Genomic DNA, 56,845 nt, shown 5'->3' on the forward strand with positions numbered 1-56,845 from the left:
TGACACGTTGTAGCTTCCGCACAGTCCACGGCTCCCGCCGATGACCAGCACACCCACGGTGTCCGCGTCATTGTGCTGCAGGAGCGGATGGGTTATCTCCCCGGCCTGTGCGGCCACGTGCTGCATGATGCTGTCCAGGGCATTCCAGTACGCGCGGCCGTTCTCCACCTGCCCCTGGACCCGGCGCAGCTTCGCGGCCGCCACCATCTTCATGGTGCGGGTGATCTTGGCGATCCCCTGGACCGTCCTGATTTTCCGTCGTATTGCGCGCAGGTTCTCGGGCATGGCTCAATCCAATGGCCGCCGAAGCGGTGACGGTGTTCAGGCCAGACGGCAAACCGCACCCGTGGACGTGTCTACGGGCTCTTCACGGATGATGAAATGATCCTTCGCCTCGCCAATCGCTTTGGCGAGAAGCCCGGCCATCTCGTCGCTTAGCGCGCCGGTCTCGTGCATGTAATGGGCGATCTGCGGATAATTCTCGTGTACGAACTGGATCATTCGCGGTTCGAATGCCCTGATCAGCTCACGCGGTACGTCCCGATAGTGCCCCTGGGCTCCCGCGAAGATCGCGATGGTCTGGTCCACCACGGACATAGGCGCGTACTGGTCCTGCTTGAGGATTTCGACCATGCGGTCGCCGCGGTCAAGGATGGCCCGGGTCTCCTCATCGAGGTCCGAGGCGAACTGCGCGAAGGCCTCATATTCGCGGTACGATGCGAGGTCCAATTTCAGGCGACCGGCAACCGACTTCATCATCTTCGTCTGGGCGGCCGAGCCTACGCGCGAGACGGATCGGCCCACATCGATGGCCGGACGGATGCCCTGGTGGAACAGGTCGGACTCAAGATAGATCTGCCCATCGGTGATGGAGATCACGTTGGTCGGGATATACGCTGAGAAGTCCCCTTCCTGGGTCTCAACGATGGGCAGGGCGGTGAGTGAGCCGCCCCCAAGCTCGTCATTGAGTTTGCAGGCGCGCTCAAGCAACCGGGAATGCAGGTTGAAGATGTCTCCCGGAAACGCCTCACGGCCCGGTGGACGGCGCAGGAGCAGGGAGACCTCACGGTACGCCACTGCTTGCTTGGATAGGTCATCGTAGACAACCAGCGCGTGACCGCCGTTGTCCCGCACGTACTCGCCGATGGCGCAGCCGGCATAGGGGGCGATATACTGCAGCGCTGCCGGGTCACTGGCTGTGGCGGAGACGATGCAGGTGTAATCCATCGCGCCCTCGCGGCGCAGCACTTCGGCCACCCGGGCCACCGTGGACTGTTTCTGGCCGATGGCGACGTACACGCACTTCACGCCAGTGTCGCGCTGGTTGATGATGGCATCCAGCGCGATCGCGGTCTTTCCGGTCTGGCGGTCGCCGATGATCAACTCGCGCTGTCCCCGGCCGATGGGCGTCATGGAGTCGATAGCCTTGATCCCCGTATGGAGGGGCTCGAAGACCGGCTGGCGTTCAACCACACCAGGAGCTTTGACATCAATGCGGGCGGTGAGATCAGACTCGATCGGGCCGAGATCATCCAGCGGCTCACCCAGGGGGTTCACCACACGGCCGAAGAGAGCCTCGCCCACTTTCGTCTCGGCAATGCGCCCCGTAGCCTGCACGCGGGCGCCTTCTTCAATGCCGACGTCCGGTCCGAGCAGAATGCAGCCGACATTATCCTCCTCGAGGTTCAGGGCGATGCCCATCACCCCGCCGGGGAACTCAACCAGTTCGGAGACCATGACGTCATCCAGCCCGTAGACGCGGGCGATACCGTCCCCGACCTGCAGGACAATGCCCACCCGCTCCATGCTGAGCCGGGACTGATAGCGTTCGATCTCCTCACGGAGTACCGCTGAGACTTCCTCTGCGCGCAGAGGCAACTGGAATCACCTCGGGACAATCAGGCGGATGCGGGCGGTCAGTCACCCGATGCGAGCGCCGGTTTCGCTGACACTTGCTCGGCTAATCGGGTCAAGTGCCCCGCGAGGGAGCCGTCGATCAGGCGGCCAGCCATGCGGATGCGCGCGCCACCAATCACCTCAGGTATCAGGTGGTACTCGGTAACCACCGGGGCGCGAACAAGTCGGGACAGGGCAAGTTCGAGCCGCTCCTTCTGCGCGCTGTCGGGCTCCCAGGCCACTTCCACGTGAGCCCGGACAACGCCGCGCGCAGCGTCCGTAAGGGCGGCGAAGGCGTCTGCGGCCCCCTTGAGAACCTCGGTGCGTTTCTTCTCGAGCAGCACCGAAATGAGGCCCCGCACGATCTCGCTGGGCGGATTCCCGGCGATGCGCTCGAGAATCTCGGTCTTCTCTTTCGGCGTGATTTCTGGGTGACGAAGCACTCCCTGTAGCCGCGGGTCGCTGTTGATCGCCAGCTGGAGCCGGGCTAGTTCCTCGCCCACCATCTCCACCTGTGCGCTCTTGACGGACAGATCATAGACCGCCGCGATGTAGCGCCGGATGAGGGTGTGGTCAATCATCAGCCGTCACGCTGCTCGGCAGCCAGGCGCTCCACATCGGCGATAAACTCGTCGATGAGTGCGCGGTGCCGCTGTTCATTGAGGGCCTGGCGAAGCACGGACCGGCACATGCGGACCGAGGTCTCGCAGACCTGGTCGCGCAGTTCCGTGGCCGCTTGCTGGCGGTCGCGGTCGATGGCGGCCCGAGCGGTGCGCTCTGCGTCCCGGGACTGCTCGCGGGCCATGCGCACCATTTCCTCAGCCTTGCTCTGGGCCTCGCGCGCGAGTTCCGCGGCGCTCTCCTCGGCTTGCCGAACCAGGCCCTCGCGCTGCGAACGAATGTCCTCCAGTTCGCGAGCAGCGGCCTCGCGGCTCTCCTCGGCAGCATCAAGATCGCTTGCGATCTTGCGCTTGCGCTGCTCGATGAAAGCCCCGATGGGCTGGAACATGATTCGGCGCATGAGCCAAAGCAGGATGACAAAGCCGGTGATATTGACCACCAGCACGCCCGGCTCTATGCCCAGGTCATGCAGTATGGATGCCATGGTTTAGACACCAGCCATCAGGACATCGGGATGGCCCGGCAGCTCGCCCGGGCCGAACCGTCACGCGGGTCTGACTAGTTGCCGCCCATTGCCTGCACAACGTCCATGACCGCCGGAAGCTTGCCATAGAGCATGAAGAAAATGAGCAACGCGTAGATGACAAGGGATTCGATGAGCGACAGGGACAGAATCAGGGCGAAGCGGATGTCGCCGGCTGCGTCGGGCTGGCGCGAAATGCCTTCCATCGCCGCGGCCGCGGCCCTTCCCTGCGCCAGACCGGCGCCGATGACTGCGATCGGCAGTCCGAGCCCGACAGCGAGAGCCAGTGCTGCACCGTAGATCATTTGAGGCCTCCCTCAGTGTCTTTGCCGGGCGCGGGCCCGGTGCTGTGGATATCAGATTCACCGGACCGCGGTCAGGCCGCCTCCGGACTGTGCTCGTGACCGTGGGCATCGCCATGGTCGTCGCCGTGCCCCGCTGTCGCACCGGCGATGTACGCCGCCGATAGCATCATGAACACCAGCGCCTGTACGAAGCTCACGAAGATATGGAACAACACCATCGGGAAATGCAGCGGAATCGGGATGTAGATCTTCGCGTAAATCGCAGCCGCCATCAGCAAGAGTTGGGCGATAATCACATCTTCCCCGAAAATGTTGCCGAAAAGTCGCACGGCCAGGGACAGCGGCCGTGCGAGCTCACCGATCACGTGAATCGGGATATTCAAGAGAAACAGGGCCTTCGGCTCGCCCACGAAATGCATCAGATACCTGATTCCCTGGCTCTTGAAACCGCAATACTGCACGTAGACGATTGTTGTCAGAGACAGGGCGAAGGTCATGTTCAGCGACGCTGTGGGCGAAAGAAACCCGGGGACCACGCCCAGAAGATTGAGGGCCGTGATGTAGATAAAGAGCGTCCCCAGGAAGGGCGCGTACTTCGCGCCGCCGGGCCCGATGACATCCTCGCAGAAGCCCACGAAGCTCTCATAGGCCCATTCCCAGAAAATCTGGCCGCCGCTTGTCGGGCGAAGGCGCAGGTTCCGCGTGCCCACCCGGACGAAGATGACCACACAGAGAAGAACCATCAGAGCCGTGATGGAATTCGCATCCAGGATATGCCTGAGCGATTCCGGCTCCAGGTGAACGATCGCGTTGATCCACGTACCCGGGTGTTCATGCATACGAGTTCATTATTGCGCAGGTGTCGCCAATCTTTAGCGATCGGCGCGATCTAGCCCCGTCCGGTGTCGCGTGTACGCCTTGAGCCTGCGATCTCCCCGGCCAGCGCTACGAGCATCAGGACAACCATCGGCAGCGTATACCCCGCCGCCAGAACCGGCAGGGCCGCCTCACTCAGCTGCGTCGCGCCCCAGAAGGCCAGTCCGGCAATGAGGAGCTTGGCGACGTACAGTGCGGTCGCCCGCACCTTGCGCCAGCGCGATGCAACACCGGGTCGCGAGCGCTGAACGGTTCGGGCCGTGATGCCGATGAACGCGACACCGAGTGCGGCACCCACGAGAAGCATGGCCGGAGCGTAGGGGTCGAAGCGGACGATGAGCGCGGCGACCACGGCGAGGGCGGCGGTTATCTGGCAGGTGCGCTTCAGGATGTGCCGCGTCCGGGCTTCGTCCAAAGCCCGTCACCCCTTCTGGATGGCCCGGAGCAGTTCGCGGAATCCGGCGATTGCACCCAGCAAAAAACCGACCACAGTGAAGGCCGGCTCTGCATCGAATCGTCTGTCCAGCCACATCCCCGCGCCGGTTCCGATGGCGATGCAAAAGGCGAGCGTCAAACCGACAACGCTCATCTTCAGCGCGTCTGCCCAAGCCCGCCGATCGCCCGTCACGAAGACCACCGCCACAGAGCCGGAGTGTAAATGTGGCCAAATCGGTTGTCAAGGCCGGCGCCGCGCGGTCAATATACTGATTATAACCAATTGGCTCCTGTGAACGCGGCGAGTGTACTCCTCGGGATGCCGATTGTCAAGGTTGAAAAGAGTGCATCATTGTAATAACATAATGACCGCGCTCGGACTGATTTCCCGGGTGCCCGGGGAACTTCCCGAATTATGGCGGATCTTACGTGAACTCTGAAGGGGCTGCGCACCCGCGCCGCACCAATGCTATGGCCGAGATAAGCCTCCACAAGCTGCCTCCGGGCGAAAATACCCCGCTTTATGCCCAGATCATGGGCATACTCGAGCAGGAGATCCGCTCGGGCCGTCTCAAGCCGGGCGACCAACTCCCGACCCAGGAGGCCCTTGCACAGCATTTCGAGGTCAGCCTGGCGCCGGTAAAGCAGGCTCTGCGAGAGCTTGAGGAGCGCGGGGTCATTGCCACACGCCAGGGACGGGGGACGTACATCCTTGATGCGACTCCTCTCAGCGAGGAGATCATCGACGCCAACCGAATCCCCAACTTCACGCGGGACATGACCGAGATGGGCCGCGAACCCTCATCGCGGGTCCTATCCATCGAGGAGGCGGCAGCCCGCGACGAGCCCCAGGCAGCCTCCGAGCTCAAGCTCCATGCCCGCGAGAAGCTGGTCCGGATCGAGCGCGTCAGACTCGCGGACGGCAAGCCGCTTTGTCTCCAGACCTGCTTCTTCCCGCACAGCCGTGTCACGGGAATTGTTGAGCGCGGGCTAAGAGACGGGGAGTCGTTGACGTCAGTGCTTCAGGGGGAGTACGGTATCACCATCGCGGTTGCACGTCAGACCATCTCGGCGACCGCGGCGACAGATCGCGATGCCCGGGAGCTCCAAATCACCCCCGGCGCGCCAATGCTCCTGGTGGAAAGAACGTCCTTCCTGAGCACCAGCGAACCCGTGGAGTTCCTGGTGGACCGGCGCGTACCTGACTTCAGCTTTATGGTTTGGCTCAGGCGCAAGTAGGATAACAATAAACTGGTACCCTTGGCGGAGTGAGGAATCGCTGGAGCTGTGGCCGGGGCCTGACTCACTCCGCGTCTTCGCCATTGCTCAAGGCCCCCGAACGAGATGCGCAACATACTGGTGGGTTACGACGGCTCCCGGGGTTCTGCAACCGCGCTACGGCAGACTGTCCCTCTCGCCGAGGCCTTGCGGGCGCGTGTGCGCATTCTGCAGGCAGTGGAACCCGCGACTCCCCAGGACATGGTGCGCGTGGACGAAGGACCCGACCCGGTAACCGTGGTGGATCGGATCGAGGCCATGCGGTCACGTGAGGAAGTCGACGAGAGCCCCCTGCCCTCCGACGCCGACATGGACGCAGCCGTGCGCATCGTGGAGAACGCCGGCGTGGCCTGCTCCTGGCAGACACGCCACGGAATGGCCACGCGCGTGCTTCCCGAACAATCCATCGCTATGGACATGCTGGTCCTCGGCAGGCGCGGCACATTGCGGCGCAGCGCGGTTGGGCGCACCGCGGCAAGCATCATCTACCACCCGACCGTCCCCACGCTCCTTTGTCAGGATGATCCGCTGCCCGTTCACCGACTTCTGCTGATTTACGAGCCCACGCCTTCCGGAGGCCGCGCCCTGCGAGTGGCCGGCGAGCTCGCCTCGGAGCTGAACGTCACCCTGGATGTTGCCGTCCCGGACACCGACCGCAGGCGCGGTGAAGAGAACCTCGCCTACGTGAGCAGCGCCCTGCGGGCCTACCACGTGGAAGGCGAGCGCGTGCGTTTCAACGGCGCCCTGCCTGAAGCGGTCTCCGAGATGGCTCTCGAGATGGGTAGTTCCATGGTGGTCCTGGGTGACGGTCACAGTTGCCTGTGGCCCTGGAGCAAACCCGCCAACATCCGCGCAGCCGTGCAGGTCCCCGGTGCGCTGTCCCTCGTGGTGCCCTGATCCGGTCAGTCTAGTCTGCGCCCTCTTTCCAGGAGCATTGGTCTCCTGGAATGCGTGTCGCCTGAGGCCGACTTCGCGTTCAGCGTGCCCTTCGCCCTGAGCCGTTGCGGACGGATCCATCCGGAGCCTGACGACACAGGGCAAGGCCCCATTACCACCGTCCCCGCACGCCTGCCACACACTAGGCAGGCACCCATCCCACAAGATCGATGGTCCTACCCCTCTTTCTCCCAAGCTTGACAGCCGTGCCCACTTTCTGTATGTTCTAGGTAGCACGATTCTCACAGATGTGCTACTGGAGGATTCCCCTTGAGGTCAGCCGGCTTCACCCTTATTGAGCTCCTGGTCGTGATCGCGATCATCGCCATCCTCGCGGCTATCCTGTTTCCGGTCTTCGCACGGGCTCGGGAGAAGGCAAGGCAGATCAGTTGTCTGAGCAATATGAAACAGATGGGCGTATCATTCTTCATGTACAACGCGGACTATGATGAGACGTACGTCATCAACCCCGAGTGGAAGAGCCGCCTGCAGCCCTACATCAAGAACACTCAGATCAACATCTGTCCCAGTCGCAAGGACCTGCCCTGGTACTACGGCCAGGGCTTCAACATCGGCGTTCCCGCATTCATAGGCGCCTATGTCCCCGGTTTTTTGGGAATGCCGGAGTCGGCAATACAGTCGCCGAGCAACAAGATACTGGTGGTTGAGTGGGACCGCTGCAATGCGGGGCCTCCGTCTGGCCCAACGGGCCTGTTTGCCGGCGGCGCCACCTGTTTCTGGGCGTGCACGATCATCCACAACGGCGGCTCTAATGTGCTCTTTGGCGACGGACACGCCAAGTGGATGCAGCCCCAGCAATATCATTCCAACATGGTCAAGGAGGACGGCGCAGGCAACCCCACTCCGGCGGGTGTGACGGCGGTGCCTGAATCCGTCTGGCGAAGCTACTGGGATACGAGCTATGCAGTCAACTGAACCCCCTGACCGGAAGGACGCGGATGCACTCTCCGTCGGCGAGCGGCTCCTGGACGCGCGGGACCTGGCGTTGGGGGGTCTGTTCGGGGCGCTGGGCATCGTTGTGCCCATAGCCTTCCACGCGCTTGGGCCGGGCATGGGACCCATCTGGCTTCCCATGTATCTGCCCTTGCTGGCGCTGGGGCTGCTGGCATCTTGGCGCACAGCCCTCATCGTCGGCCTCATAACCCCCATCCTGTCGTCTGTCCTGACCGGGATGCCGCCTATCGCGCCGGTAGCCCCGCTTATGGCCTTTGAACTCGGCGCCCTGGCCACCTCGGCGAGTCTGTGCCGTCAGGCCGGAATGAGCATACCTGTTGCGACCGTAGTCGCAATCATCGCCACGCGAGTGGTCGGCACCCTGGCGCTGGTCACCATCGGCCGCGCAATGGGCATGGAGCAGTCCGTGCCGGCCTATGCGATCCTGGGCCTCGCCGTGGCATGGCCCGGCATCCTGCTGCAGTTGACAGTGGTTCCCGCGGCCGCCTATGCTATTGAACGGACAAGCATCATAGGTCCGCGGTGGAAGAGGAACCCAAAGTGAGCGAGCACACTCACGAACATTCTTTGCACAGCAGTGTCGATGAAATCGCCATCTTGCGAGCTTTCCACGGCCACCTCGGCCCCTATGTGTTTGCCGGGATGCGAATGGGCAAATACGCGGTCGCCCGTTTGAAGGCGGACCCGCACTTCGGGGTCGAGGCCGATGTCTTCTGCCCCGATGCCCCCCCTCCCTCGTGCGCAATCGACGGCATTCAGTTCTCTACAGGCTGCACAATGGGCAAGCGGAACATCCGGCATCATGTTGCCGAAGGCGTTGCCGCTCGGTTCGTCAATCGCAAGTCCGGCGAAACCATCTGTGTCCGGTTGCGCCCTGCCGCTCTGGCGCTTGCGGTGGAGGAAATGCGCCTGCACAATGATGAGGCGGGCGCTCGGGTCATTGAACGCATGTCCGATGAGGAACTCCTGGAGGAGCTCGCCGACCTGTGATGGCCGTTTGGAAACTATCGCCATCCCTCCTCGTCGGCCTGCTGTGCGTTGCCCTTCTCGGAGCGTGTCTGGCCAGTCCCAGTCATCCCCAGGGTCTGTGCACCATGGGTCTTCTGGCGGCGTGCGCCTTGGTGTGGTCGCGCGCCAGGCTGCGGGAAGTTCTCGTCAGTGCGCTACCGCTCATCAGCTTCGGCTTGTTCGCGCTGCTCCTGCTGTTTCTCGCTCCAGTCGGCGACGGTGTCCGGACCGTTCCGGTTCCCCTCCTTCAGCGCTCAGTGTCCGCTCAGGCGCTGCAGTTCCTCGGCGCGATCTGGACCAAGTCAGTCCTGGTGGTGGCGTTCACACTTTCCTTCGCCCGAAAACTGTCCGAACGCGACCTCCTGGAGGGCTTGCTGGGACTCCGGGTCCCGCACCGGATCACAGCCTTGTGCACCTTGATGTTGCGCAGTGTCAAGTCGGTGCGGGGTGAGATCCTGCGGATCATTCGCGCCCAGAAGTCCCGGGGAATGCCGCGCGGGCTGCGAGCTGTGCGAGTCGCCGCCGCCATCGTGCAAGTGCTACTCATACGTCTCGGGCGCCGAGCCGAGTTGCAGGCTCTTGCATTGGTTTCCCGCGGCTACCGGGGGCAGTTAGGTCTGCTGGATGTCCGCGCGGTCTCCCCGTTGCAGGCCGTGGCCCTTGTCGCCGGGGCGGTGATAGTCACGTGGGTGACGACCTGGTAGCCATCGAACTCCGCGACGTCTCCTTCGCTTACCCCGACGGTTCGCCGGCACTCGAACAAGTCTCCCTGCGGGTGCCGATCGGAGGCCGTCTTGCGCTCATCGGCCCCAATGGAGCCGGCAAGTCCACTCTCCTTCTCCACCTCAACGGGCTCCTGCGAGGCACAGGGAATGTCACGGTGCTGGGCATGCCCGCCCGCGAGCCCTATCTGAGCGCCATCCGTCGCCGCGTGGGTCTGCTTTTCCAGAACCCCGACGATCAACTCTTTATGCCCACAGTGTTTGACGAAGTTGCCTACGCTGCAATCAACGCCCAATACCCGCCGGACGAGGTCCGCCGGAGAGTGGCAAAGGCCCTGGCCACTGTGGGGATGACCGATTTCGAAGGGAAGCACCCCGCAAACCTGAGTGTTGGCCAGAAGAAACGAGTCGCGCTGGCGTCGGTCCTGGTCACGGACGCAGAGATACTCGCCCTGGACGAGCCGTCGGCCGGCCTCGACCCCGGAGGCCGCGAGGACCTGATGGCGCTCCTAAGCTGCCTTGACTGCACCCTCGTTGTGGCCACTCATGACCTCGGTCTCGCGGAAAAGGTCTGCGACAGCGCGGCGGCTATCAAAGCCGGGCGGGTCTTGTGCACGGGCAGCGTCTCGGAGATTGCTCGATATCCGGGCCTGTTTCGATAATGCCCGAAGGAGGCATCCCCGGCACCGAGGGCGAATTGCTCCTTCATGACCGCCAGCGAACGGCGTGACCTGCGAAATGGTCTCCTGTTCATCTCCCCATGGATCGTGGGCTTCCTCGTATTCATGCTGGGCCCCATCCTGTTCTCTCTGTACGCCAGCTTCTGCGAATACTCTGTCCTGCGCCCGCCGGAATGGATCGGTGCTGCCAATTACTCCGAGCTTCTCACTGACGAAGTCTTCCGCCAGGCAATCGGCAACACGCTGATCTTCGCCGCCTTCAGCATCCCACTGGGGCTCGTCGTTTCCCTGGCGTTAGCTATCCTCCTCAACAGCGGCGTCAGGGGGCTCACGGTATTCCGCACCATCTTCTTTCTGCCCTCGCTGGTACCCATGGTGGCTCTGGCCATCATCTGGCTGTGGCTGTTCAATGGTGAGCACGGAGTTCTCAACTATGTGCTCAAAGCGGTTTTCGGTGCGTTGGGCCTCAAGCTCACGCCGCCCGGGTGGCTGTCGGACCCGGCGTGGTCCAAGCCCGCGCTGGTGATGATGAGCACCTGGACCGTGGGCCACGCAGTGGTCATTTACCTCGCGAACCTGCAGGACGTGCCGGAGCAACTTTACGAGGCGGCGGAGATCGACGGCGCGACCTACCTGCAGAAGCTGCGCCACGTGACCCTGCCCATGATCTCCCCTGTGATCCTGTTCAACCTGATCATGGGGATTATCGGCACACTCCAGACCTTCGCGGTGCCGTATGTGATCTCCCCACGCGGCGCCCCCGCGAGGTCCATCTATTTCGTGGCCATGTATCTTTATGACAACGCCTTCCCCTACCTGCGCATGGGCTATGCCTGCGCGATCGCCTGGATCCTCTTCGTCATTATCCTGGTTCTGACGCTGCTGGCGTTGCGGCTCTCCGCGCGGCGCGTGTATTACGGCGGCAGCTGACGATTAGGAGACGACCGGCGGGCGAGACCCACGCACCACCCGTTCTTGCCGAGACGACCCTGCCGGGGTGATGCTGCCGCTGGTCCTACGCCTTCTGCGCCATCGCCACCATTGACTTCAGACTTCCCAGCGTCTATCATCTGCGCGCTGTTTCCAGTGGATGTGCGCGCGCAAGGTGACCATCACCGAAACCCGCAACGTCGCGGCCAAAGGTCGCGGCGTTTGATTTGTGCCTGGAGTTGGGATGCTGTGAAGATCGGAATCATTGGCCCACAAGGGTCCGGCAAGAGTGCAGTACTCAGCTGTCTGACCGGAACCGACGGAAGCGTGAATATCGGCGTGGTCGGTGTCCCCGACCCGCGCCTCGAGGTGTTGTCGGGGATGTACAAGCCCCGCAAGACCACACAAGCAGACATCACTTTTGCCGAGATCGGCTGCGCGTCCGCGAGTAAGCTGTCGGCTATCACCGGCGCCCTGTCCCAGACCGACGCGCTCGCGGTGGTCACCGGGGGGTTCGCCCATGGGACTCGCGCAGCAGACCTGGACAGCTTCCTGCTTGACCTGCTCCTCGCAGACATGAGCGTGGTGGAGAACCGGTTGGCAAGAATCGAAGAGGACAGGCAGCGGGGTAAGAAGGAATCGCAGGCCGAGAAGCCCCTGATGGAGCGGCTGCAGAAGGCTCTCGCTGATGGTGTGCGTCTTGAGAACGTGGAGGTCAATGCCGACGAGGAGAAAGCACTGCGCGCTTATCAGTTCGTGACCCGCAAACCCACCCTGGTGGTGGCGAATGTTGCCGAGGGGGACCTGGGCAACGGAGTGGCTTCCGGCATCGCGGAGACCGCCCGCCAGCATGGCCTGCGGAGTCTGGAACTGTGCGCGCCGCTTGAGGGCGAGATCGCCCGGCTCACCGAGGAGGACCGCGCCGCGTTTCTCGCGGACTATGGGCTGGACGCTCCCGCGCGCGACCGGTTCATCCGGGCCGCGTACGAACTGACCGACCTGATTAGCTTCTTCACCGTGGGGCCGGATGAGTGCAAGGCGTGGAGCATCCGCCGGGGCACACTGGCTCCCCGGGCTGCCGGCGCGATCCACAGCGACATCGAACGCGGGTTCATCCGGGCCGAAGTGGTGGCGTATGAGGACCTGGTCGCCAGTGGATCGCTGCAAGAGTGCCGTGCGCGGGGTCAGGTGCGGCTCGAGGGCAAGACTTACGAGGTGCGCGACGGTGATGTGATCGACTTCCGTTTCGCGGTGTAATGCGGAAGTTGCGACGCATCAGGGCCGGAGTCCATCGCCTCCGGCCCTGTTGATCCTCGCGAGCGGATGCCGGCTACTTGCCGATCAGGAGCAGGTCCAGGAAACGCATGGCGTCGTTGGGGTCGATGGTCCCGTTACCGTCCAGGTCGCAGTTCGCGTTGGTAGCCCCGCCTTGCTGGCAGGTCTTCCACGAGCCCACGAAAAGCGCCTGGTCCTTCTGGTCAATCTTCCCGTCATGGTTCACGTCGGCGCTGGCAAGCAACGTGACTGCCTTGACGGCGTCAATGCGGGTGAGCAGCTGGGACGGCCAGACCTTCACCAGCGTCTCGATCTTACTGTTGGCCGTGGCGCTGGAAAGCGGCGTGACCTCAACGCGAAGATCCTTGTACTCCTCCGGCTTGATCAGGCCGAGACTTGCCCCACCTTGGGCAGTCGCGTCCGCCGTGATGTCGTTGCCGCCCGTCAGCGCATCGTAGTACCGGACGCGCCATCTCGAGTTACCGGCGGAACCGAATGCGAAGAAGGTATCCTGCGTCGCGCCGCGGTTGAGCACCCGCACGATGTAGACGCTGGTCGCGCCGGGCATCGCCGGGCCGTAAGCGGTCTGCCCAGAGCCGTCCTCACCATACTCCTTGGTGCCCACGAAGCCTCCGCCCGCCGGGCCCTGGATCAACGCGTCAGGCTTGGCATCGGGCGGCGGGGCCTTGAGCTTCACCACAACCGCCTGCCACATCTGCAGGCCGGCGAAGCGCCCCATCCAGTTCATCGTCCACGTGTGGCCTTTGTCATTGTCCCAGGTTGTGCGGATGTAACAGGTCTGCTGTCCCCCGGAGGTGTTGTATCCGTAGCCCACGAACACATGCTCGCCACACATGAGCATGACCGGGCGACCCGCGTTGATTTCGCCGCAAAAGTCGGAGAAGCGGAAACCCTGGATCTGCGGGCGGCCGAAGGCGTCCACAAACTGGTCGGATGTGGTCAGTTGGACGTAGAGCTCCTGGGCCTCGTAACCTTTGTCCTCAACGAAATCCAGCATGCCCGATGCGCCGTCGTGCTGGTAGTTGTTCGGGAACACGTTGCGCATGGCTCTCACGTACGAGGCCGTCATGGGTGTTGCGTCCGAAAACTGATAGAAGACGGTGACACCGTCGCGATTCCCCTCGGTGATCCCGGCACCGGTAGCGACGTTGTCGAAGCGGCTGGTCCACATGAAGTCGCCGGTGCAGTCGAAGGGTGAATGGGGCGTCCAGGGAGGGATGTTATCAAGGCACGGGTCTCGCGAGGAGTTCGCGCCGGACCACCAGTCATCCACGTGGCCTTTGCTGGTGCGCCCGCCGACACCTTTGTGCGAGGCGGCAAGAGGAGATTCGCCGTAGGTGGGGTCGGCCATAGTGTCGGGCCAGACTTCCTCATTGTACAGAGGGCATTTGCCGTCGTTCTCCTTGCCGGTGAACATCTTCGAGTAGCCCTTGTAATCGTAGTACCCGAAGAGGATGGCTGCCGCGGTATTGGCGCATCCGTAACACCAGGTCCAGGAGGGCACGTTCTGCAGCAGCACCGGAGTGCCCGCTGCGCTGGTTACGGGCACCGGCGGCATGACCGACGGCGGCCTGCCACCCATTACAGCTATGCTCAGGTTCGTGCCAGGAACCTCGGTGATTGTTGGCAGCGCCGGCCCGGCATCCTGACAGAGCGCAGAACCAAATGAAGCCAGTAACGTCACGGCAAGGGAGAACGCATACGCTGCGCGAACCTGGAGGGCCATAGCCAGACCGCCTCTCTGAAGAGTGCGCGGGTGCGGGGCTGCGAGCACAGCGGTTGGGGGGATCTACCGGGCGCCCCCCGGGGGATCAGCAATAGTGTAACAGAACCCGAGTTTATCAACAATAGCGGCAAATCTTGAACGGAAGAGCACATCCATGATCGAGTTGACAATCATTGGGAGAGATGGGAGCGCCTGCGCGGGCGATGGCCCCGTCACAGATGCGCCGGCAGAAGTGCTGGAGGCATTCCGCAACATGTATGAGCAAGTGGGTTATACTCCGCCCTGGGTGGGCTATGTCGCGCGAGAGGCCGGCAACAGTGTGGGCACCTGCGCCTTCAAGGGCCCACCGGCAGATGGGAGGGTGGAGATCGCGTACTTCACCTTCCCTCAATACGAGGGTCGCGGCGTCGCGACGCGAATGGCATCCACCCTCGTCAATATCGCGCGGGAGGCAGACCCGACGCTGACCATCACTGCGAGGACGCTCCCCGAGCAGAACGCCTCCACGAGGGTGCTGTCGAAGCTCGGATTCATGCTGGCCGGGACGGTGGAGGACCCGGAGGATGGCAGCGTCTGGGAATGGGTGCTGCAGAACGGCGGCTAGTCGCTGCCTCAGCATGGATTCGCGGAGGAGAGAGGCATGGAAATCAAGTCCGCAAAGCCCGCCGGGACCTGCACCATGTGCAACACGAGCTGGCCCGATCTCGCGAGCCTCGTGACCGATCCCGACCTCGAGGTTGTCGGCTATCAGGCCCGCTTCGACCGCCCGCACGAGGGCCTCGTGCTTGTAACACATATGCTCGAGCACTGCAGGACTACCCTTGCCATCAGCGTGGCAGATCTGCGGCCTTTGTACTTTGGGCCGGTCTATAGCGAGCGCATGACCGGTTCCAGCGACTGCCCCGGGTTGTGCCTGCTGCAGAATCGGCTGGAGGAGTGCGAAGCTCAGTGTGACATGGCCTGGGTGCGCCGGGTGATTCAGTTCATGCGCAGGCATGAGCTTCCCCCGGAATGGCCCGGACATGACTGAAACTGGGATGCGGCCTCGACTACTTCGGCCGCTGGAAGACGAGAATGTACTGGTGGTGGATGTTGGAAACGAACTGGTTGGGTACACCGAAGGGATAGAGGTTCTTATTGTCCTGGGCCAGGATAGTCACGCCGCGCAACGGGATTCCCACCGCCTCAATGCGCTCTGCTAGATGCGCGTGGTACAGGTAGAAGCGGGAACCGTGGCGAAAATCCGAGACCACGACGGCCATGTAGCGACCGGCTCGCAGCACCCGACCACATTCGGCGAACACGGCCGTGAGCAGCGCCAGGAACTCTTCATAGTCCTCCACATTCCCCAGGTCCCTCTTGTCCTGGCTGTACTGTGTCGGCAGGCCCTTTGCCTCACGCTCGGCCTGCACCTTCAACCCCGCCTTCTTGGTCAGGATGCTCCAGTACGGTGGACTGGTGACCACGAAATCCACGCTCTCACCGGGCATCTGCTTCAGCATCTCCAGCGCATCACCGACCAGGACTTCCTGGCGCGCAGATGTCAGGAGCCCGCCTGACGTCTCCTGCTCAATGCGCCTGCGGGCAATGTCCGCCCATTGCTCGGACAACTCGATACCCACGCCGGAGCGTTCACAGTTCGCACAGGCAATCAGCGTCGATCCGCTTCCGACGAAGGGGTCCAGCACGCGCTCTTCCGTCTTCGTGAAGAACCGGATCAGGCGCTCCACATCGAGCTCGCTGAAAGTAGCCGGGTGCAGAGCCTTGAGCTTGCTGCGCGGAGGGGTCCTGCTGAACACGAAGCTGTCGTCGAGTTGCGAAAGTATCTCCTCGGCATCCTGTGGGTCGCGCGAGTGCAGGAGCCAATCCACGAAGTCCGACAGAGCGCTTGCCGCGGGTTCGGGCATTCCGGAGGCCCGTGACATCCAGAAGCTCTTGGTCTCTCGCAGCCAGTCGCGGTTGGTCAGGTCATTGAGCTTGTTGCTGGGGCTGGCCTGGTCACTCAACGGGCGGGCCTCCTGTGCTTGCTGCCGTCGTCGCTGATTCCTGGGTCTGACGCATGAGATCGATGGCAATGTGGCTGCTTCCCGCCTGCATCGTGATGCGCACGGTGCGCAGGTCAGGGACCGGACTCACAGTGATCAGCAGCGCCTTCCCGGTCGGCCCGGCGCTGATCTTCTGGGGAGACTCGGGATAGCGGCGGCGATAGAACGTGACCACGTCGTCGAAGGAATCATGGGAGATAAGCTTCGCCGCCACCAGTCGCCCGTTTGAGGTCTTGATGTTCGTGCTGCCGTCGTGTTTCGCGCCCGGGTAAACCGCAAGGTCCAAGGGCTTCAGGTCCACGTCACCTTTGAGATCCTTGCCGGTGCGCACCGGCCCGACCGGTGTGGAGGGCTTGTGCGCCTGTGTCTCGCTCCCCTCAGTACCCGACCTGACGTCCTCGCTGTCCCGGGCGGGCTCCGCGGACTTGCCGGGAACTCTTGCGGGTGCCGGCCCGGGAGCCGACACCGCAGGTGCCTGCGGAGCCGAAGCAGGCGGCGTCTTCCGCGCGCAACCTGCGAAGATGCAGATGCACGCACACAGGACAAGGGCAGATCGGACCGTCATCTCGCGGCAGCGTCCTCGTTGAGACATCGTGTGGGATTGCTTGGCGTGCCGATGTTACCACAGGTGCCGGGGTCGGGCAACCGGCATGACCCGCGGTGCTGTGGGATGCGTGCCGGCCTCGCTTGTGTCCGGCGTCCGGTGCCCCCGGTGTCGGGGCCGTGCCGTGTGCTGTCAGGCGCCGGAAGGGCGGTCGGACCCGGTCCGCGGGGAAGGGCCTGTCGCCACCCTTCGGAGGCTCACGGCGTATCGGGGGCGGCAATCGGGATGCTTCCGCCCCCGGCCAAAGGCCATCGCCCGCTCCGCGTGCCGTGCGGCAACGGCTCAGGGCGAGGGGCACGCTGAACGCGAAGTCGGCCCCAGCCGGCAGGCGTGCCACAGAACCGTTGCTCCTGGGACAACCGTGAGCCAGTTTTGCCAAAGCCCGCGCAGCGTGCTATCATGCGCCCAGTTCAAGCGCAGCTTCCCTATGGCTGCGTTCATGTCTGAAGGGAGCCTGTCGCATGTCGTCACAGCGATCCAACGGCCGCCTGCATGTCGCCGTGTTGTTTGGTGGCCGGTCCGGAGAACACGAAGTGTCTGTTGCCTCCGCGAGGTCAGTTGTCAGCAATCTTGATCCCGAGAAATACGAGGTCACCCTCATCGGAATCACCAAGACAGGGCAGTGGGTCTTGCCCGAGGACAGTCAGCGGGCACTCACTGAAGGTCCGGGAAGCGTCGCGGCGCTTCCGGTCCACGCTCTCGCCGACTACGGCGCAGGCATTGTGCGCCCGGGTGAAAACGGCCTCACTCGACTGAACCAGGTGGACGTGGTCTTCCCCGTGCTGCACGGCACGTACGGGGAGGACGGCACCGTTCAGGGGCTACTGGAGCTGGCCGGTCTGCCCTATGTCGGGGCGGGCGTCCTGGGCAGCGCAGCGGGAATGGATAAGGTCATCATGAAGACCCTGTTCCGCGCCGAAGGACTGCAGAGCGCCGACGCTGTTCATTTCAAGCGCCGCGACTGGCAGGCTGACCGGCAGGGCATCCTGGCAAAAATAGCGGACGAAATCGGATTCCCGTGTTTCGTGAAGCCTGCGAACCTTGGCTCCAGCGTGGGCATCAGCAAAGCAAAGACGCCGGAAGATCTGGAGCCGGCAATCGATCTTGCGGCCGAGTTCGATCTGAAGGTGCTGGTGGAACAGTCGGTAGAGAACGCCCGCGAAATCGAGTGCAGCGTCCTGGGCAATGACGAGCCGCGCGCTTCGGTGCTCGGGGAAATCATTCCTTCTCGCGAGTTCTATTCATACGAAGCGAAATACGTGGATGACGCGTCAGGGCAGATCATCCCGGCTGACCTGCCAAAGGACGTGACCGAGGAGATTCGCGACATGGCCGTGCGCGCCTTCAAGGCTGTGGACTGCGCGGGCCTGGCGCGCGTCGACTTCCTCGTGCGCCGCGACGACAATGAGGTCTACATCTCCGAGATCAACACTATCCCCGGCTTCACCCAGATCTCCATGTACCCGAAGCTCTGGGAGGCGTCCGGCCTGCCGTACCCGAAACTCCTGGACGAATTGATTCGTCTGGCGCTGGAGCGACACGCGGAGCGAGCCAGCCTTCGGACGAGTTACTCTACGGGGTAGACCGACCCTCTCGGTCGGCACCTGTTTCGCAAGGTCGGCGGATCGGGTCCAGGCACCGAGTTCGGAAGAGGCTCGAACTCGGATGCCGGTCCCCCGCAGACGGCGCGCGGCGCCCTGCCTGCCCGCTCGTCCGGAGGACGTCCGGCCGAAGGCCCTTAGCCCCGTGCTTCAGCGCGGGACCAAACCTCAGGCCAGGACTTCCTCGATGAACACCTCGCGGCCCTCGGCCAGGGAACGCTCCCCGGCTTCCAGAACCGCGATGACCTCCACGATTTCGTCCAGCGGAACCACGAACTTGCGGCCTTCGCGGATCATGTTCAGGAACTGCTCCAGGAGATAGATGTACAGGTCGGACAGGTCGGGCATCACCGATCGCCAGCCCCCGGTGCCGTACAGGTTGATCTGGTACCCCGCGCGCATGTACTCGCGTTCGGCTACCATGAGGATGAGATCGCGGCCGTTGGCGTACCGCACACGCACTACATTGCGCCCAGGCTGGCCCACGTTGTAGCTGCTCACCGCACCGGGCCCGAGCACTGCGTAGGCCGTCTCCAGCGCGTGAATGCCGTAGTAGACCAGGGCATTGCCGCAGATGGTCGTCGCGAGATTGATGTCTCCGAGGCTCGGAACTTCCGCGGCCAGATTGAGGATGTCCGGCACGAATCGCAACGAACTCGCGGACATGAGCGGAGCGCCGGTGCGCTTGGCCACATCCACGATCTCCTTGGCTCTCCTCGCGGTGAGGGCAATGGGCTTGTCGATGAAAGTCGGGATGCCCTTCTCCATCGCGGGGATCGCATAGTCCGCCTGCTTCGCGGACCCGTCATCCACAATGCAGACCGCGTCCACGTCTACCGTGCATTCCTCGGGCGTGTCGGTGACTTCGGGGATGGAGCAGACGTCGGCGAGCCTCTCGGCCCACTCACGATGCGGGTCCCAGACCTTTGTGACCTGCACACCCTCCATCTTGCGGCTGGCCGCGGCGAAGGTCCACTGATACTGCTTGGACTTCTCCGGGTCATAGCCGTTGAATGCACTGGCGAACGCCGTTCCGTGGAAGGACCCCGGGGTGCGGGGTGCGTCCATGTAACCGTAGGTTGCTGCGGATATGAGCCCAACCTTGATCATCCGAAAACCCTCCTGATTGCGGCCCGAAGGACCGCGTTGACGGCCGGAGGACTCTTGCCCGCGCTGCCGCGAAACACCTCCCTGCTCGGCGAGGAGGAACCCTCCGCTCCTCGCGGAAACACTCTGCGGGAGGTGTTCGATGAACTCGCATGAACGCGTGATGACTGCTCTGGACTTCGGCATTCCCGATCGGGTGCCCCGGTTCGACAGCTTCTGGCCCGAATGGATCCAGGCGTGGCGTCACCAACGGCCGGAACTCGGCGATGTCTCGCCGGAGGACCACTTCGGTGTGGATATCTACATCGCGGTGGGTGATGAGACCCTCTGCCCAAGCCGGGCGGAAATCATCGCTCAGACCGAGACCAGCCTGACCCGCCGCGACGGGTGGGGGCGCGTCATCCGCACCATCCCGGGCGGGTTCTTCTACGAGCAACTGGAGAGCGCCCTGAAAAGCCCCGGCGACCTGGATTCCCTGCCTATCGATCCGCCCGATCTGGAGTCGCGTTACGCCGAACTCGATGCCCGCATGTCCGAACTGAAACAGCGCTTCTGCGTTTTCGCGAAAGTCGGCGGCCCTTTCATCCGCTCCGGTTTTGTGCGGGGTGATGTTGCTTATCTGATGGACATGGCCGAGGACCCGGATTTCGCCGCAGAATTGACCATGCGCATCGCGGATCATCTCATCGCGATTGGCCTCGAGGAGCTGCGGCGCTGGGACCTGTACTCCTCGGGCGTCTGGATTTACGATGACATGGCCTCCAACTCCGGCCCCATGTTCTCGCCGCGCACTGCCGAGAAAGTGCTGGTTCCAGCGTGGGCGAAGATGGTCCGGGCGTTCAAGGACGCCGGTGCACGCAAGGTCATCCTGCACAGTGACGGCAATATCGGGCCTTTGCTGGACGTCTTCATCGACATCGGCTTCGACGGCATCAACCCGGTCGAACCCAAGGCCGGTCTGAACCCCCTGGAACTGCGCCGCAAGTACGGGAAGAAGCTTGCGCTACTGGGCGGCGTGTGCAATGCTTTCGTGCTGCCCCGGGGGTGCCCGGATGAACTGCGCGCCCACGTGCTCGAGGTGCTGTCCGCGGGAGTTGAGGGCGGTCTGGTTATCGGCACCCACAGCATCGGTCCGGACATCAGCATCGAGACCTATGAGCAATATGCTCATCTGCTGGATGAGCTCGCGACGTACCCCATGTCTCTACCCGTCTGAGGGCGCTTGAGCGACCCGTGCACGGAGAGTTCGAGTGAAAAGGAGTCCGCAATCATGAAAGTGGGTTTCGCCCGAGCCGACGTGACCCCGGCAATCGGTAAGGAAGTCCCCGGTAGTCTCTGCAAACGATTCAGCACAAGCTTCCACGATCCGCTTTACGCCTCCGCCATGGTCATCGAAGACGGCGCCAACCGAGTGGCGCTGGTGGGTCTGGACAACCTTTCTGTGCGGGCATCGGTGGTGAAGGCCGCGCGGGAGATCATCGAGGCGAAGACGGGAATCCCCGGCGGGAACGTGATGGTCGGCTGTTCGCATACTCACGCAGGCGGGCCCGGCATGGGGGCGCTTCCCGGTGAGTTCTCCCGGGCGTCCGACCCGGAACTTTGCGAACGCCTGGCCCAGGAGCACGCAACATCCGCAGACCCGTGCTACCTGGAGGAACTCAAGGGGCAGATCGCCAGCGCGGTCATCACGGCCGACCAGCGCAAGCAGGAGGCCGTATTGCACGTAGGCCGGGGTTGCGAGAAGACCGTGGCCTTCAACCGCCGGTTCGTCATGAAAGACGGGTCGCAGATGACCCACCCCGGCAAAGGCAATCCGGACATCGTGGGGCCCGCCGGACCCGTGGACCCGGAAGTCGGCGTTCTCAGCGCCTGGACCCCCGACCGCAGGTTCCTGGGCGCACTCGTCAATTTCACTCTCCACGGCACGGTGGGCACAGGAGGGATCAGTTCCGACTGGATTCACTACATGCGCGAGACGGTCACCCGGGTCATGGACCCGGAGTCCGTGGTGGTCTTCCTCAACGGCGCCTGCGGCGATGTGACCCAGGTGGATAACCTGTCCATGCAGGAATCCGAGTTCGGCGAAAAGTGGGCCCGGCGGATCGGGACAAAAGTGGGTGCCGAGGCGCTGAAAGTCATCGCGGATGCTGAACCCGGCGAAATGACGCCCGTCGCGGCAAGACAGAAGACGATCAAGATCAAGACCCGTGAAGTCGGACAGGAGCGTTACGAACAGGCCCTGCGAGACATTGACGACCCCGATATCTCCGAGACAGACAAGATCTACATCCGCGACCTCATCCTCCTGCACGAGCAGAACAAGTGGGAGCCCGAAGTGGACTGCGAGATTCAGGCTATCCAGGTGGGCCCCGTGGTTTACCTGGCCAACCCTGCCGAGTACTTCTGCCAGTTCGGCTTGAACATCAAGGAGCGCTCGCCTTTCCCCTTCACCTACGTCGTCGAGCTTGCAAACGGGTGCATCGGCTATGTGCCTACGGCTGAAGCGCTGGGCCCGAGGGGTGGCGGATACGAGCCGCGCCTTGCCATGAGCAGCAAGCTTGTCCCCGATGCCGGGAAGATGATCGAGGACGCATCGGTGGAACTGGCCCAGTCCCTCACTCCCGGCGACATCCCGCCGAGGCCCACGGTGCCTCACGTCGGGACACCCTGGGGCTGGGGAGCATCCAAGTCCAGCACCACTTGATTCCGGAGGAAGCACCGTGTCCGACCCTGCACCCCGGCGCATCTTGGGGAAGCTGTTCCTGCTGGCCTTTATCACTGGATTCAGTGGGGCCATCATGCCTGGTCCCCTGCTGGTGGCCACCATCGGCCAGACCACCGTGCAAGGGTTCCGCGCGGTGATCGGCCTCATCACAGGACACGCGATCCTGGAACTCGTGATCGTGGGGCTGCTGGTGAGTGGGTTGCAGGCAGTGATCAACCGGCCCAGAGTGCGGGGCGGGATTGGTCTCGTGGGCGGCGCGGCGTTGCTGTGGATGGGCTGGGATATGATCGCCCATGCCGCTGACACTTCAATCAAAATGCAGGCGGGTCAGGGCGCGTATTCGTGGGCGCAACTGCTGATCTGGGGAGCGGGGCTGTGCGCGGCGAACCCGTATTTCACGGGCTGGTGGGCAACAATAGGCGCGGGGCAACTGGCGCACATGGCCCCGCGCAGCCTCACGGAGTACCTCGCCTTCTACCTGGGACACGAGGCGTCAGATTACGTCTGGTATTCCGTCGTGGGCCTGCTGATCGTAAGCGGCAAGGACTTCCTGCTGCAGAACGTGGCGATCTACCACGGCGTGATCTACACCTGTGGGATCGTGATACTGCTGCTGGGGCTTTGGTTCGTGTACACGGGGATCCGGTTCGTGTCGGGGAGGGTCAACGTCGGCAGCGACGAGGCAGTGGAAGGGTGATGGCGACAGAATCACCTGCAGCCGCAATACTTTGTGGGAGCGGGCTTGTTCGCGAACGTCTTCGACCGACACGGCTAACGACTTCGCGGGCAAGCCCGTACCCACAAGCACACTGAACGTATCCGCCTTGCCGTCCCCCCTACCCCGCCTTGCCGCCGCCGAAGAGCTTCACCACAAGGTCCCACGCCCCCGACCACTGCAGCCCCGAGATCACCATCACCAGCCCGAAAATCCGCTTCAGCACCGGCCCCGGCAGGTGCTCGGCAAGGGGCACGCCGATGAAGACCGTCCCCAGCACCGCACCGATGGCCAGGCATGCGGCGAGGGACAGGTCCACATTGCCGTTGAGATGATGCCGCCACGACCCTGCAAGGGCCGAAGGGATCATGACCGCGAGAGAGGTGCCGATGGCCACCTTGATGCCGTCCGGGCCCGTCTTCCACAGGAGCACGATGAGCGGGACCATGATGATCCCGCCACCAATGCCGATAAGTCCGGAGAATGCCCCTACCGCCAACCCTACGGCCAGATACTGCGCCCACGCGATGATTGCAGCCAAGGTCAGATTCCTTCCTTCCGCCTACTCAGCCTTGTAGGGCCGCCTGCGCTTGTGCCCAGGTGAGAATACCGTTCTTCGCCCCCAGCACCTGCACGACCGACGCCGCATTTGCGGTTCCGATGCGCATGGCCTGTCCCAGGTCCAGCCCTCGGTGCAGGCCAACAGCGCAGGCGGACGCGAAGGCGTCTCCCGCGCCCACCGTGCTGACCACCGGGCCCTCAATGATCGGGACCTTCCAGTGTCCGCCGGCGTTCATGCCCTCGCTGCCCTCGCTGCCGTAGGTGATCACCACATTGGCGCACCCCGCGTCCAGCAGCATCTTCAGCATCCGCTCCTCGTCCCCCGGGCCGCGGTCAGGCGGAACCCCGGTGATCTCGTAAGCTTCGGAGCGATTACACACCAGCAGCGTGACGTGGCGGAGCATTGGCGCCAGTCCGTCCATGCCCAATGCCCGCTGTTCCTTGCCGGGGTTGAGCGCAACGCGAATACCCCGTTCGCCACAGAACTCCACGATCCGCGCAAAGACCGCTGCAGTCTCACCCGCCATGGAGTTCATATAGACCCAGGATGTCCGCGCCAGGTGATCCCAGTCGATCTCAGACTCCCGCAGGAAGGCGCTGGCGCCCCGGTAGACCAGGATCGTGCGGTCTCCGGTGAAGCCGGTGATGATCACCGAATACCCGGTCCGGTGCTCGGAGTCGCGCACTACCCCGCCGGTCTCGATGCCGTCGCGCGCCATGCCCTCGAGGACCCGATCGCCCGGCCCGTCCATGCCGATCTTCGTGACAATTCCGGTCTTCAGTCCCATCCGCGCGAAGGTTACAGCGGTGTTGGTGGCGCCGCCGCCAGTGTCGATATGCACGTCGCCCACGCGTATCTTCGCGCCGTATTCCAGGGCCAGGTAGGCGATCTCCTGCTGTCGGTCCTCGACGCGAAACAGTTGCGCGTCAGGGACGCTGATAAAGACATCCTCGGTCGCACTGCCCACGCAGGTGAAATCCCGATGCATGTGCTGTGTCATGTTGGTCACGTCTTCCGGATAGTGGTCTGCCACTGGATTCACGCCTGCGGGTAACTATGCAAGGACCGGCGAGGGCTGTCAAGCGCGGGCGCGGCTTCAGGCGGAGGTCCCCCCGCCGGCGCGGCGAACTGTCCCTCCTGCCGGGCTCACCCGGCACAATGCTTTCACACAGGAAGGGCAGATGCGCGATGGCTTCAGACATCATCCGCGTCGGCATGATCGGCTGCGGCGGCAACGCCCGCGGTCACATGAGGCGTCTGCTGGACATTGAGGGCGTCGAGATCGTGGGGCTGTGCGACCCGTCCGAGGATGCGCGCAAGGCGTCGGTCGAGGCAAACCCGATCCTTGCCGATGTGCCGCAGTTCAGCGACTACCGCAAGCTCCTGGACACCGTCGAGATGGACGCGGTGGAAATCTCCACGCCGCACACCACCCACTTCGAGCAGATCATGGCCTGCCTTGATCGCGGCCTGCACGTGCTCACCGAAAAGCCCATGGTCTGCACCGTCCCCCACGCGAAGGAGGTCGTCGCGAAAGCCGAGGAGACCGGGCTCGTGGTTGGCGTCTCGTACCAGCGCCACGTCATGGCCCCATATCGCTATTGCCGCGAGGTAATCGCCGGCGGCGAGATTGGCGCACCCCATTTCATCTCCTGCCTGCAGTCCCAGAACTGGTACCGTGGGCAGGTCGGCCGGGGCACGTGGCGCTCGAAGATGGCCCTGTCCGGCGGCGGCCAGCTCAATGATTCCGGCAGCCACCTGCTGGACATCGTCCTGTGGATGACCGATCTGCAGCCATCGGAAGTCTTCGCGTACATCGATAATCTCGGTTCTGAAGTGGACATCCTCACCTCGATGAGCGTGAAGTTCGACGGCGGATGCCTGGCCAGTTTCTCCGTGGTGGGCCATGCGGTCAATTTCTTCGAAGAAATCACTATCTGGTGCGAAGACGGTACCCTCGCGATTCGCGGCAATGACGTCTGGCGCTGGGACGGCGGCGAAGAGCGCAAGATCGTCTCCGGGGAGGAGCTCGGCCGTACCTGGAACCCGGACCAGAACTTCATCGCCTCCATCCGCAATGAAGAGGAGATCCAGGCCCCCCCGTCGTGTGGCCTGCGAGTCATTCAGCTGACCGAGGCCGCGTGGCGATCGGGCGATACCGGCAAACCTGCGCCTGTAGTGCGTTGATCGCCGCTGACGGTGGACGGATGGGAGGTGGGTGAGCGATGCGCAATGTCCTTGCAGTGTCCGCCTTGTTGATTGCCGGTGCGGTGGGCGCTCTGCCGGTGTCGAACCTGCGCGTGTTGCAGGGGTCCGTGGATTACCGGCCGGGGCGAGGCGGCCCCGGTTCCAGCGTGATCCGCCTGGAACTGCAGAACCTGTCGCAGGTGCCACTGGAGGGACTGCGGCTGCGCATGGTCTTCAGACGGACCCCTGTGCCTGCCGATGTCACTGAGGGCTGGCGCGCGCGCTACGTGGCCTTCGACCCCCCGCTGAAGCCGGGGGAAACGCGCACGGTGACCGTGAGCGAGACCGGGACAGCCCTGCATTCGCGCATCGAGATCACTCGGCTCTTCCCACTGCTTCAGGTGACGGTCCGCGGGCAGGCTTTGCAGAGCGAGATCGCTCCGTACCTCTGGCAGGGCAGCGTACACGGGGCTGTTGCGGAGATTGCCCGGGCCCTCGGCTGGCGAACGGAATGGAGCGACGCGTGGGCGATGGCCAGCATCATCGGCCCAGCCCACGCCCTGGTTCTTCAGGAGAACTCCCATTCCGCGGCAATTGACGGCAAGCTCCTTCGTCTGCCCGGAAAGATGCGGGTGGCGCGCGGGAACCTGGTGGGTCCGCTTGCCGTTCCCTTGCGCGCCATGGGCCTGACCGTCGAGTACGATGAGGACCTCAACACCCTGAATATCGATCGCCCGGCGCAGGGGGAGGCCGCGTCCGGCCAGAGTTGACTCCCCCGAAGGCTGGTGCTACCTTACCCGCGCCGAGTTGCCTGACACTGATGCCGAGGGGAATGTGCGTGGACTTGCTGCTCTTGGGCCCGGGGCGCGAGAATCCGCGGCTGCGTCGCCTGGTAGAACTGCTGCACCCTTCGTGCGAGGCCGGTCAGGCAGCTTGCTGGTTGCGCGACGACCCGGACCTGTTCGACGCGGCCCGCAGGCAGAATGTGGCCGCGATCATCGCCCACCGGTACTGGCCGGAACTGCAGCGCGAACTGCCGGAGGACCTGTTGGCGCGCTGGCGCAGCCTGCTGATGTCCGCCGCGATTGTGCCGATGCACCGGCGTGCTGAAGCTCGGACCTGTCTCGCTGCGCTTGTGGATGCCGGGGCCACTCCCGTGGTCATGCGCGGTTTGTGGCTGGGGGAGGCGCTCTACCCCGAGCCTGGACTGCGCCCGCACACGGACATGGACCTGCTGGTGCCGCTGGACCGGCTCAATGAGGCGCTTGACGCGCTGTCTGGTCTGGGGTACGCCCCTGTGGACCCGTTGCCCGTGGATCTGAGGCGGCTGAAGCGGCTGGTCGCGAGAGGCATCCGCAGCGATTTCAGCGGGGTCTGCCGTCCCGGGGCGAACGGGCTGCAGCTTTCCGTGGACCTGCACTACGCCCTGAGCGTAGTCGCTTACGGGTGGTGGCCCTGGGTCCCCAGCCCGCAAGAGGTCTACGAGCGCTCCATACCGTGGGATTTCCACGGCGTTTCGGTGCGCTGCCACGACCCGGCGATGGCCTTGCTGTCGCTGTGTGAGAATGTCCTGCGCCACGCCCTCGCGAGAGAGGGACGGGGCAACTGGCTAATTCGCTTCTACGACATCGCGCTTCTGTGTGGGACACTCTCTCCGGTGGACTGGGAGGTTTTCGCCGCGGATGCGCTTCAGTTTCGGCTTAACATCCCCTGCGGCCTGGCGCTGAGCACGGTTCAAGCCAACTGGGGCACGCCGCTGCCGGAGGGGCTTCTCGACCGCCTGCTGACGCCACGCGTCTCAGTGGCCGCGGCGAGATATGCGCTGAGTCGTCCAGTACTTGCGGGCCTGCACGGACGCAACGCAATGCTGTACTCGGCCTGTACCGGGTCCTTCCCCGGCGCACTGGCATACCTTGCCCGTAACGCCGGGCCCGGAATTGCCGACGTTCTCGGGCGTGTGGCCAGACGCATCACGCGTCGAAGCGCCGGTAGCGAGAGCGCCAGACAGCCGCCCAACAGACAGCACTAATGCCCAGGGAGCACACCGAATGCGTCAGAACCCAGACTTCATCGCCCGCCCGATTGCCGGCCAACTGATGCTCGTCCCCATCGCTCGCGACGCCGTGTCGCTTGAGGGGATCCTCACACTCAACGAGGTAGGTGCACGTATCTGGGACCTGCTGGCCGAGTGCCGCGACGAGGCCGAGATCGCCTGCAGACTGGCTGAGGAGTACGAGGTGGACCAACCCCAGGCCTTGCAGGATGTTCGGGAACTGATCGGGCAACTGCGGCAGATGAACGCCGTGCTGGATGACTGAATAGAGGGTAGGAGAGGACGCCCAAGCGTGGACTGCGCGGATATTCCCCTTGCCGAACTCAGCCAGATGCCCTGGGCGCCGGGCGGTCCCAGGAGGCCCTATGTGGCTTTCCTGGAGGTCACCCAGCACTGCAACAACAGGTGCACCCACTGCTATGTCGACCCGGCGAACCGGACGTCCACCGACCTTCCGCTGGACTGGTGGCTGGACCTGATGGATGCCCTGGTGGCCGAAGAGACCTTGTTCCTCGTCCTCACGGGCGGTGAACCCCTGGTGCGTCCGGATTTCCAGGACATGTACCTCGCCGCGAAACGGCGCGGGTTCGTCGTCTCGGTTTTCACCAACGCGCGGCTGGTGGATGACGCTTTGCTCGACCTGTTCCATCACTATCCACCCCGGCGCGTGCTCGTGAGCATCTACGGCGCGACACGCGAGACATACGAGAAAGTTGCGCGCGTTCCGGGCTCCTTTGACCAGGCGATCCGAGGAACGCGACGACTCAAGGATGCCGGCATTCCGCTGTACCTGAGGACAATGCTCCTGCGCAGTAACCACCACGAGTTGCCGCAGCTCCAGAGTTTGGCCGCCGAGCTGGGCGCGCAGTTCAACTTCGACGGCGCCGTCTGCCCCACCGTGGACGGCGATCCATGCGTCCTGTGCGAGCGGATGGCCCCCGAGACCCTCGTGGCCATCGAAGCCCAGGACCCCCAGCGCGTCGAGGGATGGCGCACCAGTGTCGAGGCCTTCCACCCGGAGGTCAATCGGCGCCGGTTCAACTGCGCGGCAGGCATCTACGGTCTGCACATCACGGCGGACGGTTTCGCAATGCCTTGCCCTGGAGCGGGAACGATGCGCCGTCCCCTGGAGCGCGACGACTTGCGCGGCAGTCTGCATCGGTTTTTTTTCGAGGAGATGCTCCCTGCCCTCCACGAATTGGACCCCAACGACTCTCCGTGCTCCCGCTGTCGACTCAGTGCCCTGTGCGGAACCTGCTCCGCAGCGCGTGAGCTGGAGACAGGCTCAAGCAGGATCCCTTCCGAATTCGGATGTCGCGTGGCTTTTCTGCGGGCACAAGCGGCAGGGATCGACGCCTTGCCCGCAGCGTATGAAGGGGAAAATACTGAGCGTCCTGATTGTCGAGGGAACAAATGATGGGGCTGTGAGCGTTGGTTGTGGTGTAAAGGTTGTGCGCAGTTTTCATGCCTGTCGACGGCCGCACACGCGCGTCCGGCTTGAGTTTGGTCGTGATCCAGAGCGCTTGGGGCGCCGACGGATTGGAGGCTTGACAGGAGCCGGGCAAGCGATTAATGTACACCCGTGTCACACGGCAATGTTGCCGGAAAAGCTCGAAGGGAGGACGAAGTACTCATGACGAAGGGCTACGTGTATGCCTTGCTGGCTCTTGCCCTGATCGTGGCCATGGTGCTGGCTGGCTGCCCCAAGAAGCCGGAGCCCGCTCCGACGCCCGGTCCGCCGCCCGATGCCGAAATGATGATGATGCAGGAAGGTGCCCAGCCGCCGGCCGAAGGCGAAGAGGCTGCCAAGGGCGAAGAGGCTGCTGAGGGCGAAGAAGCTGCCGAAGGCGAAGAGGCCGAAGGCGAAGAAGCTGCCGAAGGCGAAGAGGCCGAAGGCGAAGAGGCCGAAGGCGAGAAAGCTGCCGAGGGCGAAGAGGCCCCCGCAGAGGGCGAGGATGCCAAAGTCCCCGCTCCGGACGACAAGAAGGCCGAGTAAGCTTTTCGACAGCCTGCCGCACCGACGCGAACTGAAGGGCCGCCATTCATTTGGCGGCCCTTCTGATTAGCTGCCCAGACCTCGCGCCACACTTGCCCTGGAGGTTCCGACCGTGACCTCGAAGGAGATCATCCAGCGAGTCCTGGCCTTCGACAAGCCTGAGCGCATCGGCCTGACATATTCCGCCTACGCGGATGCGCCGCGTATCTGTGACACCGCCGGCGTCGGACCCTCCCCTGACCCGGATTTCGAAGCGCGGCGCTGGGACGACGATGCCGGCGGCGAGTGCTACAACGATGAGTGGGGATGCGTGTGGCGCCGCATCAAGGGCAAGACCACCGGCGGCGAAGTTATTGAGCCACCGATCAAGTCCTGGGATGACCTCGACTCCTACCGACTCCCCACTTACGACAACCCCGCACGCTATGAGAAGGCCGCTGAATACTGCGCAAGAACCACCGACCGCTACATCCTGGGCACCATTGCCGGCGCATGCTTCAACGCCGCCCGTTACCTGCGCAAGCTCGAAGCCTACCTGCTCGACTGCGCCGCCGAGCCTGATAATGTCCGCCGCCTGAACACCATGGTCAGCGACCTGATCCTGCGCCAAGTGGATATCTACGCGGACATCGGTGCCGATGGCGTATTCTTCTGCGAAGACTGGGGCACCCAGGAGCGCCTTCTGGTCAGCCCCCGCATGTGGGACGACCTCTTTCGCGAGACCTTCCAGCGCCTCATCGACCGCGCTCACGCTCGCGGCCTCACCGTCTGGATGCACTCCTGCGGCTACGTCCGCGATATCATCCCCCACCTCGTAGACATGGGCATGGACGTCCTGCAGTTTGACCAGCCCGAGCTCCACGGCCTGGAATGGCTTGCGCAGTTCTCCGGGCGTGTCACCTACTGGTGCCCGGTGGACATCCAGCGCATCCTGCCCACTGGTGATGAGGAGTTGATCAAGTCCCGCGCGCGCGACATGGTGCGCATCCTCGGCGGTTGCGGTGGAGGATTCATCGCCAAAGACTATCCGGACAACCACTCCATCGGCTGCGATCCGCTCTGGCAGCACTGGGGTTACGAGGAGTTCCTGCGCGTTGGGCGCTATGAGGACGGGCGACTTGTTGACTAGTCTGTCACAAGCAGAGAGGGAATTGCGACGATGACTGCACGCCAGCGCGTGGCTTGCGCTTTTGACAATAAGCCGTACGACCGCGTCCCCATCTACCAGGCCGGCTTCTCAGCCACGGTGGCCTCACAGATTCTCGGCCGCGAGGCATACGTGGGCGGTGGTAGAGCCCAGTACCTCGAAGCACGGGCCGTCTGGGAAGGCGAGGACGCCCACGCAGAGTACCTGGAACGCGCCTGGAGCGATGCCGTTGAGCTGTGCCGCATGCTGGAGCTTGATGTCGTGCGCACGGTCTACTGGCGCATGCCCGAGAAGCCCACGCGCCGCATTGATGAACTGACTTTCTTCTACGGTTCCGAAGAGGGCAAGTGGCGGGTCATGCGCCACGACCCCGATTCCGAGCTGTATCAGGTCATCGACCGAAGCCCCGAGCCGGAACCGACCCTCGAAGACCTCGAACGCAGCGTCGCTGCCTTCGAAGAATCCAGTGAAGCCTACCAGCCGAACCCGTCCATGTTCGCCGACACCTTGCGCACCATGGAAGAGTTCGGCGAAGATGGAGTCCCCTATGGTGGCGGCGGCGTGGGACTGGCAATCCCCCGGGACCGCATCTGGCTGGAAGCCGTAGCCTTACGCCCGAACCTTGTGCTCCGGTACCTCAACTCGATGGCCGAGCGCTCTGCCCGCAATGCAAAGATGGCCGGAGAGCTGGGCGTCCGTTACTGCTACGGAGGTGGCGATTTTGCCTCGGCCACGGGACCCTTCATCTCGCCGCGCTCCTTCCACGAACTGATGCTGCCTGGCCTGCAGAGAATCTCCCGGGCCTGCACGGAAGCCGGGGTGCTCCACGGGTTCGCCAGCGACGGCGACCTGTGGCCGGTCGCCGAGGACCTCTTCGGCAATTCCGGCGTCCGGTTCTTCTACGAAGTCGATGAGGCCGCCGGGATGGACCTACGGAGGCTCAGGGAAACCTTCGAGCATCTCACGCTGCTGGGAGGGGTGAACTCGGCCACGCTGCACCGGGGGAGCGTGGAAGACGTGGTTAGCGAGACCCGACGCGCTCTGGATGCCGCAAAGCAGTTTGGCGGCTGCATCGTGGGCTGCTCCAATCAGATCGTCGCGGGGACGCCCATCGAGAACTTCTGGGCGATGATGGAAGTCCTGCACAACGAGCGCGATTGCTGACCTGGAGGATCGCTGCCGCCCAATGCAGAAGGCGAACCAGGACCTGAAGTTTGGCGCGAACGCCGGCACGCCCCGCGCAGGAGCATTGGCCCGCACCTGGATCATCGCGATGGTCATGGTGCTGGCCGTGGCTGCAGGCGGCGCTTTCTCAGCGCTGGTACGCTACGACCTCGTGGGTTTCGGGCACCTGCCGCGCTCCGCGCTGTTCTTGTGTTTCCTGCTGCTGCTGGTGAATGTGGTCTCGCGGAAAGCCTTCGGGAAACGCGTGCTGGACTCGCGCCAGCTTGTTTACGTCTTCATCGCCATCATGGTGATGTCCGGATTCCCCGGCCAGCAACTCGTGACTTATCTCTATATTGGCCTGGTAGGCCCGCAACACTACGCAAGCCCCGAGAACAAATACGTTGAGACGTTCTTCGAGTACTTCCCCGAATGGATCGTGCCCTCCAAGGACCCCGACCACCCCGCGGTGCGCTGGGCTTTCTACGGGGTGCCGCCGGGCCGGTCAATCCCCTGGGAGAGCTGGATCATCCCTCTCGCCGTCTGGACGCCGTACGTGGTAGCCATTCTCATCCTGGGGGCAACCGCCGTGGCCCTCCTGCGCAGGCGCTGGGCGGACGAGGAACACATGCTCTTCCCGCTGGCGCAGATACCCGTGGAGATGCTCACGTACGAATCCGAACGCGCCGCTTTCCCCGCGGTCTTCCGCACCTGGCTATTTTGGGCCGCCTTCGCCATTCCGGTCGTTCTGTACTCGAAAAATGCACTGCATTACTATTTCCCGGGCATTCCCGAGACCGACCTCACGCCCGACATCGGCCTGGTCTTCCGGGACCGCCCGTGGAACATGCTCAACTATTTCCCGTACCACTACTATTTCGAGATGATGGGGATCACCTATCTCGTCAGCGACGAGATGGCCTTCAGCCTCTGGTTTTTCTGGATCTTCCGGCGCATCGGCTCGGTTTTTCGGGAGATGATGGGCCTGACCAACCATCCCGATTTCTTTCTCCACCAGGGCTACGGTGCCTACACCCTCCTTGCCATCATCTACCTGTGGTATGCCCGACATTCCCTGAAACAGATCGCACGCAAGGCGGTCTTCGGGACGGGGGATTTCGACGAAAGCCGCGAGCCCATGTCCGCCCGGGGTATGTTCTTCGGCTTTGTCGGGTCTCTGGGAACGATCATCATCTGGGGGCATCTCATCGGCGCGGACTGGTGGGGCTCCCTGGCACTGATGACGGTTTACATGATCTCCGTCGTGGTGCTGACGCGCATCGTCTCGGAAGCGGGGGTCTTCGCGGTCTGGACGCCCTTCGGCAACCAGGAGAAGTTCATTACCCAGATTCTCGGGACCCACACCCTCGGGCCACGGAACATCACCGCCTTGTCTTTCATGGGTTACAAGATCCGCGATACTGCGTCCCTCACCGCAGCGAACGTCATCCAGGGATACAAAATGGCGGACCTCGCGTGGCTCAAGCCCCGCACGGTCTGGGCGGTGACCCTGACCTCCCTGCTCCTTGCGTTGTTCGCGTCACATCCAACGTCCCTCTACGCCATCTATAGCCACAGCATACCGGGGCTAGGCTGGTGGCCGCGAGGTTCGGGCGCCGCACTGGGCCGCGATATCAGCTCGCTGATCCTGGCCAATCAGCCCTTCACGCCGGGCAATTATGGGAACATGGTCCTGGGGGCGGCGACAGTAGTTTTCCTGAACTTCATGCGCCAGAGGTTCCTTTGGTGGCCCTTCCACCCGCTTGCTTTCACGGCGCTCATGGGCCCGACATGGATGGGCGACCGCTACGGGTACTCAATCTTCCTGGGGTGGATTGTGCGCCGCATCACCCAGCGTTTCGGGGGCTACAAAGCGTATCGTGCGGGGCGCGCAGCGGCAGTGGGGATGATTGTGGGCAACGCGGTGGTGTTGCTCACCTGGTCGATCGTGCACTACTTCCGGCCCATTGCGGGTGTGCTGATCATTGAGTGACGAACAGGGACGACCGCCTGTCTCCCATGGTGACGGGAATGGAGGTCGTCCCTGATAGTACTTGCTCGATGCCGAAAGTCCGGCTGACCCGCGCTACCAGCCCCGCGTTGCCAGCCGGTCCTCATCCGGCAATGCGCGAACGTCGATGCCCGGCATAGCCGCGCCCTCCAGGCCCCGCGTGGCCTTTGCAACCTCCACCGGGTCCTCGAAGTACGTGGTTGCGTGAACGATGGCTTTCGCGCGCGCCGCCGGGTCCTCGCTCTTGAAGATCCCGCTGCCCACGAACACGCTCTCCGCGCCAAGCTGCATCATGAGTGCGGCGTCGGCCGGGGTGGCGATGCCGCCTGCCGAGAAGTTCGGGACCGGAAGCTTGCCGGTCTTGCTGACTTCGCGCACCAGGTCGAAAGGTGCGCCCATGTTCTTTGCCTCCGTCATCAGTTCATCATCGCGCAGGCCCTTGAGCCGCTCGATGCCCTGGATGACGGCTCGCATGTGGCGGGTAGCCTCGACGATGTTGCCGCTGCCGGCCTCGCCCTTGGTGCGGATCATGGCAGCGCCCTCGCCGATACGGCGCAAGGCCTCGGCGAGATTGGTGCAGCCACAGACGAAGGGGACCTTGAAGTCGTGCTTCCAGACGTGATAGCTCTCGTCAGCCGGGGTGAGGACCTCGCTCTCATCAATGAAGTCCACCCCGATGGCCTCCAGCACCTGGGCCTCGGCGAAATGTCCAATGCGACACTTTGCCATGACCGGGATGGTCACGGCCTCCATGATATCCTCGATAACCTTCAGGTCGGCCATGCGCGCAACCCCGCCTTCGCGGCGGATGTCGGCCGGCACGCGCTCCAGAGCCATGACGGACACCGCGCCCGCGTCCTCGGCGATCTTGGCCTGCTCGGGGTTGGTCACGTCCATGATGACTCCGCCGCGAAGCATCTCGGCGAGCCCGACCTTGTTTCTCCAGGTTGACATCTCGGTGTTCTCAGACATCGTTTTCTCCTCCAAAAACCTTGCCGCTACTTCCGTCGCCCGCTGCTGGGACGATCTTGGTGGAAGGGCATTGTACTCCATGGGCAGGCGGCCTGCAACCGCGACAAACACCCCAGATCCCATCCCGCGAGATCCGGAATGGACGCCGGTTGATGGTATCAACGCCCTGGAGTAACCGACAGCCTCCGCTACGGCACTGATGGCGGCGTGGGCGAAGTCACGAAGGGGATCACCGCACTCTTCACCCAGCCGCTCTCGGTGCCGCAGGTAGGCTCTGCCTGACCGCTTTTCCGCGCGCATACCACCCAGTAATAGTTCGTGCTTCCCTTCAGAGCGCTGGTGGATGCGGGGCTGTAGGTCCATGCCCCGAAAGTCCCGACGGAGTAGACCACGGGCGACTGCACAATCGGCTGGCCCGTTGCGCTGGAGTTGCTGTAGACCCGCACCTGGTACTCATCGGCCCCTGTGGAGTTGTTCCAGTTGAATGCCACAGCGCGCGGGTTCACGGTGGACATGGAAGTCGGTCTTGTTCCCGTGGGGGCCAGGAAGTAGGTCACCGGTCCCTGTGGCGCGCTGGCCTCACTCAGGGCAGTAGGTGGATCGACGTCAAGGTCGTCGGATGCTGCGGTGGAAATTGGGGGGGCTGACGAGTTCGGCGGCGCGATAACCCGGGCACGATAGTAGTAAGTCTGGCCCACAGCTACGCCGGGGTGGGTGTAGGTCGCGGAAATCGAACCGTCCTCCTCATTGCCTCGGTAGAGGTAAGTGAAGTCGCGTGAGAAGGCGACGAGGGGATGGTTCGTCTGAGTGTCCTCGTAGACCGGCAGATCCTCGCCGTCGATGATGTCGATCAGTGCCTCCTGCGCGGCGTTGAAACCGTAGAACTGACCCCGGAACACGAGCCACGCGATGACCGTTGTCGTGCTGTTCTCGCGCCAGCCCATGCGGATCACCGGCGGATCGCCAGGAGCGGCCTGATACAGATGGGCGGACTTGACCTGGCTCGAAGAAGCTTCCTCGTCGGAACTGCCACATCCCGTGAGCCACAGGATGACTGCGCCCAGAAGCAGCAGGGGCACGGGTCGAAAGACTGCCATCGGTCCGACCTCCTTTGTGTCCGGACTAGCTCGCTCCGGTAGTCCAGTGTCCCCCCGGATACGCATTAGAACATAATACCATGCATCGTAGTTTCATAGGATGATGCAGCGCGGTCAGGGGTGCGTTTCGGTCTTCCAGCCATCAGCGCGTGATCTGATCGCTGACTCAAGCTCGTCTGGGCCCACTGTGATCATCCGCTCTCCGCTAGAAACGAGTTCCGCTTTCCAAGCGTGTCAGGATCGCGTCGGTGGGCTTTTTGCCTCCAAGCCCGCGGAGTCGGCGACAGCCTGTCGCCGGGGCGGAAGCCCCCGTATTGCCGCCCCGCGATGCATCTCGAGCCCCTAACGGGGGCGACAGGCGACGGTTTCATCCGAAGGCCGACAGCACACGAGGCAGCCTCGCATCCTGCAAGACCGATGGTCTCGCCCTGCGGCTTGGTTATGTGTAAGCGCAACGTGATAATGTCCGGTTGGTGCAAAGTAGAAATGTCCGGTGGTAGTGTCGTCGTCGTCGCGCGGCGAACTATCCGGGATGGAACTACTCATGAGCGTAAAAGAGCGTGACTGTCTAAGATCGTTTCGCAGTTGGCAGGACCCGGCGGTGGTGCCGGCAAGTTGACCCAGGCCCAGGCCGCGGACTTGCTGGGGTGCACTGAGCGCCATGTGCGGCGTCTGGTGCGGCGCTATGAGCACGAAGGCGACGCCGGCCTTGTTCACAAGTCTCGCGGCAGGCCGTCGAATCGCTGTCTGCCCCAGGAGTTCCGGGAACAGGTCATGGTCCAGGTGCGCAAGCATTACCGCGATTTCGGCCCGACCCTTGCTGCGGAGATGCTTGCCGAACGCCACGGCCTATCGGTCAGTCGCGAGACCCTGCGCCAGTGGATGATCGCCGAAGAGCTGTGGAAGCCCAAGCGCCGCAAGGCCGTTTATCGACAGCGGCGCCCGCGCAGGGAGTGCTTTGGCGAACTGGTGCAGATCGACACCTCCGAGCATGACTGGTTTGAAGGACGGGGCGAGAGCGCGGTGCTCATCACCCTCATCGACGACGCCACCAGTCGCGTCACTATGCGCTTCTTTGAAGCGGACGACACGCAGGCCAACATGACGATCCTGCGCGACTACATCGCCCTGCATGGCCGCCCTATGGCTTTCTACGGCGACAAGGCAAGCCATTTCCGGGTCAACCGCCCGGCCAGCGTGGAAGAGCAACTGGAAGGCCTGGAGCCCGAGACCCAGATCGGGCGCGCCCTGCGCGAATTGGACATCACGTGGTTCACGGCCCATTCTCCCCAGGCCAAGGGACGGGTGGAACGCAGCTTCGACACCGCTCAGGACCGGCTGGTCAAACTGATGCGCTTGGACAACATCCGCACCATAGAAGAAGCCAATCGCTTCCTGCAGGAGCGCTACATGCCCCAATTCAATGAACGCTTCACGGTTCCGCCCGCCTGCGATACGGACGCCCACCGTACTTGCGAGGGCCTGGACCTGGACGCCATCTTCAGCCACCAGGAAGAGCGCGTGGTCACGCGGGACTACACGATCCGGTTCAAGAACCAGCGCTACCAGATCAAAAAAGAAAGCGCCGCGCCGGGCCTAGTGCAAAGCAAGCTGATCGTGGAACAGCGCCTGGACGGTAGCATCTGGCTGCGATGGCGGGATCAGTACTTGCAGTTCGTGACGATAACCCCCACCCCGACGGGCGCCGCCGCTGCCCTTCCGGTCGGGCTACGCCCTCCCTACAGGGCAGCGGCCAAAGGCACAGCCGTCACCCCGAAGGCAGACCACCCGTGGAAGAAACCCTACAAAGGAGACTCCCGACCCCAACGGCAGTAGGACATTTCTACTTTGCACAAAACCGGACATTTCTACTTTGCGTTGACACCTGCGGCTTGGTTATGCTTGTCATCAGCCTGTGACCGCGCTATACTGGCACAAGCCTCTTGTGTCGCGGCGTGTTGTGATTTGCTGAACTTCTCTTCGCAGCCATTGGGGTCACCTGCCGCAGATGAACCGCCACGATCGCGACGATAGCGACTGCAGCTTCATGGACCGGATCTGGGAGGTCTTGAGACCGGGGTCGCGGCGATATGTGATCGCCGGGGCCATACTCTTTTGGCTGCTGTTTCTTACCCGCGGTGCGATTACCCTCCCCCTTGTCGTAGGTTGGTCAGATGCCCGGCAGCTCCTCGAACGCGAGCGGCAACGCGACGCCCTCAAGCGCGAGCTCGACGAGTACCACCGGGCAATTCCCCATTTCCGCTCTCCCGAGGGACAGCAGCAGGCCCGCAGGATGTTCTACAAGTACCGGGAAGAGGGCGAAGTCTCCATCCGGCCCACTCCGCAGGCCCCTGGTGACGGACTGGCTGAGCGCCTCAATGGCTGGATGGACGCGACCAAGAATGAAGCGAGAGACTGGAGCCTCGACCGGTCCGAAGTGCTGAAGCGCTGGGCCATGGACCCGCCCGAGGAAGAGAATGCCGAAGAGGGCGTCTCCGGGGCCACGAGCGCGCCGGCGGTGGAAGACCTGGCCCGCGAAGCCTTTGAAGCCAATGACGCAGCAAAGACCGGTGCAGACTGACATCACCCCGGTCACCAGCGCCGGGGTGCCTCACGCTCACCCCCCCAACATGCCCCTCGGAAGGACTGCTGACGCGCCGGAAGAAACATAATCGCCGAGCTCATGATCGCGACGCCGCAAGTTCCTCCGGCGATCCTGGGAGTGACCCGACAATGCGTCTGTGCGCCCTTCTGCTGATCCCCCTGCTGTTCACCACACTAACCGCCGTGGCCCAGGACGAGCCCGCCTCCCTTCTGCTCAACGGCGGCTACGAGCGCGCGGGCGGCTGGTCGAAGCCCCCATCGGCGCAAATCGTCGAGACCGGCCGCACTGGACGCGGCCTCATGTTTGACGGCGAGGGTGGAAGCTCTCAGGAAGTCATTCCCGAGGGCGTGGGCAACACTTTCTCCTGCTCGGTGGAAGTGCGCACCGAGGACATCCAGGGGCAGGGATACGCCTACGCTGCCATCTACCAGCTCAACGCCGACGGCGACTGGATTGAGTTCAAGGATTTCGCTCAGGTGAAGGGGACCCGGGACTGGACCCGCTATGACTATACTTTCAGCCTGGTTCCCGGAGCGGAGATGATCTCGGTGCGGTGCGGGATTTTCGGCGCCACGGGCAAGGCGTGGTTTGACAACTGGACCCTCGTCGCCGGGCCGCGTGCCTTCGGCTTCGACGAAGTGCGGTTGGGCGCCGCAGGTGGGCGCCGCGAGAATGCCATCGCGATCCTGCGCCAGCCCGACCTGCCGGTGAAAGGCGCGGCATCCTCCCCCGAGCGGCTCGGGCAGATTCTGTCCGACAGTGGGTTCACCGTGACCTTTCTCGACGCCGAACAACTGGCCTCACCCGCGCAGCTCAGCTCCGAGAAATTCGGGATCCTTGTGCTGCCGTATGGCCAGTCCTTCCCGGCGAAGGCGCGGGCAAGCTTCATCCGCTTCCTGCGTTCTGGCGGGCATTTCATCTCCACTGGCGGGTATGCCTTCGAGAACCTGCTGGTCCGAGAGGGGGACACCTGGCTACCCGAGGCACAGGCTCTCGATAAAGCGCTCGCCGAGGCGCTGAACAAGTCCGTGCTGCCTGACGGCGGGTTCGAGAGCTCCCAGGATGCGCCGACCGGCGGCACAGAACTGGACGGCAGGTGGCGACGAGACGGGGATGCGTGCACCATCTCCGACGAGAATCCGCACGAGGGCAGGTTCTGCGCGAAGATAACAGTGACCCCGCAGGAGCCGCGCGAAGACCGCTGGTACCTGGACATCACTCCGAAGCGCGGGGCACGCTACCGCGTGAGCGGGTGGGTGCGGACCGAAAACGTGCAGCAACTGGGCAACGGGTTCGCGTACCTCGCCCTGTACGAGTATGGCGACGAAAACAAGCTGGGCAAGTGGAAGGACTTCGCGGTGGTGCGCGGGACCACGGACTGGCAGCGGTTCCAGTATGACTTCTCCCCCGCCCCCGGCACCACGCGCCTGCACCTGAAAGCCGGTCTTTACCGGGCCACCGGAACCGCGTGGTTCGACGACATTCGGCTTGCCGACATCACCGGCACCGATCCGCGCCCGATGAACACGAGTACCGGAGACCCCCAGGACGGGCTCCAGCTTGCGCCCTCCCAGATCGGCGTTTTCGACGCAAGTTACCCGCTGCGTCGTGCGAGAGAACTCCGCGCCGGGCAGAACCAATTCATCGTCGATCCGGAATGCAAATTGCGCGGGGACGTGAACGGCTGGGTTGCCGCCGGCGTGCAGGGCTACGACAATGCACGCTGGGTTGAGCTTCTTGACTCCCGCGACCGGTTCGGACGCAAGCGTGGCGCCGCAGGGGCGTTGATGGTGAACTACAACGGCTTCTACGCCGGGTCAATGTGGGGCTACTTCGGCGTCGAGAATCGCGACATCTTCGACGGAACCAGCCCGGAGATCGACCGGGCGCTAGTGAACCTCGCGCGATTTATGTCCCAGGGCCTGTTCCTGCACAACCTGCGTACGGACCTGGCATCCTACAAGGACGGCGAACCAGTGAAGCTGTCCGTCAAGGTTGAGAACTGGGGCGGCGATGCGAAAGACTGCCGCGTTGTGTTCCGCCTGGAGCCCCAGGGCAGCGGCCAGGCGCAGGAACTCGAGGTCGCACTCGCCGTGGGGCCCGGAGAGAGCGACGAGGCGGAAGCCACCTTCGCGCCCGGGACCTTCGCGGCGGACCTGTACCGCATCACCGCGACGCTGATCGCCGGAGATGCCCCCGTCGACCGCATGGTCAGCGGGTTCATCGTCCAGCGCGACCAAGTGGCCGCGAGCGGGCCTGAACTGCGATTCCACGACAACTACTTCCACCTCAATGGTGAGCCGATCTTCCTCTTCGGCAGCGACACCTACGCCTACACTTACAACTCCGCCCACGAGAATCCGTACGCGTGGATGCAGGAACATACCGCCGCCCGAGACTTCGGGTTCGAGGTCTACGAGAACCTGCAGTTCAGCCGTCCCGGCTGGGTGTTCCGGCCCGAAGACTGGCGGCAATTCGAGGGCATGGCACAGTCCTGTCAGCGCGAGGGCCTGGTGTTCATGCCTTGCCAGCTTGTGGGGCACAATGTGGCCATCAGCGAGGAGGACCTCGAGAAGCAGGCGCTCCAGTGCGAGGCATACGGGGAGTACATGGGCAAGTACCCGGGTCTCCTGTACTACCTGAACGGCGACTTCTTCATGAAGTTCGACGACACCCATGCCCTCAAGAAGCTCTGGAACCAGTGGCTCGCGGACAAGTACGGCTCGGCGGAGGCGCTCGCCCGGAGCTGGGGCGATGAGGTCTACGGCGACTGGGGCGAGCTGACATTCCCGCCGCCCGCGCCGGGGGGTTGGAGCAGTGTTCGCGAGTGTGACCGCATGCGGTTCGAAGTGTGGCTCACGAAGCGTTGGGTTGAGCGCCACGTGAAGGCCGTGCGCAGCAAAGATTCTGAGCATCCCATCACATCCGAATACTATCAGCGCCCGCACGGCGGCCTGGACCTGATCCTTACCATCGACGGGCAGGATGCCTCGAATATCGGCTACTTCGACCGCCCCTATGAGGACGTGAACAAACTGCCTCTCACTCTGCGGCTCATCGACCTGCGTATGCGAGGCAAGTCCCTGGGGCTTGGTGAATATGGCGTGAAGACGCATCCTGCATGGTCTGCCGAGAAGCGCGCTGGGGGCTACCATCTGGTGCGCACCGAGGAGGAGCAGAAGCGGTTGTTCATGGCGGTGGCCCATTACGGGTTCGGCATGGGCGCCTGCAAGGTGCAAAACTGGTGCCTGCGCGACGCCAGCGAATCGGTCTTCCCCTGGGGCGTCCTGTACCCCAACGGCTACCTGCCCAAGGATGTGGCGTACTGGCACCGTAACCTGTCCCTGGTTCTTCGCCACCTGCGCCCGGTCTACCAGGCGCCCGAAGTCGCGGTGCTGCTCCCGGACAACATGCGCCTGGGTTCACATGGCCAGGTAGGAGTCGAGGTGGCCCATAACGCCTTCCGCGCGTTGCTGTCGCTGAAGACCGAGTTCAACGTGATCAACGAGCACCACATCGATGCCCTCAGCGCTGACACAAAGGTGCTCATCTGGCCCTCTCCCTTCTGCCCCGATGATGCGGCATACGAGAAAGTGCTGAACTGGGTGCGCGCTGGCGGGCGGCTCCTGGTCACCGGCGACCTGTCCCTCAACTGGGACCGCAAGCGTACCCGGCAGAACAGGCTCCAGGAACTGTGCGGGGTGGAGTTCGTGCGCGAGATCTACCTGCCGCCTGCCCGTGACGCGCAACCGGGACAGGCGATGCTCGGGCTACGGGAGGACTGGCAGGCGAAGCCGTGCGTCGCGGTGCGCAGCGCCGGGGCGACGGAACTGATCACCACGGAGAACGGCGACCCTGTGGTCTTCATGAACCAAGTGGGGGCAGGGCTGGTCTACTACTGCACCGACCCGCTGGAACTGGGCGCGCCGGACGCGGTCTTCGAGCAACTGCGGGCGCTCTACTGTGTGGCGGTCAGAGGTTCCGGGCCGCCCGAGCCCTGGGATGGGGTGCACATCGCGCGCCAACCACTGCGTTCAGGCGGCCAGTTCGTGATGGCCTTCAACACCGAGATGCCGCCGGGCGCAAAGCAGATCACTTTGCCCGCCGGAGACGCCGACGTCGAGGTCCGGCTGGCCAGCCGCTATCCGGCTTTCACCGCGACAAAGGGCGAGCAGATTCTGGTGGGTGTGGGTTGTTCGGGAGAGGCGACCTTCGACAGCGCGCCACTTATCTCGGGCGAGGCGCAGGTGGCCTGTCTCTCGCTGGACGGCAAGTCGCTGCCCGTATCCGAAGCCGTGCTGCTCTGCCCGTTCTCCCAGGGCGCGACGCGCTTCCACTCGCGCCTGCCGGCTGACGAGATGGTGACCCTCGTGGGGGACATCATCGACGGCAGATGGGTGACCTACGAGACTCATCCGGGGAAAACCGAGATCGAACTCACCGAGGACACCATGACCTGCCTGATCGTGTTCTGCAAGGCCGGGCAGGTAGAGCGCTGGGCGGACGCCCTTGAGCAGGCCATGCGCGAGCCGTGGAGCACGCCGGGGTATTGAACAGCAGGAGCGCGGTGGGGCTGCACCGGACAACCAGGGGCTTCGCGAGGAGAAAGGCTTTGCAAGACCGGGACAACCGTGGCCCACGGGGCGGTGAGGCAGAAGTCGGGGCCCTATGGACAATGGCTCTACCCCGCCGAAGAGGGCCACAGAAGGCGGTGGCTTTCGGTGACTGCAACGGCGCGTCAACGCATCAGCAGAACCGACGACAGCGGCAGAGCGACAATCCGCGGGTCGTCCACAACTACGCCGTCGGCCAGGGTCACCAGCAGGCCGAAAGGAGCGTTATAGACGGTCTTCTCGAGAAACGCCCTGAGGCCCACTGTGTCGCGGTGCTTGTCCACGTACTTGCGGTACTTCACCTCGAGCGGAATGCGATGCTCGCCGACGGTCAGGACGAAGTCTACTTCCGGCTCTGACGGGCGCTCCGGGAACCAGGCGACATCGAGGCCGGGCAAATCACCCAGGTAGTAGCCGAGGATGCTCTCTGCAATGTGCCCCGCGAGATCAGTCAGGTGCGAAGCCTGCGCCAGGCTGTCTGGTGTCAGTGGTATCTGTTCTTGGAGCCAGCTGGCCCTGAGGCCGTGGTCGCACAGGCACAGCTTGCGGTTATGCTTCCTGCGCTTGAGCCGAAGTTCGAGAGGCTCGATCAGACGCACCAGCAGCGTGTCATTGAGGAAGCGGAGATAGGTGTTCACCCGCTGAGCGCCCACGTTCGTGGACAGTGCCGACTGAAGCTCGGCGACGAAGGTGCCATGCCCCGGTGCCTGGCCGGCGTACCGGCAACAGAGACGGAACAACTCCTCAAGAAGCCCCTGGTCCCTCGAAATCCCGCGATCCCCGAGCCGCAAGTCGTGCTGGATGACGCGGCGGATCACCGTCTCATTGAGTTGATCGGCCACCTCCTCCCAGGGCCGGTCCTGGCGCGCCTGTGCCATCGGATACCCGCCGCGCTGCGCGAAAGCTGCGAAGGCTGCGTCCCGTGTTTCGCGTTCCTTCAGCCCCTGATCGCGGACCGACTCCCAGAAGGCTTTCTCCAGCAGCGGCGCCAAGCCGTTGAGGCGTAGCAGTGGCTCGTGTCCACCGCCGCCGATCCCTTGCAGATCGGCGATCTCTCGCAGAAGCAGGGTGCCCAGCTCCAAGGTGGTGATGCGTCCCGCGAGGCTGTCGCGGCCCCGCTCGATTCGCAGTGCAGAGCTCCCCGTAAGCAGCACCCGGACGGCCTGGTGGTCGACAAGAGCCTTGATCTGGTCCGCCCAGTCCCGCAGGTTCTGCACTTCATCGAGAAAGACGAAGACGGGCTCTCCTTTGCGAGCCATGCCGTTGAATGTGTCCTGCAGGACTGACTTCTCAAACCATCGGCAGAGGGTGAGTACCGGATCGGCGATGCCGCGCAGCGAGGCGATGTCATCGAACTGGACGCGGAAGATGCGGCGCGGCGCGTATCCTTTCTCCTGCAGCATATGCTCAATGATCTGCTGCTGCAGAGTGGTCTTGCCAACCTGTCGTGGACCGCGAAGCACGGTGACTGGAGCGAGGCCGTTCTCCAGTCGCTGCAGGGCGTGAGGGAACATCCAGCGCCGGAACTCAGGCAAGGGAGGCAGCGGGTCTCCGCGCCACCACGGATTGGTGCTGGCCAGGAAAGCCTCAAGTTCCGGCGGGACCTCGATCAGAGGCCTGTCCATGGTTCACTCCCGCGACGATGCTGTCGGCCACGGCCCAATCATACCACAGTGTTGCGAGACCAGTGCCACGGTGAGGGGCAAGCCCGCCTCACACCCTCCCCGACAGCCGCTCCGCAAGCCGGGTGAAGCGGTCGCGCTGGGAGACGTTGTTGATCGCCCGCCAGATGCCTCGCTGGTTGCCCACGATGCACGCCATGCGCTGCGCCCGGGTCAATGCGGTATACAGGAGATTGCGCTGGAGCATGATGTAGTGGCTCGCGTGGATCACCATCACCACGGCCGGGTACTCGCTGCCCTGCGACTTGTGGACCGTGAGTGCGTACGCCAGCGCCAGATCCTCAAGTTCGTCGGCCCCGTACTCCACCCGGCCCATCTCGTACTCCACCACCAGCACCCCGCGCTCGCGGTCGATGGCGCTGATGAAGCCAATATCTCCGTTGTACACGCCTTTGTCGTAGTTGTTCGCGGTCTGCAGTACCCGGTCGCCCTCGCGGAACACCGTCTCGCCGCGTCGCACTTCGCGCCTTCCCGGGCCCGCCGGATTGAGGGCCTCCTGCAGCCGCTCATTGAGCACCTTCACCCCGATGGGCCCGCGGTGCAGCGGAGTAATGACCTGGATCTCCCGCGGGTGGAACCCCATCTTCGGCAGGCTCTGGGTAGCAGTGCGGATCACCCGATCAGCGGCCGCCTCCGGGTCCTCCTCCTCCAGCCAGACGCAGTCGCCCCGTTCCTTGAGCCACTGCTCATGTTTCGGGAAGCGCGGGGACTCGCCGCGGTTCAGCAGGTGAGCGCTGCGGATGATATCGCTGCCCTCGGCCTGTCGGAAAACCTGGGTCAACCGGCAGACGGGGGCCACCCGCGAATCCACGATATCCCGCAGCACATTGCCCGGGCCCACGCTGGGGAGCTGATCGGCGTCGCCCACGAGGATCAGGCGCGCGTGATCCGGCAATGCCCGCAGCAAGTCCCTGGCCAGCAGGATATCCAGCATGCTGGCCTCGTCCACCAGCACCACGTCGGTATCCAGCGGCTCATCCGGGCCATGCTTGAACCCGCCTCGGAAGGGGTCATACACGAGCAGGCGGTGAATCGTTGTCGCCGCATGAGCGGCAAGTTGCTCCAGGCGCTTCGCGGCGCGGCCCGTCGGACTTGCGAGGGAGATGCGCTTGCCCAGGGTCTGGCAGGCATCCACAATGGCCCGGGTCACAGTTGTCTTCCCGGTGCCGGGGCCGCCGGTGATCACGCACAACCCGCTGCGCAGTGAAGTCACCACCGCCTGCGCCTGCTCGGAGGTCAGTTCGGTTGCGCCCATGGTCTCGCGGCGTTTGAGCCAGGCGAGAATCTGGTCTTTCGTGGGCGCTCCGTCCATCTCGAGATCCGTCAGGCGCAACAGGATGCCCGCCACCTGGCACTCCGCCTCATGCATGCGCTTCAGGAAGATCCCCGTCTCATCCCCCAGTGTTTCGCGCACCACATCCTCAGAGACAACCAGGCGGTCCAAACCCATCTCGATGTGTTGTCGGAAGACGTCGAGGAGCGACTCAGCGCGCTCCAGGAGAGATTCGGCGGGCAGGAACAGGTGGCCCTCCCCGGTCGCGGAGTCCAGCACGTGCAACAGCCCGGCCTCAATGCGCGAGGGGTCTTCGGCGGCAATGCCCACCACCCGCGCGATCCGGTCGGCCGTGAGGAACCCGATGCCCCGGATGTCCTTGGCCAGCCGGTACGGTTCGCGTTCGAGTATCTCCACCGACTGGTCGCCGTACCGCGCATAGATGCGTCCGGCAATTGCCCCGCCGATGCCTTTCTCGTGCAGGAACACCATGATGCGGTGCACGGTCTTGTGGCGTTGCCAAGCCTCCAGCAGCGCGGCGGCGCGCTTCTCACCGATGCCGGGCACTTCGCAGACGCGCTCGGGCGCAGAGTCGAGAATGTCCAGGGTCTTATCGCCAAAGCGCTTCACCAGTCGCTCAGCAAGCGCCGGCCCGATGCCTTCCACGAGGCCGCCGGCCAGATACGCGCGGATCGCGGAGGCGGAAGTAGGCCGCACAAGCTGGTAGCGTGTGAACCGGAATTGCCTGCCATACTGAGGGTGGTCGGCCCATTCGCCGAACAGCCGGACGCTCTCTCCCACATCGGGGCTGAGCATGTTGCCCACAACATTGACGACCTGGTGCACGCTCACCTGGAGCCGGGCAACGGTCCAGCCGGTGTCTGGCGCATGGAAAGTGATGCGCTCCAGCACGCCGTCCAGACTCTGTTCATCCATGCCCTCAAGCTGCATCTTCATTGGTCGCCGATAGACTCAATAGATGTAAACCGGCGTGCCCACAGACACCATGGAATACAACACCTGGGCGTCCGATTTGTGCTGGCGCACGCAGCCGTGGGATGCCGGCCTGCCCAGGAGCCGGTAGTACCCCGGTGAGGTGGCGTGGATTCCGTGGCTGCCGCTGGAAGTGATCCCCAGCCAGTAGGGCATGTGTACCCGGTACAGGCTGCTGAAGGGGTTGAGCGCCTTGTTGAAGACCTTGCCCATCGCGCCTCGGCTGCCACGGGAACCCGGCTTCATCTTCGGCGTCTGGAAGGGCGGCACCGCCGTGGAGATCATGTGCATGCGCTTGATCTTGCCGCCCTCGAAGTAGTAGAGCCGCTGCAGGCGCTTGCTGATAGCGATGCAAGTGTCCGGCAAGTCCTCGAACTCCCGCGGCCACAGAATCACCGGGATCTCGTGAGCGGCAATCAGATTGCCCGCGGCATCATACGCGCCAATACGCAGGCGCAATGCAGGGCCGTCAAGCCAGGGCACCTGCCAGCTGACCTGCCCGGTGTTCGGAAGCATATTGCCCTTGACGACGCCCGAGAATCTCCCGCGGTCCTTGCCCCCGAGCTGACAGAGCTCACCGTAGTAGTAGATGCGCACCTGGGTCGCGGACTTGGGCGCGATCCAGCGGATGGTCACTGTCTCCCGGTCTCGCCAGATCCCGTTAGGCTTCGGGCTGACGAAGCGCAGGACGTCGGTGTCCGGGAGCGCGATGGTTGGCTCCGCCGGCACGGGCTCGATTTCCACAGGCGGCCCCGGCTCGGGTTCCGGTTCAGGCTCGGGTTCCGGTTCAGGCTCAGGTTCCAGCGCAGGCGGCGGGGGCTCACCCGGCACATGGTCGTGGATGTGCGGCGGCACCGGAGTCTCTCTCGCTGTTGACCGCGCGGCGTAGGAAGGGCAAAATCCCACGGCGAGAATGAGAAGCGCGACAGATAGGGGCGTCGCCTGGCTGAACAGCGTCAGTTTTCGATGCATGGTCCGCTCAGTAGTTCGTCCTGGTGTGCTTTCCCATTTCCAACGGGCCGCAGGCAATCATATCCTGCAAGGAGAATAGGCGCAAGCCGGTGGGCAGACGGGTGCCACTCCTTCTCGAAGTGGTGCTCGCATCCAGAATCATCAGGCGCGGCATCCTGCGCCATCCATCGGGCATGATGACGGCCATACCCATAGCAACCACCCTGGGAGACAGATCATGACAAGACGCGAAGCCAAAGATCGCCTACGGTCGGATCGAGCACTGATCGGCACCATGTTCCTCGAAGTCGCCTCACCGGGCACTTGCCAGATGATCAAGCAGGCTGGCTACGACTTCGTGATTTTCGATACAGAACACTCCTGGTATGGCGTGGAGACCATCGCGCGCTTCATCCGTTCTGCCCGGGACATCGGCCTGCTCGTGATCGTCCGAGCTCCCGCGTTCCAGGGCCACTGGCTCGCGCGTTATCTCGATCTCGGCGCGGATGGTCTGGTCTGCCCCCACGTGGACAATGCCGAACAGGCCGCAGACATCATCCGCCAGACCAAGTACCCGCCCGTGGGGGAGCGCGGCATGGCCAACAACATCGCTCATGACGAGTATGTCGCCAGACCCATGCTGGACTTCTGCCGCGAGGCCGACGAAGAGATCTTGATCATCGCGCAGATCGAGACCGCGGCCGGGCATGCCAACCGCGAGGGCATCCTGTCAACTCCCGGCATCGACGCAGTGTTCATCGGGCCCAATGACCTGTCCTTGAGCATGGGCTTCCCCGGCCAACACAACCACCCGCAGGTGGTGCAGGCCATGGAGGACATCTTCGAGTCCGCCCGGCGCAACAATGTGGCGCCCGGCCTACACGGGTTCACGGTGGAGGCCACCCGGAGCTGGCTGGATAAGGGCGCGCGGTTCGTCTGTCACCGAGCCGACATCAGCCTGATCATCGACGGCAGCCGGCGCGATCTGGAGGTTCTCCGGCAGCATCCGGCGCTGGGCGGGTAGATCCGCTCTCGGTCCTGGGCACCGGGTGAGTCAGCACCGCACAGGCGGGCCCTGACGCATCCGATGCAGACATGTTACACCTTGCAGCCCCACAAACACGGAGAGACCCTATGAGCTTGCGCATCCTCAACACCGCCGCTATCTACGACGACAAGGACGCCCGGGCGATGCTGGCCGACGCCGGCTTCGAGCTGTTTGACTCCCCCCCGCGGGCGCCTTTCGGCGAGGACGATATCATCGATCTCCTGGAAGACGTGGACGCCGTCATCGCCGACTCCGACGCCTACACGGAGCGTGTCTTCGCGGAACGCCCCCGGCTCAAGCTTGTGTCGCGCTGGGGCGTGGGCATTGATTCCATCGACCTCGAGGCGGCAACGCGCCACGGCGTGATGGTAACCAACACCCCGGGCATCATCACCGATGCCGTGGCCGACCTCGCCTTCACCTTCATTCTCGCCCTGGCGCGCCGACTGGTGGAGTGCAACTCCCTCGTGCGTGGCGGCGGTTGGCAGAAGATGATCGGCGCGAACGTGGGCGGCGCAACCCTGGGTATTATCGGTGTCGGGGACATCGGCACCTGTTCGGCCCGACGCGGCAAGGGTTTCGGAATGCGCGTATTGGCCTTCGACCCCGTGCCCCGCCAGGAAGTGGCCGATCTACTCGGCGTGGAGTTCGTGGACCTGGAGACCCTTCTGCGGGAGAGCGATTTCGTCACCCTCCACTGTAATGCCACTCCTGCGAACCGCAACATGATCGGCGCCGAACAACTCGCGATGATGAAGCCCACAGCGTTCCTGATCAATTGCGCGCGGGGGTCGCTGGTGGATGAAGCGGCGCTGGTGGACGCACTCAAGAACGGAACCATCGCAGGCGCCGGGCTCGACGTGTTCGCCCAGGAGCCACCCGATCCGGATAACCCTTTGTTCGCGCTGGACAATTGCCTGGTCACCCCGCACACCGCAACCATGGATCGCAAGACCATCCAGCGGGTGAGCATGCAGGTGACTGCGAACACCCTGGACGCGCTGCAGGGGCGCAGGCCCAAGTACCTGTGCAACCCGGAAGTCTGGGCGGGCTGACTACCGGCGGAAACCACACAGCGGCGGGCCCTGTCACGGTCTGCGTGACCCCCGCCGCCCAAGGTTTCCCGGCAGCTGACTGCCCGTGCTCCCCGCCTCAGAACTCCCGCGGGTCGGGCACTTCCACCGGGCTGCTTCCCTGGTCTGCCGACTGCACCGCGCACACTCCCGGCAAGCTCATGTCCAGGCCGAAGTACACGTCGATCGCAGGAGCCGTGCCATCCACCACCGCGCGCACGAAATCATCCACCATCAGGTATTCGCTGGTCCCGTGGCCGCCGGCTGAAGCCTCGGGCGGCATCTTCGGGTGAGACCACCCCAGGGGCAGGTCGATCATTCCCGTGCAGTGCGGGATGTCGTTGAGGATCGCCTTGAACCCTGCGTAGCCCCCACGGGGCGACTCCAGCACGCCTTCGGTACCGTAGATCGAGAAATAATGGAACGACGGCTCCCGGGCCACCACAAAGCCGCACGTGACCTTGATCACATTGCCTTTCGCGGTCTTGAACAGCGCCACTTCCATGTCCACGGTGCCGGTGGCTTTGCCGATGCGCTCCCCGGGATTCATGCCCACCGCGCTGACAATCCGGTCATCGAGAATCTGCAGCACCGGCCCGAGACTGTGGGTGCAGTAGCGGATCGGCCGCATACCCGCGCGCCACGTGGGTCCTGTTTCCGCGCCCGGAGTGATCCCGTCATCCCGCGCCGCCATGAGCGGCCGACAGTCATGGATGTACTCGGCCTCTGCGTAGTAGGGCTCCCCGATCTTCCCGTCCTTTACCAGTCGGTCGAAGGTCTGCAGGAAAGCCATATAGTTCATGTTCTCGGCGAACATGTAGGTCTTGCCGGTCTCGCGCACGGCGCGGACAAGTTCCCGGGCCTCGTCGATAGAATACACTGCCGGGACTTCACTCAGCACGTGCTTGTCTGCCCGCAGTGCCGCCACACACTGCTCCGCGTGCAGGGGTGCCGGCGTCCCCACCACCACCGCGTCGATATCGCAGGCGAGGAGGTCCTCGAAGTTTGTGACCCAGCGTTCCACTCCATTGGCCTTGGCGAAGCTCTCTGCTCGTTCCTCGTTGACATCGCAAACTGCCGTGACCTTGCTGTCTTTGCGGGCGTTGAATACCGCGCAGAACGAGCCACCGCGCCGCAGACCCGCGATCCCGATGCGCAGAGACATGAGCAGACCTCCCTAACGCATAAGCACGAACCAGCAGTACCAGTAGACCAAGGGCGAGCTGAATAGCACGGCATCGAACCTGTCGAGGACGCCCCCGTGTGGGCCAAGCAGTGACCCAAAGTCCTTGATGCCAATGTCTCGCTTGAGCACCGATTTCCCCAGGTCGCCTAACTGTCCGACGATGCTCATCAGCACGCCCAGCAGCACGCAGTGCCATACCGGCAGGTGCAGCCACATTCCCAGCAGCACCATTCCGACGAGTGTCGCGAACAGATGGGCCACCGAGCCCTCGACGGTCTTGTTCGGACTGATCAGCGGAGCCAGCTTCGTGCGCCCTATGAGCGTTCCCACGAAGAACGCACTGGTGTCACCCAGCCAGACCGGAATGACAGTGAATAGAATGCCCCCCGTGCGCCGTGCCAACGCCCCGGCGTCCACGAAGCCGGTGAGGGAGGGAAGATCCACGTAGCGCATGCGCAACATGAAGGAAAGCAGGAGGCCCACGTACACAACGCCGAAGACGGTTGTCGCCGAGTTGATCACCGCTGACTGCCCGGGCTTGGAGCGGAACTGGGCGATCAGAGTACCCGCCACGGAACACATGAGCACGAACAGGATAAGCTGGAGAACGTCCGCCTCAGCCTCTACGTTCGCGCCGGTGAGTCGGTCCGCCCCGCTCAGGCCGGCGAGATTGTAGACCTCGATGGTGTGTTGCGTCGCATACAGGATCGCGACGGCGCAGAGCCAGCCCAGCGCCACATTGGGGCGCATCCCCCTCGCCTGCAGCGCCGAATAGTACTCACCCAGCGCGATCACGGCCAGCACGGCGATAAAGGTGAAGAACGTCCAGCCGCCCAGGTAGACCAGGCCGCAAAAAGCCGCCAGGCCGAGCACGCCCACGATCGTCCGAACCAGCACGCGGATGGCGTAAGGGGTAGTTGGTTTCTCGGGGCCCATGGACGGCCTATTCCTCCCTCAGTCAGCAGATGCCTTCCCCGTGCCCTGATTGCTTTGCGGTCCGGCCAGCATGCGACGGCCCGCCTCGCCGTGATTCGTGGGCCCGTGCCCATGCCCGATATCCAGCGACGTGGCGATTGCCAGCGAGATGAACTCCTTCGCCTGCCGGATCGCATCCATCGGCGTCATCCCCAGCGCCAGCCCAGCCGCGATTGCCGCCGAAAACGTGCATCCGGTTCCGTGGGTGTTCGGAGTGTCAAAGCGCCTGGACTCCAGCACCTTCACCTGTCCTGTATCCGCGGTGAATACTAGGTCGGCGGGCCGGTCCTCCAGGTGACCGCCCTTGACCACCACCACCCGCGGCCCCATCTGCGCTATCTCCCGTGCCGCTTCATTCATGCCTGCCAGACTCGTGATCTCCCGCCCCACAAGCACACCTGTCTCATGCAGATTGGGCGTCACCACCAGCGCCAGCGGCAGCAGACGTGAGACCAGGGCTTCCCGCGCCTCTGCCGCCAGGAGGGCGTCGCCACTCTTGGCAACCATCACCGGGTCCACCACGAGATTGCGGATGTCATGGCGCCGCACCCCATCGGCCACCGTCTCCACCAGTTCCGGCGTAGCCAGCATCCCCGTCTTCGCGGCATCACAGCCGATATCGTCCATGACCGCGTCCAGTTGTGCAGTTACCAGGTCCAGGGGCAAAGCCTCCGCCCGGCGCACCTCAACTGTGTTCTGGGCAGTAATCGCCGTGATAACGCTCATCCCGTAGACGCCCAACGCGGCGAAGGTCTTCAGGTCCGCCTGAATACCCGCTCCGCCGCCGGAGTCCGAACCCGCGATGGTCAGTACAACGGGCACTGTTCGTCTTGCAGCCATGATCGCGCACGCCCCAGAGCAATAATCCGGCCTCGCACCTATCCAGGCAATGGCTGGAGCCGGGCCGGGCTCTCCGCCTGATTATCCCCTCCCTCGATGCGTCTGGCAACTGGTTTCGTGGACCGATAGGTATACACCTGAGTAAGATTGCGCCGCTGATATTGAACACGATCCGAGTATTCGACCAAGGTGCGTTGCTAAAAAACATAAGTAATATGACGGTTTCCTGCGCGGCCAGTCCCCTTTCACTCTTCCCCGCAGGCCCTGTCTGTGGTACTCTCCAGGCTGTCTAGAGACGCTGCGGAGGGCCCATGATGATTTTCGACTGTCACGCCCACGTTTTCCCCGAGAACGTGGTTGACCGGGCCATGGAGGCCCTGTCTGCGCGGTACGGCGCGCAGCCCGTGGGCAGGGCGACCCCCTCGGGTCTGCTCAAGCACATGGATGACTGCGGCGTGGACCGCTGCCTGGTGCTGGGAGTGGCCACGAAGCCTTCCCAGGTGCGCTCGATCAATGACTGGATCACCAGTCTCGGAGAGGAGCGCCTGGTGCCCCTGGGCAGCCTGCACCCCCACATGGAGGGCCTGCAGGACGAGATCGCGCGCCTCGTGGATTGCGGCGTGAAGGGCGTGAAGCTCCAGCCCCACTTTCAGGATTACGAACTGGATGACCCGGCGGTTCACGCCATGTTTGAGGCAATCGGTGACCGCCTCTTCGTGCTTATGCACGGCGGGCAGGAGATCATCCCCATCGACAATCTGCAGCCCACCCCTCCGCGCCTGGCCTGCCTGCTGGAAACACATCCGCAGGTGCGTTTCATCTTTGCACATCTCGGGGCGTATCTGCAGTGGGATGAGGTCGAAGAGATACTCGTGGGGCGCGACGTACACCTGGACGCCTCGTATGTCTTTGATATCTGCTCCGACGAGCAGATCAGCCGCATCATTCAGAGCCACGGCCCGGAGCGCATCGTGTGGGGGAGCGACTTCCCGTGGCAGACTCAGGCCCAGGGGCTTGCGGGCATCCATCGTCTGGGGCTCTGCGCGGACGCGGAGCAGGGAATACTCGGGGGCAATCTGCTTCGCCTGCTGGGGATGTGATACGCCCTCAATTCAGCCGCGACGAACCACAGAAACCCGGTGCAACGGCCAGAAGATCAGCGCCACACGCCCTATCAGGCTGTCGACCGCCACAAAGGGCGCAGGCTCCGGCGGCTCGCCGGGCGCCTGAATGGTCCACGTGTGGCTGTCCTGGCTCTGGTTGCGGTTGTCGCCCAGGACCACCAAGTGCCCCGCAGGGCAAGGGGCGCAGGTCCAGTCAAAGCTCATGAGCTCACGCAGGTAGGGCTCATCCACGATGCGACCGTTGCGCCACAGATACCCCCTGCGGACAGCGATTTGGTCTCCGGGGAGGCCTACCACGCGCTTGGCGAGAATCTCTCCGCCGGCCTGCGACTGCGGGGGAGCGCTGAAAAGAACCACATCGCCATACCGGGGAAGTGTGCCGCCCCTGTATGCGGTGATCGCCGCCAGCACCAGGTCGCCGGGGCGAAGGGTGGGCTCCATCGCCTCGCCCTGAACGCGATAGCAGCGCACCACCTGCCCTGCGCACAGGGCAATGGGTACGGCCATCCCGAGCACAAACAGCAGCGCATTGCGCAACCAGCGCCGCCGCGGTCTGCGCGGTCTGCGTTGACCCAGCATCTGCTTGAGTTGTTCCGTGTAGTCCTGGCCTGCGCTCATTGGCCCCACGCCCGGCAGTGGTGATCTCTCTTTCCACAGTCAGCCGCCCGTCGCCTGCACAATCTCTCGATCCTGGTGATCAACTGTGCCCCGTCCCCTCATCGTCGGCATCGCTGGAGGCAGCGCAAGCGGAAAATCCACCTTTGCACAGGCTCTCGCCGAGCGTCTGGAGGGTCTTGAAGTCCGCATCATCGGGATGGACGCTTACTTCGTCCAGGACAAGCCGCTTCACAAAGGGCCGCTTACGGATCGCGAGTGGCCGGACTACAATCAGCCCGCATCATTCCATCTGGACCGGCTCGCCGCCGATCTGGACGCAATGGACGGGCAGGTGGTCATCGTCGAGGGGCTTCTTGTGCTGCACGATGACAAGATCCGCTCGCGCTGCGACTTCAAACTCTTTGTGGATGCGCCGGCGGATGAGCGCATCTGCCGCCGTCTCAAGCGGAATATGGCGAAGATGAACCTGTCCTTCGACGAGATCGCCGGCTACTACCTGGACTCCGTGCGCTTCCGTCACCAGCAGTTCGTGGAGCCCTCTCGCTGGCACGCGGACCTCGTCATCAACGGTTCGATCCTGAGCGAGAACGCAGTCAACGCTATCGCGGACCACATCCGCGCACGTCTCGGAGAGTCTGCATGAGCAATGCGAAGCCCGCCGTCTTGCTGGACCGTGACGGCGTGATCAACTACGACAGTCATAATTGGGTAATGCGGTTCGAAGACATCGTCTTCATCCCCGGTTCGCTGGAGGCCATCGCCCGGCTCACACAAGCGGGCCGCCGCATCTACGTGGTCACGAACCAGGCATGGGTGTCGAAGCGCCTCCTGCCCGATCCCGAAGCGGTGCTCCGGGACACCCTCACGCGCCTGCGCGACGCGGTGGCGGATGCCGGTGGGGAAATCCTGGACATCGCCGCCTGCCCTCACCAGGATTCCGACCGGTGCCACTGCCGAAAGCCCGCACCGGGGCTTCTGCTGAAGATCGCGCAGGAGCACAGCGTGGACCTGTCGCGTTCCGTGATGTGCGGGGACTCCTGGCGCGATGTGGAAGCGGCTGCGGCTGCGGGAGTCGGGAAAATGATCTTTCTTCGCACCAGGCCCACCGAAGCCGAGGTGCAGGCGGAGCTGAAACTCTGTCGGCCCCCGGATTTTCAGGCGGAAGACCTCGCCGCAGCCGTCGAGATTATCCTGGAGCATGGGCTGGGTGCTTAGCAGGCTCGGTTCGCCGCAGCTTTGCGCACAAGCTAACCGTCACCAAGGAGACTTCATCTATGGACCTGACCTTCCTGGGGAGCGCCGCGGCTGAAGCCTGGCCAGCGCTGTTTTGCACCTGCGAGTCCTGCGAGGGCGCGCGAAAACTCGGCGGCCGCAACATCCGTCGCCGCACCAGCTATCGCCTGGGCGAACATACCCATATCGATTGGGGACCGGACACTTGCGCCGCGTGTCTCGCACTTGGCCTGGATATGGCCAGTGTCACGGACCTCATCGTCACGCACAATCACTCCGACCACTTCACCCCGCACGAACTGTACTTTCGCAGGCCAGGCTATTCGCTGGTGCCCGAGGACCGCGTCCTTAGCGTCTACGGTCCCGCTGGAGTTGGCGAGGTGCTGGGCGAAAAGTTCGACGATCCCGCAGTCTTCCGCCTGGGTTTCTCGGAACTGG

At 63.7% G+C, this 56,845-nt stretch carries 56 protein-coding genes (2 of these 56 running past the window's edge); 33 read left to right on the forward strand and 23 right to left on the reverse strand.

The genetic code is table 11. From position 1 onward, the window contains the following. From atpG to HPY44_05950, 8 genes are all read right to left on the reverse strand, one after another. On the reverse strand, positions 1-285 hold the start of the coding sequence (gene atpG / locus HPY44_05915) for an ATP synthase F1 subunit gamma (GenBank protein NSW55529.1). The gene continues 582 nt to the left of window position 1, outside the view; the window shows 285 of its 867 coding nt (coding positions 1-285); the start codon lies at positions 283-285; the stop codon falls past the left edge of the window. A gap of 36 nt (positions 286-321) precedes the next feature. Further along, positions 322-1,878 (reverse strand): F0F1 ATP synthase subunit alpha, encoded by a 1,557-nt coding sequence (locus HPY44_05920; GenBank protein NSW55530.1) that lies wholly within the window; start codon positions 1,876-1,878, stop codon positions 322-324. Positions 1,879-1,916: 38 nt separating this feature from the next. Next, positions 1,917-2,477: an ATP synthase F1 subunit delta gene (gene atpH, locus HPY44_05925; GenBank protein ID NSW55531.1), complete on the reverse strand. Its 561-nt coding sequence runs from the start codon at positions 2,475-2,477 to the stop codon at positions 1,917-1,919. Then, positions 2,477-3,001: a F0F1 ATP synthase subunit B gene (atpF, locus tag HPY44_05930; GenBank protein NSW55532.1), complete on the reverse strand. Its 525-nt coding sequence runs from the start codon at positions 2,999-3,001 to the stop codon at positions 2,477-2,479. The genes atpH and atpF overlap by 1 nt, the downstream gene beginning before the upstream one ends. A 74-nt stretch (positions 3,002-3,075) precedes the next feature. Then, positions 3,076-3,345, reverse strand: coding sequence for an ATP synthase F0 subunit C (locus HPY44_05935; GenBank protein NSW55533.1), 270 nt, complete (start codon positions 3,343-3,345; stop codon positions 3,076-3,078). 71 nt (positions 3,346-3,416) lie between these two features. Then, complete coding sequence (atpB, locus tag HPY44_05940; GenBank protein NSW55534.1) at positions 3,417-4,184, reverse strand: F0F1 ATP synthase subunit A; 768 nt, start codon at positions 4,182-4,184, stop codon at positions 3,417-3,419. A 50-nt stretch (positions 4,185-4,234) separates the two neighbouring features. Continuing rightward, complete coding sequence (locus HPY44_05945; GenBank protein NSW55535.1) at positions 4,235-4,636, reverse strand: hypothetical protein; 402 nt, start codon at positions 4,634-4,636, stop codon at positions 4,235-4,237. 6 nt (positions 4,637-4,642) lie between these two features. Then, positions 4,643-4,810 (reverse strand): AtpZ/AtpI family protein, encoded by a 168-nt coding sequence (locus HPY44_05950; protein ID NSW55536.1) that lies wholly within the window; start codon positions 4,808-4,810, stop codon positions 4,643-4,645. Between the two features lie 275 nt (positions 4,811-5,085). Between HPY44_05950 and HPY44_05955 the strand changes: the two genes are divergently transcribed. The 9 genes from HPY44_05955 (at position 5,086) to ychF (ending at position 12,442) form a co-directional block, all read left to right on the forward strand. Further along, positions 5,086-5,895, forward strand: a complete 810-nt coding sequence (locus tag HPY44_05955; GenBank protein ID NSW55537.1) for a GntR family transcriptional regulator — start codon at positions 5,086-5,088, stop codon at positions 5,893-5,895. Between the two features lie 105 nt (positions 5,896-6,000). After that, positions 6,001-6,831 carry a universal stress protein gene (locus HPY44_05960; protein NSW55538.1) on the forward strand — a complete coding sequence of 277 codons (831 nt, stop codon included), beginning with the start codon at positions 6,001-6,003 and terminating at the stop codon, positions 6,829-6,831. A gap of 309 nt (positions 6,832-7,140) precedes the next feature. Beyond that, positions 7,141-7,806 (forward strand): DUF1559 domain-containing protein, encoded by a 666-nt coding sequence (locus HPY44_05965; GenBank protein ID NSW55539.1) that lies wholly within the window; start codon positions 7,141-7,143, stop codon positions 7,804-7,806. Then, a complete protein-coding gene (locus HPY44_05970; protein ID NSW55540.1) occupies positions 7,793-8,389 on the forward strand; it encodes an ECF transporter S component in 597 nt (198 codons plus the stop codon). Before HPY44_05965 ends, HPY44_05970 begins: the two co-directional genes overlap by 14 nt. Further along, a complete protein-coding gene (locus HPY44_05975) occupies positions 8,386-8,835 on the forward strand; it encodes a formylmethanofuran dehydrogenase (protein NSW55541.1) in 450 nt (149 codons plus the stop codon). The genes HPY44_05970 and HPY44_05975 overlap by 4 nt, the downstream gene beginning before the upstream one ends. Further along, on the forward strand, positions 8,835-9,557 hold the full coding sequence (locus tag HPY44_05980; protein ID NSW55542.1) for a hypothetical protein: 723 nt from the start codon (positions 8,835-8,837) through the stop codon (positions 9,555-9,557). The genes HPY44_05975 and HPY44_05980 overlap by 1 nt, the downstream gene beginning before the upstream one ends. Continuing rightward, entirely contained in the window at positions 9,539-10,237 is a 699-nt protein-coding gene (locus HPY44_05985; protein NSW55543.1) for an ABC transporter ATP-binding protein, read from the forward strand. The genes HPY44_05980 and HPY44_05985 overlap by 19 nt, the downstream gene beginning before the upstream one ends. Before the next feature lie 45 nt (positions 10,238-10,282). Further along, positions 10,283-11,185 (forward strand): sugar ABC transporter permease, encoded by a 903-nt coding sequence (locus HPY44_05990; GenBank protein ID NSW55544.1) that lies wholly within the window; start codon positions 10,283-10,285, stop codon positions 11,183-11,185. Between the two features lie 249 nt (positions 11,186-11,434). Next, positions 11,435-12,442 carry a redox-regulated ATPase YchF gene (ychF, locus tag HPY44_05995; protein ID NSW55545.1) on the forward strand — a complete coding sequence of 336 codons (1,008 nt, stop codon included), beginning with the start codon at positions 11,435-11,437 and terminating at the stop codon, positions 12,440-12,442. Positions 12,443-12,515: 73 nt separating this feature from the next. Here ychF and HPY44_06000 read toward each other — a convergent pair whose 3' ends face one another. Next, the gene (locus HPY44_06000; protein ID NSW55546.1) at positions 12,516-14,207 is read right to left on the reverse strand and encodes a hypothetical protein; all 1,692 of its coding nucleotides are present in this window, start codon (positions 14,205-14,207) and stop codon (positions 12,516-12,518) included. A gap of 154 nt (positions 14,208-14,361) precedes the next feature. On the opposite strand from HPY44_06000, the gene HPY44_06005 reads away from it, so the two are divergent. Next, positions 14,362-14,811, forward strand: coding sequence for a GNAT family N-acetyltransferase (locus tag HPY44_06005; protein ID NSW55547.1), 450 nt, complete (start codon positions 14,362-14,364; stop codon positions 14,809-14,811). 36 nt (positions 14,812-14,847) lie between these two features. Further along, on the forward strand, positions 14,848-15,237 hold the full coding sequence (locus HPY44_06010; protein NSW55548.1) for a hypothetical protein: 390 nt from the start codon (positions 14,848-14,850) through the stop codon (positions 15,235-15,237). 19 nt (positions 15,238-15,256) lie between these two features. On the opposite strand, the gene HPY44_06015 is transcribed toward HPY44_06010, so the two are convergent. Together HPY44_06015 and HPY44_06020 are read right to left on the reverse strand one after the other, a co-directional pair. Beyond that, positions 15,257-16,213 (reverse strand): site-specific DNA-methyltransferase, encoded by a 957-nt coding sequence (locus HPY44_06015; protein ID NSW55549.1) that lies wholly within the window; start codon positions 16,211-16,213, stop codon positions 15,257-15,259. After that, the gene (locus HPY44_06020) at positions 16,206-16,817 is read right to left on the reverse strand and encodes a hypothetical protein (GenBank protein ID NSW55550.1); all 612 of its coding nucleotides are present in this window, start codon (positions 16,815-16,817) and stop codon (positions 16,206-16,208) included. Before HPY44_06020 ends, HPY44_06015 begins: the two co-directional genes overlap by 8 nt. A gap of 500 nt (positions 16,818-17,317) precedes the next feature. On the opposite strand from HPY44_06020, the gene HPY44_06025 reads away from it, so the two are divergent. After that, positions 17,318-18,439: a D-alanine--D-alanine ligase gene (locus HPY44_06025; protein ID NSW55551.1), complete on the forward strand. Its 1,122-nt coding sequence runs from the start codon at positions 17,318-17,320 to the stop codon at positions 18,437-18,439. Between the two features lie 186 nt (positions 18,440-18,625). Here HPY44_06025 and HPY44_06030 read toward each other — a convergent pair whose 3' ends face one another. Then, positions 18,626-19,567, reverse strand: coding sequence for a Gfo/Idh/MocA family oxidoreductase (locus HPY44_06030; protein ID NSW55552.1), 942 nt, complete (start codon positions 19,565-19,567; stop codon positions 18,626-18,628). A 139-nt stretch (positions 19,568-19,706) separates the two neighbouring features. On the opposite strand from HPY44_06030, the gene HPY44_06035 reads away from it, so the two are divergent. The 3 genes from HPY44_06035 to HPY44_06045 are packed head-to-tail and all read left to right on the forward strand — an operon-like array spanning position 19,707 to position 22,986. Continuing rightward, on the forward strand, positions 19,707-20,780 hold the full coding sequence (locus tag HPY44_06035; protein NSW55553.1) for a hypothetical protein: 1,074 nt from the start codon (positions 19,707-19,709) through the stop codon (positions 20,778-20,780). Positions 20,781-20,834: 54 nt separating this feature from the next. After that, positions 20,835-22,268, forward strand: coding sequence for a hypothetical protein (locus HPY44_06040; GenBank protein ID NSW55554.1), 1,434 nt, complete (start codon positions 20,835-20,837; stop codon positions 22,266-22,268). 16 nt (positions 22,269-22,284) lie between these two features. Beyond that, on the forward strand, positions 22,285-22,986 hold the full coding sequence (locus HPY44_06045; protein NSW55555.1) for a LysE family transporter: 702 nt from the start codon (positions 22,285-22,287) through the stop codon (positions 22,984-22,986). A 139-nt stretch (positions 22,987-23,125) separates the two neighbouring features. Here the strand turns inward: HPY44_06045 and HPY44_06050 are convergent, their stop codons facing one another. Both HPY44_06050 and HPY44_06055 read right to left on the reverse strand, forming a co-directional pair. Beyond that, positions 23,126-23,545, reverse strand: a complete 420-nt coding sequence (locus tag HPY44_06050; protein NSW55556.1) for a sulfite exporter TauE/SafE family protein — start codon at positions 23,543-23,545, stop codon at positions 23,126-23,128. Positions 23,546-23,570: 25 nt separating this feature from the next. Continuing rightward, entirely contained in the window at positions 23,571-24,566 is a 996-nt protein-coding gene (locus HPY44_06055) for a carbohydrate kinase family protein (GenBank protein ID NSW55557.1), read from the reverse strand. A gap of 188 nt (positions 24,567-24,754) precedes the next feature. Between HPY44_06055 and HPY44_06060 the strand changes: the two genes are divergently transcribed. The 9 genes from HPY44_06060 (at position 24,755) to HPY44_06100 (ending at position 34,106) form a co-directional block, all read left to right on the forward strand. Beyond that, positions 24,755-25,753: a Gfo/Idh/MocA family oxidoreductase gene (locus HPY44_06060; GenBank protein ID NSW55558.1), complete on the forward strand. Its 999-nt coding sequence runs from the start codon at positions 24,755-24,757 to the stop codon at positions 25,751-25,753. 38 nt (positions 25,754-25,791) lie between these two features. Further along, positions 25,792-26,523 carry a hypothetical protein gene (locus tag HPY44_06065; GenBank protein ID NSW55559.1) on the forward strand — a complete coding sequence of 244 codons (732 nt, stop codon included), beginning with the start codon at positions 25,792-25,794 and terminating at the stop codon, positions 26,521-26,523. Positions 26,524-26,591: 68 nt separating this feature from the next. Continuing rightward, entirely contained in the window at positions 26,592-27,782 is a 1,191-nt protein-coding gene (locus tag HPY44_06070; protein ID NSW55560.1) for a nucleotidyltransferase family protein, read from the forward strand. A 19-nt stretch (positions 27,783-27,801) separates the two neighbouring features. Next, a complete protein-coding gene (locus HPY44_06075) occupies positions 27,802-28,071 on the forward strand; it encodes a PqqD family protein (GenBank protein ID NSW55561.1) in 270 nt (89 codons plus the stop codon). A gap of 27 nt (positions 28,072-28,098) precedes the next feature. Further along, complete coding sequence (locus HPY44_06080) at positions 28,099-29,223, forward strand: radical SAM protein (protein NSW55562.1); 1,125 nt, start codon at positions 28,099-28,101, stop codon at positions 29,221-29,223. Between the two features lie 216 nt (positions 29,224-29,439). After that, positions 29,440-29,802 (forward strand): hypothetical protein, encoded by a 363-nt coding sequence (locus tag HPY44_06085; GenBank protein NSW55563.1) that lies wholly within the window; start codon positions 29,440-29,442, stop codon positions 29,800-29,802. Positions 29,803-29,914: 112 nt separating this feature from the next. Beyond that, a complete protein-coding gene (locus tag HPY44_06090) occupies positions 29,915-30,931 on the forward strand; it encodes a hypothetical protein (protein NSW55564.1) in 1,017 nt (338 codons plus the stop codon). A gap of 30 nt (positions 30,932-30,961) precedes the next feature. Beyond that, positions 30,962-32,113 carry a hypothetical protein gene (locus tag HPY44_06095; GenBank protein NSW55565.1) on the forward strand — a complete coding sequence of 384 codons (1,152 nt, stop codon included), beginning with the start codon at positions 30,962-30,964 and terminating at the stop codon, positions 32,111-32,113. Positions 32,114-32,135: 22 nt separating this feature from the next. After that, on the forward strand, positions 32,136-34,106 hold the full coding sequence (locus tag HPY44_06100; protein ID NSW55566.1) for a hypothetical protein: 1,971 nt from the start codon (positions 32,136-32,138) through the stop codon (positions 34,104-34,106). A gap of 93 nt (positions 34,107-34,199) precedes the next feature. Here the strand turns inward: HPY44_06100 and pdxS are convergent, their stop codons facing one another. Then, positions 34,200-35,096 carry a pyridoxal 5'-phosphate synthase lyase subunit PdxS gene (gene pdxS, locus HPY44_06105; protein NSW55567.1) on the reverse strand — a complete coding sequence of 299 codons (897 nt, stop codon included), beginning with the start codon at positions 35,094-35,096 and terminating at the stop codon, positions 34,200-34,202. Positions 35,097-35,284: 188 nt separating this feature from the next. After that, positions 35,285-36,193, reverse strand: coding sequence for a hypothetical protein (locus HPY44_06110; protein ID NSW55568.1), 909 nt, complete (start codon positions 36,191-36,193; stop codon positions 35,285-35,287). Positions 36,194-36,808: 615 nt separating this feature from the next. Between HPY44_06110 and HPY44_06115 the strand changes: the two genes are divergently transcribed. The 3 genes from HPY44_06115 (at position 36,809) to HPY44_06125 (ending at position 43,351) form a co-directional block, all read left to right on the forward strand. After that, entirely contained in the window at positions 36,809-38,029 is a 1,221-nt protein-coding gene (locus tag HPY44_06115) for an ISNCY family transposase (protein ID NSW55569.1), read from the forward strand. A gap of 172 nt (positions 38,030-38,201) precedes the next feature. Continuing rightward, positions 38,202-38,774 (forward strand): hypothetical protein, encoded by a 573-nt coding sequence (locus HPY44_06120; protein ID NSW55570.1) that lies wholly within the window; start codon positions 38,202-38,204, stop codon positions 38,772-38,774. A 152-nt stretch (positions 38,775-38,926) separates the two neighbouring features. Then, positions 38,927-43,351, forward strand: a complete 4,425-nt coding sequence (locus HPY44_06125; protein NSW55571.1) for a beta-galactosidase — start codon at positions 38,927-38,929, stop codon at positions 43,349-43,351. Between the two features lie 185 nt (positions 43,352-43,536). Here HPY44_06125 and HPY44_06130 read toward each other — a convergent pair whose 3' ends face one another. The 3 genes from HPY44_06130 to HPY44_06140 all read right to left on the reverse strand — a co-directional run bounded on the left by HPY44_06130 (position 43,537) and on the right by HPY44_06140 (position 48,331). Further along, positions 43,537-45,036: an ATP-binding protein gene (locus HPY44_06130; GenBank protein ID NSW55572.1), complete on the reverse strand. Its 1,500-nt coding sequence runs from the start codon at positions 45,034-45,036 to the stop codon at positions 43,537-43,539. A gap of 88 nt (positions 45,037-45,124) precedes the next feature. Continuing rightward, the gene (locus tag HPY44_06135) at positions 45,125-47,323 is read right to left on the reverse strand and encodes an ATP-dependent RecD-like DNA helicase (protein ID NSW55573.1); all 2,199 of its coding nucleotides are present in this window, start codon (positions 47,321-47,323) and stop codon (positions 45,125-45,127) included. Positions 47,324-47,338: 15 nt separating this feature from the next. Then, a complete protein-coding gene (locus HPY44_06140) occupies positions 47,339-48,331 on the reverse strand; it encodes a L,D-transpeptidase (protein NSW55574.1) in 993 nt (330 codons plus the stop codon). 217 nt (positions 48,332-48,548) lie between these two features. On the opposite strand from HPY44_06140, the gene HPY44_06145 reads away from it, so the two are divergent. Both HPY44_06145 and HPY44_06150 read left to right on the forward strand, forming a co-directional pair. Next, complete coding sequence (locus HPY44_06145) at positions 48,549-49,334, forward strand: hypothetical protein (GenBank protein NSW55575.1); 786 nt, start codon at positions 48,549-48,551, stop codon at positions 49,332-49,334. Between the two features lie 110 nt (positions 49,335-49,444). After that, entirely contained in the window at positions 49,445-50,413 is a 969-nt protein-coding gene (locus HPY44_06150; protein ID NSW55576.1) for a phosphoglycerate dehydrogenase, read from the forward strand. A 97-nt stretch (positions 50,414-50,510) separates the two neighbouring features. Here HPY44_06150 and HPY44_06155 read toward each other — a convergent pair whose 3' ends face one another. The 3 genes from HPY44_06155 to thiD are packed head-to-tail and all read right to left on the reverse strand — an operon-like array spanning position 50,511 to position 53,432. Continuing rightward, on the reverse strand, positions 50,511-51,596 hold the full coding sequence (locus HPY44_06155; protein NSW55577.1) for a Gfo/Idh/MocA family oxidoreductase: 1,086 nt from the start codon (positions 51,594-51,596) through the stop codon (positions 50,511-50,513). Positions 51,597-51,608: 12 nt separating this feature from the next. After that, the gene (locus HPY44_06160) at positions 51,609-52,553 is read right to left on the reverse strand and encodes a phosphatidate cytidylyltransferase (protein NSW55578.1); all 945 of its coding nucleotides are present in this window, start codon (positions 52,551-52,553) and stop codon (positions 51,609-51,611) included. A gap of 18 nt (positions 52,554-52,571) precedes the next feature. Next, complete coding sequence (thiD, locus tag HPY44_06165; GenBank protein ID NSW55579.1) at positions 52,572-53,432, reverse strand: bifunctional hydroxymethylpyrimidine kinase/phosphomethylpyrimidine kinase; 861 nt, start codon at positions 53,430-53,432, stop codon at positions 52,572-52,574. A gap of 311 nt (positions 53,433-53,743) precedes the next feature. On the opposite strand from thiD, the gene HPY44_06170 reads away from it, so the two are divergent. Next, complete coding sequence (locus HPY44_06170) at positions 53,744-54,532, forward strand: amidohydrolase (GenBank protein ID NSW55580.1); 789 nt, start codon at positions 53,744-53,746, stop codon at positions 54,530-54,532. 12 nt (positions 54,533-54,544) lie between these two features. On the opposite strand, the gene lepB is transcribed toward HPY44_06170, so the two are convergent. Next, positions 54,545-55,174 (reverse strand): signal peptidase I, encoded by a 630-nt coding sequence (gene lepB, locus HPY44_06175; protein ID NSW55581.1) that lies wholly within the window; start codon positions 55,172-55,174, stop codon positions 54,545-54,547. 85 nt (positions 55,175-55,259) lie between these two features. Here lepB and HPY44_06180 point away from each other — a divergent pair, with 85 nt between their 5' ends. The 3 genes in view from HPY44_06180 to HPY44_06190 are tightly spaced (at most 59 nt apart) and all read left to right on the forward strand, a layout consistent with a single transcriptional unit that may run on beyond the window. Continuing rightward, positions 55,260-55,817, forward strand: coding sequence for a hypothetical protein (locus HPY44_06180; protein NSW55582.1), 558 nt, complete (start codon positions 55,260-55,262; stop codon positions 55,815-55,817). Continuing rightward, a complete protein-coding gene (locus HPY44_06185) occupies positions 55,814-56,389 on the forward strand; it encodes an HAD-IIIA family hydrolase (GenBank protein NSW55583.1) in 576 nt (191 codons plus the stop codon). Before HPY44_06180 ends, HPY44_06185 begins: the two co-directional genes overlap by 4 nt. Before the next feature lie 59 nt (positions 56,390-56,448). After that, on the forward strand, positions 56,449-56,845 hold the 5' end (the start) of the coding sequence (locus HPY44_06190) for a hypothetical protein (protein ID NSW55584.1). The gene runs 431 nt beyond the window's last position; 397 of the gene's 828 nt are visible here — the first part of the coding sequence; the start codon lies at positions 56,449-56,451; the stop codon falls past the right edge of the window.

The sequence above is a fragment of the Armatimonadota bacterium genome, from assembly GCA_013314775.1.
Classification (GTDB): domain Bacteria; phylum Armatimonadota; class Zipacnadia; order Zipacnadales; family JABUFB01; genus JABUFB01.

Excerpts from the sequence above, each read along its gene's own strand:
- HPY44_06110 (NSW55568.1), bottom strand. The coding sequence starts at position 36,193 with ATGGCAGTCTTTCGACCCGTGCCCCTGCTGCTTCTGGGCGCAGTCATC.
- HPY44_06035 (NSW55553.1), top strand. The coding sequence starts at position 19,707 with ATGAACTCGCATGAACGCGTGATGACTGCTCTGGACTTCGGCATTCCC.
- HPY44_06065 (NSW55559.1), top strand. The coding sequence starts at position 25,792 with ATGCGCAATGTCCTTGCAGTGTCCGCCTTGTTGATTGCCGGTGCGGTG.
- HPY44_06040 (NSW55554.1), top strand. The coding sequence starts at position 20,835 with ATGAAAGTGGGTTTCGCCCGAGCCGACGTGACCCCGGCAATCGGTAAG.
- HPY44_06125 (NSW55571.1), top strand. The coding sequence starts at position 38,927 with ATGCGTCTGTGCGCCCTTCTGCTGATCCCCCTGCTGTTCACCACACTA.
- pdxS (NSW55567.1), bottom strand. The coding sequence starts at position 35,096 with ATGTCTGAGAACACCGAGATGTCAACCTGGAGAAACAAGGTCGGGCTC.
- HPY44_06160 (NSW55578.1), bottom strand. The coding sequence starts at position 52,553 with ATGGGCCCCGAGAAACCAACTACCCCTTACGCCATCCGCGTGCTGGTT.
- HPY44_06155 (NSW55577.1), bottom strand. The coding sequence starts at position 51,596 with ATGTCTCTGCGCATCGGGATCGCGGGTCTGCGGCGCGGTGGCTCGTTC.
- atpH (NSW55531.1), bottom strand. The coding sequence starts at position 2,477 with ATGATTGACCACACCCTCATCCGGCGCTACATCGCGGCGGTCTATGAT.
- HPY44_06100 (NSW55566.1), top strand. The coding sequence starts at position 32,136 with ATGCAGAAGGCGAACCAGGACCTGAAGTTTGGCGCGAACGCCGGCACG.
- HPY44_05950 (NSW55536.1), bottom strand. The coding sequence starts at position 4,810 with ATGAGCGTTGTCGGTTTGACGCTCGCCTTTTGCATCGCCATCGGAACC.
- HPY44_05980 (NSW55542.1), top strand. The coding sequence starts at position 8,835 with ATGGCCGTTTGGAAACTATCGCCATCCCTCCTCGTCGGCCTGCTGTGC.
- HPY44_06020 (NSW55550.1), bottom strand. The coding sequence starts at position 16,817 with ATGACGGTCCGATCTGCCCTTGTCCTGTGTGCGTGCATCTGCATCTTC.
- lepB (NSW55581.1), bottom strand. The coding sequence starts at position 55,174 with ATGAGCGCAGGCCAGGACTACACGGAACAACTCAAGCAGATGCTGGGT.
- HPY44_05970 (NSW55540.1), top strand. The coding sequence starts at position 7,793 with ATGCAGTCAACTGAACCCCCTGACCGGAAGGACGCGGATGCACTCTCC.
- atpF (NSW55532.1), bottom strand. The coding sequence starts at position 3,001 with ATGGCATCCATACTGCATGACCTGGGCATAGAGCCGGGCGTGCTGGTG.
- HPY44_06140 (NSW55574.1), bottom strand. The coding sequence starts at position 48,331 with ATGCATCGAAAACTGACGCTGTTCAGCCAGGCGACGCCCCTATCTGTC.
- HPY44_06060 (NSW55558.1), top strand. The coding sequence starts at position 24,755 with ATGGCTTCAGACATCATCCGCGTCGGCATGATCGGCTGCGGCGGCAAC.
- HPY44_06010 (NSW55548.1), top strand. The coding sequence starts at position 14,848 with ATGGAAATCAAGTCCGCAAAGCCCGCCGGGACCTGCACCATGTGCAAC.
- HPY44_06085 (NSW55563.1), top strand. The coding sequence starts at position 29,440 with ATGACGAAGGGCTACGTGTATGCCTTGCTGGCTCTTGCCCTGATCGTG.
- atpB (NSW55534.1), bottom strand. The coding sequence starts at position 4,184 with ATGCATGAACACCCGGGTACGTGGATCAACGCGATCGTTCACCTGGAG.
- HPY44_06185 (NSW55583.1), top strand. The coding sequence starts at position 55,814 with ATGAGCAATGCGAAGCCCGCCGTCTTGCTGGACCGTGACGGCGTGATC.
- HPY44_05990 (NSW55544.1), top strand. The coding sequence starts at position 10,283 with ATGACCGCCAGCGAACGGCGTGACCTGCGAAATGGTCTCCTGTTCATC.
- HPY44_06005 (NSW55547.1), top strand. The coding sequence starts at position 14,362 with ATGATCGAGTTGACAATCATTGGGAGAGATGGGAGCGCCTGCGCGGGC.
- HPY44_06150 (NSW55576.1), top strand. The coding sequence starts at position 49,445 with ATGAGCTTGCGCATCCTCAACACCGCCGCTATCTACGACGACAAGGAC.
- HPY44_05935 (NSW55533.1), bottom strand. The coding sequence starts at position 3,345 with ATGATCTACGGTGCAGCACTGGCTCTCGCTGTCGGGCTCGGACTGCCG.
- HPY44_06095 (NSW55565.1), top strand. The coding sequence starts at position 30,962 with ATGACTGCACGCCAGCGCGTGGCTTGCGCTTTTGACAATAAGCCGTAC.
- thiD (NSW55579.1), bottom strand. The coding sequence starts at position 53,432 with ATGGCTGCAAGACGAACAGTGCCCGTTGTACTGACCATCGCGGGTTCG.
- HPY44_06055 (NSW55557.1), bottom strand. The coding sequence starts at position 24,566 with ATGACACAGCACATGCATCGGGATTTCACCTGCGTGGGCAGTGCGACC.
- HPY44_06075 (NSW55561.1), top strand. The coding sequence starts at position 27,802 with ATGCGTCAGAACCCAGACTTCATCGCCCGCCCGATTGCCGGCCAACTG.
- HPY44_06000 (NSW55546.1), bottom strand. The coding sequence starts at position 14,207 with ATGGCCCTCCAGGTTCGCGCAGCGTATGCGTTCTCCCTTGCCGTGACG.
- HPY44_06170 (NSW55580.1), top strand. The coding sequence starts at position 53,744 with ATGATGATTTTCGACTGTCACGCCCACGTTTTCCCCGAGAACGTGGTT.
- HPY44_06145 (NSW55575.1), top strand. The coding sequence starts at position 48,549 with ATGACAAGACGCGAAGCCAAAGATCGCCTACGGTCGGATCGAGCACTG.
- HPY44_06025 (NSW55551.1), top strand. The coding sequence starts at position 17,318 with ATGTCGTCACAGCGATCCAACGGCCGCCTGCATGTCGCCGTGTTGTTT.
- HPY44_05960 (NSW55538.1), top strand. The coding sequence starts at position 6,001 with ATGCGCAACATACTGGTGGGTTACGACGGCTCCCGGGGTTCTGCAACC.
- HPY44_06030 (NSW55552.1), bottom strand. The coding sequence starts at position 19,567 with ATGATCAAGGTTGGGCTCATATCCGCAGCAACCTACGGTTACATGGAC.
- HPY44_06135 (NSW55573.1), bottom strand. The coding sequence starts at position 47,323 with ATGAAGATGCAGCTTGAGGGCATGGATGAACAGAGTCTGGACGGCGTG.
- HPY44_06130 (NSW55572.1), bottom strand. The coding sequence starts at position 45,036 with ATGGACAGGCCTCTGATCGAGGTCCCGCCGGAACTTGAGGCTTTCCTG.
- HPY44_06120 (NSW55570.1), top strand. The coding sequence starts at position 38,202 with ATGAACCGCCACGATCGCGACGATAGCGACTGCAGCTTCATGGACCGG.